This window comes from Paenibacillus sp. J31P316 (genome assembly GCF_056269105.1).
Genome location: NZ_JBWDNI010000009.1, coordinates 115,344 through 173,014, shown reverse-complemented (window position 1 = coordinate 173,014; position 57,671 = coordinate 115,344). Strand labels below are relative to the sequence as shown.

The 57,671-nt window shown below is 55.6% G+C and carries 54 protein-coding genes and 1 other RNA gene (2 of these 55 cut by a window edge); 18 read left to right on the top strand and 37 right to left on the bottom strand.

Annotated elements, in window-relative coordinates; genetic code table 11:
• Positions 1–872, top strand: the 3' portion of a protein-coding gene (locus AC0YNU_RS23020) for an AI-2E family transporter (RefSeq protein ID WP_475761016.1). It extends 253 nt beyond the left edge of the window; 872 of the gene's 1,125 nt are visible here — the last part of the coding sequence; its start codon lies beyond the left edge, outside the window; the stop codon is at positions 870–872.
• Between the two features lie 111 nt (positions 873–983).
• Here the strand turns inward: AC0YNU_RS23020 and AC0YNU_RS23015 are convergent, their stop codons facing one another.
• The 3 genes from AC0YNU_RS23015 to AC0YNU_RS23005 form a co-directional block, all read right to left on the bottom strand.
• Complete coding sequence (locus AC0YNU_RS23015) at positions 984–2,744, bottom strand: peptidoglycan D,D-transpeptidase FtsI family protein (RefSeq protein WP_475761013.1); 1,761 nt, start codon at positions 2,742–2,744, stop codon at positions 984–986.
• Between the two features lie 231 nt (positions 2,745–2,975).
• The gene (gltC, locus tag AC0YNU_RS23010; protein WP_475761011.1) at positions 2,976–3,887 is read right to left on the bottom strand and encodes a glutamate biosynthesis transcriptional regulator GltC; all 912 of its coding nucleotides are present in this window, start codon (positions 3,885–3,887) and stop codon (positions 2,976–2,978) included.
• A 59-nt stretch (positions 3,888–3,946) separates the two neighbouring features.
• Positions 3,947–4,561, bottom strand: coding sequence for a rhomboid family intramembrane serine protease (locus AC0YNU_RS23005; RefSeq protein WP_475761009.1), 615 nt, complete (start codon positions 4,559–4,561; stop codon positions 3,947–3,949).
• A 98-nt stretch (positions 4,562–4,659) separates the two neighbouring features.
• Here AC0YNU_RS23005 and tpx point away from each other — a divergent pair, with 98 nt between their 5' ends.
• Positions 4,660–5,178 (top strand): thiol peroxidase, encoded by a 519-nt coding sequence (gene tpx, locus AC0YNU_RS23000; RefSeq protein WP_475761007.1) that lies wholly within the window; start codon positions 4,660–4,662, stop codon positions 5,176–5,178.
• 71 nt (positions 5,179–5,249) lie between these two features.
• On the opposite strand, the gene AC0YNU_RS22995 is transcribed toward tpx, so the two are convergent.
• From AC0YNU_RS22995 to AC0YNU_RS22985, 3 genes are all read right to left on the bottom strand, one after another.
• Positions 5,250–5,642 (bottom strand): DUF1499 domain-containing protein, encoded by a 393-nt coding sequence (locus AC0YNU_RS22995; protein ID WP_161697638.1) that lies wholly within the window; start codon positions 5,640–5,642, stop codon positions 5,250–5,252.
• Positions 5,643–5,738: 96 nt separating this feature from the next.
• A non-coding RNA gene (ssrS, locus tag AC0YNU_RS22990) (6S RNA) lies at positions 5,739–5,921 on the bottom strand.
• Between the two features lie 48 nt (positions 5,922–5,969).
• The gene (locus AC0YNU_RS22985; protein WP_475761005.1) at positions 5,970–6,770 is read right to left on the bottom strand and encodes a YesL family protein; all 801 of its coding nucleotides are present in this window, start codon (positions 6,768–6,770) and stop codon (positions 5,970–5,972) included.
• A 179-nt stretch (positions 6,771–6,949) separates the two neighbouring features.
• Here AC0YNU_RS22985 and AC0YNU_RS22980 point away from each other — a divergent pair, with 179 nt between their 5' ends.
• Complete coding sequence (locus AC0YNU_RS22980; protein WP_475761003.1) at positions 6,950–7,045, top strand: YjcZ family sporulation protein; 96 nt, start codon at positions 6,950–6,952, stop codon at positions 7,043–7,045.
• Between the two features lie 86 nt (positions 7,046–7,131).
• Here AC0YNU_RS22980 and cshA read toward each other — a convergent pair whose 3' ends face one another.
• Positions 7,132–8,754, bottom strand: coding sequence for a degradosome RNA helicase CshA (gene cshA / locus AC0YNU_RS22975; protein WP_475761001.1), 1,623 nt, complete (start codon positions 8,752–8,754; stop codon positions 7,132–7,134).
• A gap of 142 nt (positions 8,755–8,896) precedes the next feature.
• Here cshA and AC0YNU_RS22970 point away from each other — a divergent pair, with 142 nt between their 5' ends.
• The 3 genes from AC0YNU_RS22970 to AC0YNU_RS22960 all read left to right on the top strand — a co-directional run bounded on the left by AC0YNU_RS22970 (position 8,897) and on the right by AC0YNU_RS22960 (position 11,499).
• The gene (locus tag AC0YNU_RS22970; protein ID WP_475760999.1) at positions 8,897–9,721 is read left to right on the top strand and encodes a YitT family protein; all 825 of its coding nucleotides are present in this window, start codon (positions 8,897–8,899) and stop codon (positions 9,719–9,721) included.
• A gap of 156 nt (positions 9,722–9,877) precedes the next feature.
• Entirely contained in the window at positions 9,878–10,072 is a 195-nt protein-coding gene (locus tag AC0YNU_RS22965; protein ID WP_161697648.1) for a hypothetical protein, read from the top strand.
• Positions 10,073–10,254: 182 nt separating this feature from the next.
• Positions 10,255–11,499 (top strand): putative glycoside hydrolase, encoded by a 1,245-nt coding sequence (locus AC0YNU_RS22960; RefSeq protein ID WP_475760996.1) that lies wholly within the window; start codon positions 10,255–10,257, stop codon positions 11,497–11,499.
• Between the two features lie 132 nt (positions 11,500–11,631).
• Here the strand turns inward: AC0YNU_RS22960 and AC0YNU_RS22955 are convergent, their stop codons facing one another.
• From AC0YNU_RS22955 to AC0YNU_RS22935, 5 genes are all read right to left on the bottom strand, one after another.
• On the bottom strand, positions 11,632–12,165 hold the full coding sequence (locus AC0YNU_RS22955) for an NADPH-dependent FMN reductase (protein ID WP_475760994.1): 534 nt from the start codon (positions 12,163–12,165) through the stop codon (positions 11,632–11,634).
• A gap of 98 nt (positions 12,166–12,263) precedes the next feature.
• Positions 12,264–12,470 carry a DUF3906 family protein gene (locus AC0YNU_RS22950; protein ID WP_475760992.1) on the bottom strand — a complete coding sequence of 69 codons (207 nt, stop codon included), beginning with the start codon at positions 12,468–12,470 and terminating at the stop codon, positions 12,264–12,266.
• Positions 12,471–12,599: 129 nt separating this feature from the next.
• Positions 12,600–13,568: a 6-phosphofructokinase gene (pfkA, locus tag AC0YNU_RS22945; RefSeq protein WP_475760990.1), complete on the bottom strand. Its 969-nt coding sequence runs from the start codon at positions 13,566–13,568 to the stop codon at positions 12,600–12,602.
• 47 nt (positions 13,569–13,615) lie between these two features.
• Complete coding sequence (locus tag AC0YNU_RS22940) at positions 13,616–14,707, bottom strand: tetraprenyl-beta-curcumene synthase family protein (RefSeq protein WP_475760988.1); 1,092 nt, start codon at positions 14,705–14,707, stop codon at positions 13,616–13,618.
• A 33-nt stretch (positions 14,708–14,740) separates the two neighbouring features.
• On the bottom strand, positions 14,741–15,055 hold the full coding sequence (locus AC0YNU_RS22935; protein WP_475760986.1) for a hypothetical protein: 315 nt from the start codon (positions 15,053–15,055) through the stop codon (positions 14,741–14,743).
• 121 nt (positions 15,056–15,176) lie between these two features.
• On the opposite strand from AC0YNU_RS22935, the gene AC0YNU_RS22930 reads away from it, so the two are divergent.
• Positions 15,177–16,388, top strand: a complete 1,212-nt coding sequence (locus AC0YNU_RS22930) for an MFS transporter (RefSeq protein ID WP_475760984.1) — start codon at positions 15,177–15,179, stop codon at positions 16,386–16,388.
• A 183-nt stretch (positions 16,389–16,571) separates the two neighbouring features.
• On the opposite strand, the gene AC0YNU_RS22925 is transcribed toward AC0YNU_RS22930, so the two are convergent.
• On the bottom strand, positions 16,572–16,769 hold the full coding sequence (locus AC0YNU_RS22925) for a cold shock domain-containing protein (RefSeq protein ID WP_161697663.1): 198 nt from the start codon (positions 16,767–16,769) through the stop codon (positions 16,572–16,574).
• Between the two features lie 76 nt (positions 16,770–16,845).
• Entirely contained in the window at positions 16,846–17,544 is a 699-nt protein-coding gene (locus tag AC0YNU_RS22920) for a methyltransferase domain-containing protein (protein WP_475760982.1), read from the bottom strand.
• A 219-nt stretch (positions 17,545–17,763) separates the two neighbouring features.
• On the opposite strand from AC0YNU_RS22920, the gene AC0YNU_RS22915 reads away from it, so the two are divergent.
• The 3 genes from AC0YNU_RS22915 to pepF all read left to right on the top strand — a co-directional run bounded on the left by AC0YNU_RS22915 (position 17,764) and on the right by pepF (position 20,252).
• The gene (locus AC0YNU_RS22915; RefSeq protein ID WP_475760980.1) at positions 17,764–17,997 is read left to right on the top strand and encodes a hypothetical protein; all 234 of its coding nucleotides are present in this window, start codon (positions 17,764–17,766) and stop codon (positions 17,995–17,997) included.
• A 98-nt stretch (positions 17,998–18,095) separates the two neighbouring features.
• Positions 18,096–18,275: a hypothetical protein gene (locus AC0YNU_RS22910; RefSeq protein WP_161697669.1), complete on the top strand. Its 180-nt coding sequence runs from the start codon at positions 18,096–18,098 to the stop codon at positions 18,273–18,275.
• Positions 18,276–18,461: 186 nt separating this feature from the next.
• Complete coding sequence (gene pepF, locus AC0YNU_RS22905) at positions 18,462–20,252, top strand: oligoendopeptidase F (protein ID WP_475761040.1); 1,791 nt, start codon at positions 18,462–18,464, stop codon at positions 20,250–20,252.
• A gap of 106 nt (positions 20,253–20,358) precedes the next feature.
• Here pepF and ssuE read toward each other — a convergent pair whose 3' ends face one another.
• The 6 genes from ssuE to AC0YNU_RS22875 form a co-directional block, all read right to left on the bottom strand.
• Positions 20,359–20,919 (bottom strand): NADPH-dependent FMN reductase, encoded by a 561-nt coding sequence (ssuE, locus tag AC0YNU_RS22900; protein ID WP_475760977.1) that lies wholly within the window; start codon positions 20,917–20,919, stop codon positions 20,359–20,361.
• Positions 20,920–21,088: 169 nt separating this feature from the next.
• Positions 21,089–21,970: an ATP-binding cassette domain-containing protein gene (locus tag AC0YNU_RS22895; protein WP_475760975.1), complete on the bottom strand. Its 882-nt coding sequence runs from the start codon at positions 21,968–21,970 to the stop codon at positions 21,089–21,091.
• A gap of 3 nt (positions 21,971–21,973) precedes the next feature.
• Positions 21,974–24,850: an ABC transporter permease gene (locus AC0YNU_RS22890; RefSeq protein ID WP_475760973.1), complete on the bottom strand. Its 2,877-nt coding sequence runs from the start codon at positions 24,848–24,850 to the stop codon at positions 21,974–21,976.
• 30 nt (positions 24,851–24,880) lie between these two features.
• Positions 24,881–25,927, bottom strand: coding sequence for an efflux RND transporter periplasmic adaptor subunit (locus AC0YNU_RS22885; protein WP_475760971.1), 1,047 nt, complete (start codon positions 25,925–25,927; stop codon positions 24,881–24,883).
• Positions 25,905–26,630, bottom strand: coding sequence for an ABC transporter ATP-binding protein (locus AC0YNU_RS22880; protein WP_475760969.1), 726 nt, complete (start codon positions 26,628–26,630; stop codon positions 25,905–25,907). The genes AC0YNU_RS22885 and AC0YNU_RS22880 overlap by 23 nt, the downstream gene beginning before the upstream one ends.
• A gap of 392 nt (positions 26,631–27,022) precedes the next feature.
• Positions 27,023–27,841 carry a DUF92 domain-containing protein gene (locus AC0YNU_RS22875; protein ID WP_475760967.1) on the bottom strand — a complete coding sequence of 273 codons (819 nt, stop codon included), beginning with the start codon at positions 27,839–27,841 and terminating at the stop codon, positions 27,023–27,025.
• A 202-nt stretch (positions 27,842–28,043) separates the two neighbouring features.
• On the opposite strand from AC0YNU_RS22875, the gene AC0YNU_RS22870 reads away from it, so the two are divergent.
• Entirely contained in the window at positions 28,044–29,204 is a 1,161-nt protein-coding gene (locus AC0YNU_RS22870) for an HD domain-containing phosphohydrolase (protein ID WP_475760965.1), read from the top strand.
• A gap of 201 nt (positions 29,205–29,405) precedes the next feature.
• Here AC0YNU_RS22870 and AC0YNU_RS22865 read toward each other — a convergent pair whose 3' ends face one another.
• From AC0YNU_RS22865 to AC0YNU_RS22855, 3 genes are read right to left on the bottom strand one after another with little or no spacing between them, the layout of a single operon-like run.
• Positions 29,406–30,140 (bottom strand): glycerophosphodiester phosphodiesterase, encoded by a 735-nt coding sequence (locus tag AC0YNU_RS22865; protein ID WP_475760963.1) that lies wholly within the window; start codon positions 30,138–30,140, stop codon positions 29,406–29,408.
• Between the two features lie 5 nt (positions 30,141–30,145).
• Positions 30,146–31,606 carry a CapA family protein gene (locus AC0YNU_RS22860; protein WP_475760961.1) on the bottom strand — a complete coding sequence of 487 codons (1,461 nt, stop codon included), beginning with the start codon at positions 31,604–31,606 and terminating at the stop codon, positions 30,146–30,148.
• A 44-nt stretch (positions 31,607–31,650) separates the two neighbouring features.
• On the bottom strand, positions 31,651–32,652 hold the full coding sequence (locus AC0YNU_RS22855; protein ID WP_475760959.1) for an MBL fold metallo-hydrolase: 1,002 nt from the start codon (positions 32,650–32,652) through the stop codon (positions 31,651–31,653).
• A gap of 265 nt (positions 32,653–32,917) precedes the next feature.
• Here AC0YNU_RS22855 and AC0YNU_RS22850 point away from each other — a divergent pair, with 265 nt between their 5' ends.
• Genes AC0YNU_RS22850 through AC0YNU_RS22840 form a run of 3 tightly spaced genes read left to right on the top strand, consistent with a single transcriptional unit; the run spans position 32,918 to position 36,452 of the window.
• Positions 32,918–34,246, top strand: a complete 1,329-nt coding sequence (locus AC0YNU_RS22850) for a spore germination protein (protein WP_475760957.1) — start codon at positions 32,918–32,920, stop codon at positions 34,244–34,246.
• Entirely contained in the window at positions 34,243–35,358 is a 1,116-nt protein-coding gene (locus AC0YNU_RS22845) for a GerAB/ArcD/ProY family transporter (RefSeq protein WP_475760955.1), read from the top strand. The genes AC0YNU_RS22850 and AC0YNU_RS22845 overlap by 4 nt, the downstream gene beginning before the upstream one ends.
• Positions 35,355–36,452, top strand: coding sequence for a Ger(x)C family spore germination protein (locus AC0YNU_RS22840; protein WP_475760953.1), 1,098 nt, complete (start codon positions 35,355–35,357; stop codon positions 36,450–36,452). The genes AC0YNU_RS22845 and AC0YNU_RS22840 overlap by 4 nt, the downstream gene beginning before the upstream one ends.
• A 165-nt stretch (positions 36,453–36,617) precedes the next feature.
• On the opposite strand, the gene fni is transcribed toward AC0YNU_RS22840, so the two are convergent.
• Positions 36,618–37,682 (bottom strand): type 2 isopentenyl-diphosphate Delta-isomerase, encoded by a 1,065-nt coding sequence (fni, locus tag AC0YNU_RS22835; protein WP_475760951.1) that lies wholly within the window; start codon positions 37,680–37,682, stop codon positions 36,618–36,620.
• 197 nt (positions 37,683–37,879) lie between these two features.
• Between fni and nagB the strand changes: the two genes are divergently transcribed.
• Complete coding sequence (nagB, locus tag AC0YNU_RS22830; RefSeq protein ID WP_475760949.1) at positions 37,880–38,602, top strand: glucosamine-6-phosphate deaminase; 723 nt, start codon at positions 37,880–37,882, stop codon at positions 38,600–38,602.
• A gap of 3 nt (positions 38,603–38,605) precedes the next feature.
• A complete protein-coding gene (gene nagA / locus AC0YNU_RS22825) occupies positions 38,606–39,802 on the top strand; it encodes an N-acetylglucosamine-6-phosphate deacetylase (RefSeq protein WP_475760947.1) in 1,197 nt (398 codons plus the stop codon).
• A 111-nt stretch (positions 39,803–39,913) separates the two neighbouring features.
• Here nagA and AC0YNU_RS22820 read toward each other — a convergent pair whose 3' ends face one another.
• From AC0YNU_RS22820 to citZ, 8 genes are all read right to left on the bottom strand, one after another.
• Positions 39,914–40,846, bottom strand: coding sequence for an NHL repeat-containing protein (locus AC0YNU_RS22820; protein WP_475760945.1), 933 nt, complete (start codon positions 40,844–40,846; stop codon positions 39,914–39,916).
• A 171-nt stretch (positions 40,847–41,017) separates the two neighbouring features.
• On the bottom strand, positions 41,018–41,821 hold the full coding sequence (locus AC0YNU_RS22815) for a DeoR/GlpR family DNA-binding transcription regulator (protein WP_475760943.1): 804 nt from the start codon (positions 41,819–41,821) through the stop codon (positions 41,018–41,020).
• On the bottom strand, positions 41,822–42,778 hold the full coding sequence (locus tag AC0YNU_RS22810; protein WP_475761039.1) for a sugar kinase: 957 nt from the start codon (positions 42,776–42,778) through the stop codon (positions 41,822–41,824).
• Positions 42,779–42,825: 47 nt separating this feature from the next.
• Positions 42,826–43,251: a hypothetical protein gene (locus tag AC0YNU_RS22805; protein ID WP_475760941.1), complete on the bottom strand. Its 426-nt coding sequence runs from the start codon at positions 43,249–43,251 to the stop codon at positions 42,826–42,828.
• Positions 43,252–43,323: 72 nt separating this feature from the next.
• Positions 43,324–45,615 carry a DNA helicase RecQ gene (recQ, locus tag AC0YNU_RS22800; RefSeq protein ID WP_475760939.1) on the bottom strand — a complete coding sequence of 764 codons (2,292 nt, stop codon included), beginning with the start codon at positions 45,613–45,615 and terminating at the stop codon, positions 43,324–43,326.
• Between the two features lie 106 nt (positions 45,616–45,721).
• Entirely contained in the window at positions 45,722–46,663 is a 942-nt protein-coding gene (gene mdh / locus AC0YNU_RS22795) for a malate dehydrogenase (protein ID WP_475760937.1), read from the bottom strand.
• A gap of 289 nt (positions 46,664–46,952) precedes the next feature.
• Positions 46,953–48,245: an NADP-dependent isocitrate dehydrogenase gene (icd, locus tag AC0YNU_RS22790; protein ID WP_475760935.1), complete on the bottom strand. Its 1,293-nt coding sequence runs from the start codon at positions 48,243–48,245 to the stop codon at positions 46,953–46,955.
• 150 nt (positions 48,246–48,395) lie between these two features.
• Complete coding sequence (gene citZ / locus AC0YNU_RS22785) at positions 48,396–49,508, bottom strand: citrate synthase (RefSeq protein WP_475760933.1); 1,113 nt, start codon at positions 49,506–49,508, stop codon at positions 48,396–48,398.
• A gap of 313 nt (positions 49,509–49,821) precedes the next feature.
• On the opposite strand from citZ, the gene AC0YNU_RS22780 reads away from it, so the two are divergent.
• The gene (locus tag AC0YNU_RS22780; RefSeq protein ID WP_475760931.1) at positions 49,822–51,336 is read left to right on the top strand and encodes a Ppx/GppA phosphatase family protein; all 1,515 of its coding nucleotides are present in this window, start codon (positions 49,822–49,824) and stop codon (positions 51,334–51,336) included.
• Positions 51,337–51,357: 21 nt separating this feature from the next.
• On the opposite strand, the gene ppk1 is transcribed toward AC0YNU_RS22780, so the two are convergent.
• Entirely contained in the window at positions 51,358–53,418 is a 2,061-nt protein-coding gene (ppk1, locus tag AC0YNU_RS22775) for a polyphosphate kinase 1 (protein WP_475760929.1), read from the bottom strand.
• A 199-nt stretch (positions 53,419–53,617) separates the two neighbouring features.
• On the opposite strand from ppk1, the gene ytvI reads away from it, so the two are divergent.
• Complete coding sequence (gene ytvI / locus AC0YNU_RS22770) at positions 53,618–54,733, top strand: sporulation integral membrane protein YtvI (protein WP_475760927.1); 1,116 nt, start codon at positions 53,618–53,620, stop codon at positions 54,731–54,733.
• Positions 54,734–54,865: 132 nt separating this feature from the next.
• On the opposite strand, the gene murI is transcribed toward ytvI, so the two are convergent.
• The 4 genes from murI to pyk form a co-directional block, all read right to left on the bottom strand.
• Positions 54,866–55,657, bottom strand: a complete 792-nt coding sequence (gene murI / locus AC0YNU_RS22765; RefSeq protein ID WP_475760925.1) for a glutamate racemase — start codon at positions 55,655–55,657, stop codon at positions 54,866–54,868.
• A 53-nt stretch (positions 55,658–55,710) separates the two neighbouring features.
• Positions 55,711–56,103: an FxsA family protein gene (locus AC0YNU_RS22760; RefSeq protein WP_475760923.1), complete on the bottom strand. Its 393-nt coding sequence runs from the start codon at positions 56,101–56,103 to the stop codon at positions 55,711–55,713.
• Positions 56,104–56,616 carry an acyl-CoA thioesterase gene (locus AC0YNU_RS22755; protein WP_475760921.1) on the bottom strand — a complete coding sequence of 171 codons (513 nt, stop codon included), beginning with the start codon at positions 56,614–56,616 and terminating at the stop codon, positions 56,104–56,106.
• Between the two features lie 91 nt (positions 56,617–56,707).
• Positions 56,708–57,671, bottom strand: partial view of a pyruvate kinase gene (gene pyk / locus AC0YNU_RS22750; protein WP_475760919.1) — the 3' portion only. 791 nt of this gene lie beyond the right edge of the window; 964 of the gene's 1,755 nt are visible here — the last part of the coding sequence; its start codon lies beyond the right edge, outside the window — the gene reads right to left on this strand; it ends in the stop codon at positions 56,708–56,710.

Below are 57,671 nucleotides of genomic sequence, written 5' to 3'. Positions count from 1 at the left end.
CGGGCTACGTGGTGACGACGCAGATCACGGGGCTTGCGGACAAGCTGCCGACGTACCAGCGGCTGCTGGTGGATCAATTTCAGTCGAACACCAGCCAGCTGCAAGAGCGAATATCCGGTCTTCCCCCTGAATATGTGGACAAGGCCGAGGAAGTCATCGGTTATGTAACCGATTGGGGCAGCGATCTCGCCATCCGATTCCTGCGCTCGCTGGGCGGCTACTTAATGTCGTTTTCTACCTTTATCATTAACTTCTCCATCGGGATTATTCTCGCTTATTTTCTCAGCTTGGAAATTACGGAATGGAAGCGGCTGGCGAAGGAGAAGACGCCCAATACGTTCAAGCGGGCATTTACTTTTCTACGGGAGAATGTATTTGCCGGTATTGCGGGCTATTTAAAGGCGCAAGGCAAGCTGATCAGCATTACGTTCTTTGTCATCTTCGTCGCGCTGCTGCTGCTTAAAGTGCCGAATGCGTTCTCGATCTCGCTGCTGGCCGCATTCTTCGATGTACTGCCGCTGCTCGGGGTCAGCACCGTATTCATTCCGTGGATTATCTATCTGTTCATCGTCGGAAATGTATCGCTGGCCATTTGGCTGAGCGCGCTCTTGCTGCTCGTCGTGCTGACGAGGCAAATTTTGGAGCCCAAAATAACCGGCGATACGCTCGGCGTGTCGGCGTTTACGATGCTCGCCTTCATGATCATTTCGTTATCGATTTTCGGCATCTCCGGAGTCATCTTGTCTCCGATTCTGATGATCCTATTGAAGGCCTTGTACGATCAGCGGTATTTCCACCGCTGGATCCATGCCCCCAAGGGCGAGTACGACTCGGTCGCCGCGCCAGCAGAAGAGTCGGAATCCATCGTCTGATGGATTCCCGGCTCTTTTCTTTTGCTCATTCCAGTTTATCTTCTGCTTATTCTCTGTTTTTTCTCTGCTTATTCTCTGCTTATCCTCTCTTTATCTTCTGCTTATCCTCTCCTATTCCGCCTCCGCCAGAATATCCATAACCCCTCTGAACAGCTGCGTCGCCTGATTGGACGTGTGGAGACCTCTGTTTTCCGATAGTACCGCGACGACATACTTCGGTGATCGCAGCGGCCCATAACCCACGAACCACTGGTTCAGCCGCTCGTTTCCCTGCTTGTACACTTGCGCAGTTCCGGATTTGCCGGCGATCGACCATATCCCGTCACTGATATTTTGTCCCGTTCCATATTCGACGACGGCCTTCATGCCGCGCAAAATCGTTTGCGTCGTCCCCTTGCTGACTTGTCCGTAACGGGACGACAAGGCTTGACGAGGCAGCGTCGCGAGCAGTTGGCCACTTCCATAACGGATATCGCTGACGAGTCGCGGCTCCTGCACGACCCCGCCGTGAAGCAGCGTAACGACAAGGTTCGCTGCCTGGAGCGGAGATATCCGCACGTCGCGCTGCCCGATGCCAGTCTGCGCCAGCTGGCCGCCGTCACGCACTGCCGGTATCGCAGCGAACAGTCGTCCTGCCTCTTCGTCCGGGAGGAGCCTGAGCGGCTTCTTCAAAGGCGCAAACGCCTCTTCGCTCGTCCAGCCCACCTGCTCCCCGATGCCCAGCTTCTCCGCCGTGACGAATAACTCGCGCGCGCTCAAACGCTCTGCCAACGAAGCGAATACGACATTGCAGGAGCCGGCGAGCGCGTCCTCGAGCGTCAATTGTCCATGACCGCCGCGCTTCCAGCAGTGCAGCCCATAGCGGCCGTAATCTCCGTTGCATTGGAACGTTTCGTTCTCGCGAACGGCATGGAACTCCAACGCTGCCGCTTCCGTCACCAGCTTGAAGATCGAGCCCGGCGTTGCGGCGCGTATAGCGTGATTCACGCCTGTTTCCGGCTGGCTGCCGAGCTGGTCATGCGGAAGCTGCGGCCGCGATATCATCGCCACGATATCCGCATTTTCCGCATCCAAGACGACGACCGCTCCTTCCCGCAGCCCCTGCGCATCGACATAGCGCTCTAGTTTATTCTGCAGCTTAAGGTCCAGCGTCGTTCTGACGCGCACGGGATAGAAGGGATTCGATGGACTCTCGAGACGCCAATCCAAGCCCTGCATCGGTTTGTCCGTCCCATCCGTGAAATATGACACCGTGGTCGGCCCAGTGCCCTGCAGCAGGCTGTCAAGCGATCGCTCAAGCCCCGCGCCGCCGGTTTGATCCGACAGCTTCATCGTGCGTTCTTTCAACCGTCGGTCATACTCCAGACGCAGCAGCTCCGGATGTTGACTGACGTAACCGATTGCGTGCTTAACCGAGAAACCAGAAGGATATCGATTACGATACGGCAGCATACGAATGCCGTTCAACCGCAGCTCTCGGATGATGGCAATTTGCTTCTGCGATAGCTTCAGCGGCGCCTGCTCCCCTTCCCGCCGCCAAAATTGAGGTTCCTTCAAGGATGCCAGCCAGATCTGCAGCCGTTCCGTCTTGACGCCGAGCGCCATAGCCAGCTCTTCTAGATCTCCTTTATCGCCCGCTTCCCTCGACTTCGCCTGCAGGGGAAAAACCGCCAGCGCTTCGTACGTCTCCCCCGTCAGCGCAAGCCCCGTCCGGTCGAAGAAATCGCCTCGCCCGCTGTCCAATACAAGTTCTCGCTCACGCTGAGCTACGGATTCCGACTTCAAATGGGATACCCCTGCATGAACCGGCTCGACCGGCGAAATTTGCAGCCAAGCGAGCCGCAGTAGGAACCCTATCATTACCGCACTCATTGCGAGCAGCACCTGAAAGATGCGCCTCTGCCTGCTTCTTCGCCGTTCTTTGCTCATTGCTCGTCCCGCCCGTCTAGAATGTTTTTTCTTCCCATTATCCCCCTACGGACAACGGTTCAATCCTGCGGAAGCGAGGAGACGAACGCAAAAAAGCCGCACAACGGACCGGGGACGGAACCGTTGTGCGGCTTGAGTTATAAAGCATTACATTGCATTCGCTGACTTTCTCACTCAATCCAGCCGACCCTTGGCTTCAACACTTGCGAAGAAGTCGAGCAGGAAGCGTTGAAACACTTTGGCGACAAGCGGCAGCTTCTCGTTGGAACGATAGATAAGGCCGATCGTGCGCGTGACGCGCGGCCCGCGGACGCGGACCTTGGCCGGCTGCAGCTTGCCCGAGCCTTGCAACGCCATCTCCGGCAGCAGGCTAACGCCCATGCCTGCGGCGACGAGACCGCGTATCGTATCGGTCTCCTGCCCTTCGAATCCGATAATCGGCGTAAATCCGGCTTCCTTGCAGGCATCCCACACGAGCGGACGGAGCGAATACCCGTCGCTGAAGAGCACGAAATTCTCGTCTTTCAGCTGAATCAAGTCGATAAACGCTTCATTCGCCAACGGATGACCCGGCGGTAAGATGGCAAACAGCTCTTCCGTCAGCACCGTCTGGCCGGTCACATGAGCATGCATCTCCGGGCAAGGGGATACGAAGGCAAGATCGACCTCGCCCTTCATGACATCCTGGATGAGCGACGGATACATGCCTTGTTTAAAGCGGAAATTCACGTTCGGGTTCTGCTTCCGAAACGCGGATACGACTTCCGGAATAAGCGATATGCCGAGGCTGTGCGGAAACCCGAGTCTCACCTCGCCTTTCTCCGGATCCAGGAATTCCTGGATTTCCAAGACGGCCCGCTCCAGATCCGCCAGGATCACTTCCGCGCGCTTGAGGAACAACGTACCGACTGGCGTCAGTTGAAGATTGCGGCCCTTCTGCAGAAAGAGCTTCGCCCCGAGCTCTTCCTCCAGCTGGTGGATTTGCCGGCTGACTGCCGACTGAGCCACATGCAGCTCTTCCGCCGCTTTCGTGACATGCTCTCTTTTTGCTACTTTTACGAAATAATATAATTGTCGAAGCTCCATGACGTCCCCTTTTCTTCAAGATCGGCGCTTCGCAGCCAATCGCCCTTCTAGGTTTACCTTTAATAGCGTCCGTTCCGTTTGGCGATCAAGTACCAATCATACGCATACATGAGCACGAAGCCCGCAAGCAAGCCGCCAAAATGCGCCCAAATGCCGATGCCCGGAGCAATCAGCGTAAAGATAATGCCGAATATCAAAATCGCATAGACCGTCTTGCGCGATTCGTAATCCAGGGAACGCTTGAGCAGCGCCAGGAACAGAAAGGCACCGAACACCCCGTAAATCGCACCGGATGCTCCCGCGCCTGCCGTCGAATGATCCGCAATGACGCTAAGCAGGTTACCCGCGATTCCGCACAAGAGATAAAACACGGTGTACTTGACATGCCCAAGCAGCCTTTCGAGCGGAGGCGCGAATACGAGAATGCTGAACATATTGAAGAAGATATGCTGCAGATCCAGATGAAGGAAGACGGCCGTTATATAGCGCCATGGCTCATCCATCGAGAAATAATTCTCATGCGGGGAACTGTAGAAAAAACCGTGCTCCATCAGCTGTCCGTCCAGAAGCAGATGATCAGCGGCATAAACGAGGATATTAATGGCGATGATCGCAGCCGTTACGGGAAACATCCGAAGGTAGCTTCCGAAGCTCTCATAGCGTAAAAAAATCATAGCATTCTCCTTTACGCACTCCTCATTGGACAACGGTAATTCATTATGCTTATAATTATTTGGTAGAAACCAATTCCAATCAAGGAGGCTATTTAATAATGGCACAAGAACGTACAGGCGTTTCGACATTTAAAGGCAACCCGCTTACACTGATCGGACCGGAACTTCAGGTCGGCAGCCAAGCACCTGATTTTCAGCTGAACAAGTCGCTCGTTGAAGTGGTTTCCTTGAAAGACTATGCCGGCAAAGTAAAACTGGTCAGCGTAGTACCTTCCATCGACACCGGTGTTTGCGACGCGCAAACGCGCCGTTTCAATGAAGAAGCAAGCAATTTCGGCGACAACGTCGTCATCTTGACGGTCAGCGTTGACCTTCCGTTCGCGCAAGCTCGCTGGTGCGGCGCTGCAGGCGTGGACCGCGTCGTCCTGCTCTCTGACTACAAGAACAACAACTTCGGCGAAGCTTACGGCGTGCTGATCAAAGAATTCCAGCTCGACATGCGCGCAATCTTCGTTATCGACGCCAACGACACGATCCAATACGTCGAAGTGCTCAGCGAAATGACGGAACACCCGAACTACGAGAACGCGCTGAATGCAGTGAAGGCACTTCTATAATCGAAACCGCTTTGCTAATCATCATTATAAAAGCGAGGACAGGGACTCCCTTCCTCGCTTTTTTCTCGTTATTATACGCCGCTCGTTTTATATTGAGCCAGCTTCTTATCGAGGGTACGGTAAATATCAAGTATGAGGCGATAGTTCGAACCAAGATCCCCGAAGGATCCACGCGAGGCGGAATAAATATCAACCGCCGAGGTCACGGGATTCACGTTGATGACGGAAACGGTTACATCCATCGTGCGGCCTGTCACCGTGCGTTTCTCGAGCACGATTTCTCCAACGGATTGAACCTCGTGAAGAATCTTATAGCCTTGCATTTTTTTGAGTGTGGAGACGACTTCTTCCCACGCTTTTTCTCGGGATAGTTTGTAGTAATGGGATTTCAGTAACGGATCTTTCGCTTTATCGCCAGTCAACTCATGACTGCGCAGGAGCCCGATAAGGTTCCGCTTCAACAAAGGTAATCTCCCCCTCCAACGTCTTCTATGTACACTAAGAGTTATCATAGCATAGTTCCACGCATAAAAAAAAGGGGTTGCCCCCTTTTCATTCATTAGTTACCCGCCATGCCGTCCGACTTGCTTGTTTCTGAACCCGCTCTCGCAGGTGGGTGGCCGCAGAAACGTTTTTGAGATCCCTTTTCGAGGGCCTGTCAGCCGCGTTTCAATGTTAGTCTCCCTAAAAACAGCCATTGGTTCAAAACAAGTGATAAGCCGTAACGCACACCGCAGGATGTATTGCTATTATAGACCGAAGTGAAGCAAAAGTAAACGTGACGCGCGACCCTATTTAATGGTTGTATGACCGTCTTCCGTATTCGGCAGCATCAGAGCCGCATCTTCTTCGAGGCGCTTGCGCTCTTCCTCGGCTTCCGCCTCCGCTGCTTTCTCGGCCTGCATTTGCAGCTTGGTGTAGATGCCGTAGAAGTTCCAGAAGGCGATGGCCGCGACGAGACTGCCGGTAAAGAACGGCACCAGGAACATCAGCTTCGCCGAGCTGAAGCTAATATAGATGACGAATCCGCACATGACGGCGGTCGACAGCGAACGAAGCGGGCGGCCGATCGTAATCAGCAGCGCGTTCTTCAGCAGCTGCAGCGTCTTCATATGGTAGTGCACGAGCATCGAGAAGAAGTTAAGCAGCGAGACGCCAACGAGCACGATCAGCGCGACGAACAAATACGAGATGATGCCCCACGAGCCAAGCTTGGACAAGTACACGCGGAAGTCGACAATCAGGATCGCGAAGAGGATCGCATAGAGAATGCCGCCGATCATCGCTTGCTTGTAGCTTTCCTTGTAGTTCTTGAAGAAGGTTTTCAAGAGCGGCGCATCCACTTCGCCCATCACCCATTTGCGGGCAACGCCGAACAATGCGGCGGTCGCGGGAAACAACGTAAACGGAGCCAAAATCGCCGATAAAATCAGATTGCTTAATACCTGATCATTCGTTTCTGCGAACATTACCGGGAATAAAACCAAAATAAACGGAATGGAACAAATGATCCAAAGGATATTCGATACGGATAACCGCATAATCCATTCCGAGATTTTGTAAAACCCGCCCATCATGCCTCTCATTTCCATTATTGCCGAGTCCCCCTAGCAAGCGATTTCATTTTGTCCTATGTTAACTATAATATAGGCGGCCCGATAAGCCAACGCCCATTTTCGGGAACCTGGGCCAGAGTCTAAACGGCGAACACCTATATGAATACCCTAATGTATCAAGACCATCCCAATCGGTCATAAGGAGGCTGCCGCAAATGAGCAATGCAGGTCATGGTTTCGGATCTTCTGCTGCCATCATACTCGTTCTGTTCATTCTGCTCATCATCGTTACCAAAGGCGTGCTTTACTAACGTATGGATCGCAGACCGATTTTAAAAAAAGGCTTCCGTTTATCCGATTGCTCGGTTAAACGGAAGCCCCGGTCATGTGTTACGGTCTATTCGTCAGCAGAAGGACGGGGACGACGCGGAGCGTCGGAACGGCCTTCGCTGCGTCCTCTGTAACCGCCGCCGCCGCTGCTGGCGCCGTCACGGTCACGGTTGTATCCGCCGCCGCCGGTGCTGCTGGAGCTGGAGCTGCGATTGCCGCCGTAGCCGCCGCGGTTACCGCCGTAGCCGCCACCACTGCTGCTGCCTTCACCGCGTCCACGAGGGCCGCTGCCAGTACGGTTGCCGCCGCCGAAAGGACCGCCGGAGAAACGGCGTCCGCTCGTACGTACGTCCGGTCTGCGTTTCTTCGCACGAATCGGATCTTCTGGCGTCAGCTCGATATTCACGTCTTTCTTCTCGCCGGTAATCAGCTTAATCGCTGCAGCCAGCAGATTGACGGAATCGTATTGCTCGAGAAGCTGAATGGCAATTGCTTTGAACTCATGAACGGCTTCTCCGTCCAAAGCTTCAAGAATGCGCTCAGCCGTCACGCGCTGCTTGCCTTCGATCGCTTCAGCGATGCTAGGAAGCGGCTTCTTGGCGATTTTGTGGCGCGTAATTTTCTCGATGAAATGCATGTGATCCAGCTCGCGAGGCGTTACGAACGACCAAGCCGTGCCTTCTTTGCCCGCGCGGCCAGTACGGCCGATACGGTGTACATAGCTTTCCGGATCCTGCGGAAGGTCAAAGTTGATAACATGCGTCACGCCGGAAACGTCCAGTCCGCGCGCCGCAACGTCTGTTGCTACGAGCACGTCGATGCTGCCATCGCGGAATTTGCGCATAACGGCATCACGTTGATTTTGGGACAAGTCGCCATGCAAGCCGTCAGCGGAGTAACCGCGCTTCTGCAGCGCCTCGCTCAGCTCGTCGACGCGGCGTTTCGTGCGTCCGAAGATGATAGCAAGCTCAGGGGATTCCATGTCGAGCAAACGGCTCAGGGCATCGAATTTCTGACGTTCATGAACTTCGATGTACGCTTGATCAATTGTCGGAGCGCTGACTTGCGTTGGGATGACCGATACATGCTCCGGATTTCTCAAGAACTGATCTGCCAACTTCCGAATGTTCGTCGGCATCGTAGCCGAGAACAGCATCGTTTGGCGCTCGTCAGGTACGAGCGAAAGAATGGAAGTAATGTCTTCCATGAAGCCCATGTCGAGCATTTCGTCCGCTTCATCCAAGATAACCGTCTGAACGTCGTCCAAACGAATCGTCTTACGATTGATGTGATCCAGCAAACGTCCCGGCGTACCGATGATGATTTGCGGTCTCTTCTTCAAGGCGCGAATTTGTCTGCCGATCTCTTGACCGCCGTAAATTGGCAGGGAACGCAGTCCTTTGTAACGTGTAAGCTTTCCGATTTCTTCCGAGACTTGAATGGCAAGCTCCCGGGTCGGAGTCATGATAAGTGCCACGATGCGATCTTCCGTTACCGGAATCTTGTTAACGAGCGGGATTCCGAAGGCAGCCGTCTTACCCGTGCCTGTTTGTGCTTGACCGATCAGATCGGATCCGGTCAGTGCAAATGGAATAGCTTTGGATTGGATCGGGGTTGATTCCTCGAATCCAAGCTCCGTAATGGCTTGAAGCACTTTAGGCTCCAGGCCGAATTCAGCAAATGTTTTCAAACTGTTTCAATCTCCTTCTATCTGCATCCTACAGAAAATATACAGTTCATTATAGCACAACTGTAAATCAGAATACCAGTAAGGACTAAATAGGCATACTAATCCAAATTCCCGGCAAAGAGCTTTCGAGGTGAAATCCGACATGAGAACGTCCAGAATCGCGGCAACGACTTTAATCAGCGCCATGCTGATTGCCTTCGGCTTTAACCAGCTGCTTATTCCCCATCAGTTAATCAGCGGCGGCGTCTCCGGTATCACGATGATTGTCGGCTACGCGACAGGCCTTAACATCGGCTGGCTTTATTTTATTCTAAATGTCCCGGTTCTACTCTGGGGATGGCGCGAGCTTGGCTTGCGTTTCGTCAGTTGGAGCTTGGTGGCCGTCGTGGCTACGACGGTGTTCATGCAATTGATTCCGGTTAAAGCCCTGGTTGGAGATTTGATGCTCGGCTCCGTATTCGGAGGCGTCGTCGTCGGATTCGGCAGCGGCCTCGCGCTCCGTGCCGGTTCCTCCTCCGGCGGCTTCGATATCATCGCGGCCATCGTAACGCGCAAGCGGGATGTTTCCATCGGCATGCTCATCTTCGGATTGAACGGAACGGTCATTGCGGCGCTCGGTTTCCTGACGGACGACTGGGATGTTGCCCTTTATTCCTTGCTCTCCATCTTCACGACGGGGAAGATCATCGATCTGATCCACATCAATCACGTCAAAATGACGGCCTTCATCATCACCTCGCAAACCGAGCTGATGCGGGAGAAGCTTATTCCGCTTTACCGCGGCGTCACGGTTATTCGAACTAGAGGCGGTTATACGAATACGGAGTACGACATGCTCATGACAGTAACGACCCGTTATGAGCTGGGCGAGCTGCGCAAAATCATCCTGGCAACCGATCCCAAAGCGTTCGTGAATATCGTGGAAACCGTCGGCGTTATGGGCGATTTCCGCAAACCGTCCCTGTAAGAACGCTTACCCGAGAACGGGCAGAGGCAAACATGGAATTTTGTAAAGGACCACTAGGTTTTTCAACATGCGGCTGTTATAATAGCAGTATCCCGTACAACACACAGTTTCGTGCCATACGTTTTACCCTCCATTACGATGAAAGGGTGATGCTTCATGGATATGGAAACGGTCAGACTCGTACAGATTGTGGAGAAGTTAGCACCCGAATTAGTGCCTTTCCTCACGGAGCGGGAATTGAATTTGAATATCGTGCTGCGGGATGGACTGGCATGGCTGGAACCTGAAGACGCGATGGAAATCGTGCAGCAAAGTATCTGCGAGCACCAAAGAGAAGTGCTTTTGCAATAGATCGTCAGAACGAGAACAACCTTGTTGTTCTCGTTCTTTTTTTGTTTATATACATACATGAAGGCAGAGCGCTCGCGCTCATGCAGCTTCAGTTCTTCTTCAAAGTCATACGGAATACCCTGTGTCGTCTTCGTCGGCTGCTTTACAATCGAATTGAACATGCATACGAAGGAGCGAATGCGATGGATGCACTCTTCTCGGCCTTATTGTTATTGTTTCACGTCATGACAGGAACAGGTTCCCCGGCGACGGCAGGAACGGAGACTGCAGCGACGCACCAACTACTTGCCTCCATCTTGACAGCTCCCGCCGCGAAGCTGCAGCCTGGCGCATTCGCGTTGCCGGGTTCAGGACAGCAGAATTCAACTGCTCCGGGCACGTCGTCAGGAACTGCCGATAGCACCGGCGCGGCGTTCGTCAAACACGACCCGCAGCCCGATGCACCGGCGTCCAAAGGCATATACGTAACGGCTTACAGCGCTGGCGGCGCACGCATGGATTCACTGTTGAAGCTGCTCGACGACACGCCGCTCAACAGCATGGTCATCGACCTCAAGGACGACAACGGCTACATCACGTTTCCGACGTCGAATCCGGATCTCCTCAAGTACGGCAAGCCGCAGAAATTCATTCGCGACATGCCTGCGTTGATGGAGAAGCTGAAGAAGCACGACGTCTATCCGATCGGGCGCATCGTCGTCTTCAAGGATACGGTGCTCGCCAAGAAGCATCCGGAGCTGTCCTTCAGGCGCAAGGACGGATCGGTATGGGCGAACGGCAAAGGCGATAGTTTCGTAAACGCTTACCGCAAGGAAGTATGGGACTATAACATTGCGGCAGCCAAAGAAGCCGCCAAGCTGGGCTTCAAAGAAATTCAATTCGACTATGTCCGGTTTCCGGAAGGCTTCGAGAACAAGGCGGATTCGCTGGTATTCGATAAAACGAAGGAATCGCGCGTGGACACGATCGCGGCTTTCGTGAAATACGCCAAGGCTCAGCTGGAGCCGCTGGGCGTCCGCGTTTCCGTCGACATCTTCGGTTATGCGGCTTCCGTCCCGGCCGCCGAAGGCATCGGGCAGGATTTCGTGAAAATTTCGAAGTACGTGGACGTCATTTCGCCAATGATCTACCCGAGTCACTACGGTCCAGGCTGGTTCGGCGTGAAGGATCCCGACACCAACCCCTACGCGACGATCAAAGGCGCCATGAAGGATACGCTCAAGAAGTTGAATCCCATCGGTTCCTATAAGCCCGCCATCCGGCCATGGATTCAGGACTTCACGGCGAGCTGGCTCGGCAAAGGCCATTATATTCCCTACGGCAAGACACAAATCGAGGCGCAAATCAAAGCACTGCATGAAGCGGGCGTCGATGAATACCTGTTATGGAACGCCACCAACCGCTATACGGCGGATGCGAATTTCTAAGCGGGAACGAGAAATACGAGACGCGAATATCCGATGAATAATAAGTTTTAATTGAAAAAGCTCTGTGAAGCCGAGCGGAATAAATTCCGTCTTCGGCCCCGCAGAGCTTTTATTCGTGCCGCATAGCAAACGTTAGGCGCGAAGCTTCGCTGCCAGCTGCAAGAAATAGGATACCGTCCGGTGCACGCGGTTCTGAACATCGGCCGACTCCGGCGTTCCGTCCGGCCGGAACTGGCGCTGCGCGCCGCCGATCGAGATCCATTCCGGGGAATTGATGCCGTGCACATTGCGAACGATCGACTGCATGTGCTGCAGAGAGCTGACGCCAACTGCGCCGCCCGCCGAGCTTACCGACAGCACGGCTTTGTCACAGAATTGATCCTTGCCCAAATAATCCAGCGCGTTCTTCAGCACGCCGGAGAGGCTGCCGTGATACTCCGGCGTACTGAGTACGACAGCATCCGCGTGCAAGACCGCATCTTGCAGTTCGGACGTATTCGGATGAAGTTCCTCGTCATCGTCATTGTACAGCGGCAGCGGCTTCTCCCGCAGATCGAAAAAGGTCACTTCATGACCTTCATCCTGTACCAACTTCCCGATATAAGCGGAAATTCCCGCACTTGTAGATTCACGACGAGTCGCTCCCGCGATAATTGTAACGCGCATATAAAAAATCCCTCCACTAAGCCAACTTTACATACATGTTAGTATCTAAAGTCGATTTGGTCAAGGGAAATATTACCTGGGTATTGGGCACTGTCCTTCTATGGCTGATGGGGAACAAAATAACCTGCACCCGACAAGGTGCGCTTCTTCTCCACGATCGCCGCAGACTTGAGCACCGGCATCTTCAGGTAGTGACGCTCTAGTTGACTGTCTACCGTTTCAAATGCTTTCTCGTCCGTCTCGGCCAGCACGATCAATTGACCGGAGGCGTCCTCGAGCTCGATCTCGATTTTGTATAAAAACATAGCTGCAGCCTCCTTTCGATCCTAATACGGCGCGGTGATTTCCGCCGTTTGAACGGCATGAATAAAGCCTTAGAGGCCGCCGCGGACATTCGTCCCGATTGGCGCCGATCCAAGGCTTCCGCCATTAGCTTATTGTGATAGGCGAAGCGCCAAGTTGTAGAGCTCCATGTTGAACGGCTTCTTCGTGTTGACGACTTTATCGATGTCCGTCACCGTAAGTTCGCCGTTGATGATACCGCAGGCTTTGCCGGAATCGCCTTCCATCAGCTTGCGGACCGCGAAGTCGCCGAGCTCGCTCGCCAGAATCCGGTCTTTGTGCGTCGGAGAGCCGCCGCGCTGGATATGTCCAAGCACCGTGACGCGCGGTTCCATGCCGCAGCGTGCCATGATGCCGTGTCCGATCTCTTCGCCCGAGCCCGCGCCTTCTGCAACGACAATAATACTATGGCGTTTGCCCGAAGCGAAGTTTTCTTTCATCCGATTCGCAACCGCGTCAAGATCGTACGGCACTTCCGGTACGATAATCGTCTCTGCGCCGCTGGCTAGTCCCGCATACAGCGCAATGTCTCCGCAGTGACGGCCCATGACCTCGACGATCGAGGAACGCTCATGCGAGGTCATCGTGTCGCGCAGCTTGTTGATCGCATCGACGACGATGCTCACTGCCGTATCGAAGCCGATCGTATAATCGGTGAAAGGAATATCGTTATCGATCGTTCCGGGAAGCCCCATCGTTTTGATGCCGAGCTTGGAAAGCTTGTTCGCCCCTTGGTAAGAGCCGTCCCCGCCGATGACGACGAGTCCGTCGATGCCCCGCTCGCGCAGCACCTCCGCGCCTCGCTGCTGCCCTTCAGGCGTCAGAAACTCCTTGCAGCGCGCGGTTTGCAGAATCGTTCCTCCACGCTGGATAATGTCGCCGACGCTGCGAAGATCCATTTGGCGCAAGTCGTTGTTGAGCAATCCTTGGTAACCGCGCTGAACGCCATATACTTCAAGGCCATGATACAAGGCGCTGCGCACGACGGCGCGCACCGCGGCATTCATGCCCTGCGAGTCTCCCCCACTAGTTAGAACGGCAATCGATTTTACTGCTGACATTCCTCTTCACTCCTCTATATGATCTGTACATAAGCTAATACATCAGTTTAATGAGCGCTCGTAGATTGGCGCTTCCGGATAAGGACGCTATTCCCCCAGAAGAACAATCGCGTCAGCGGGCTTCTGCGCATCAGCCGTTTGGAGACGAGCTCCACGTCCTTCTGTCCGCTCACTTTGGGGTCGGACAGGTAGAGCGCGATCAGACCTTCGATCACCATGCGGTGAAACCGCGCTGCCGGAAGTCTGTCGACGTCCTTGCGGGCTCGTTCGACGATCGTTCCGATCCGGTCGATCAACTCGCTTTGACTGCCGTAATAATTACAGAAGTTCAAATCGCCGCCAATTCGGTCTTCTTCCTGGTCGATCAAATAATCGAGCATGATATGAAGTCCGCATACATACGGAAAATACGCACTTCGAATGCGCAGCGCATCCTCCGCCGTGCAGTCGCCGTACGAAGCGGTAAGGAACAGCATAAACATACCCAGGGTAGAACCCGTCGCCGCCGCAAACTCGTTCCATTGCAGGCCGGGCACGGAATGACGATGCTTCTCCCACCATTCCAGCAAGGCGGGCTCCCGCAGCTCCTTCGCGATATGCTTGTACACCTGCAAATCGCCGTAGAGACCGACCAGCTCCGTCACGTATGGCCGAACGGAAGCATAGGAAGGCAGCCGTTTCACGCTCGCTTGACAGGTGCGCACGAGCTCGTGCAAATAGCCGCCGTCGTCGTTCTCCTTACGCAGCGCGTAATAATCGCGCAGCGGCGCGTCCGGGTCTACCGCATCCAGCATGGATTGATGAAGCAGGCGGAAATCGCCGGCATCGAGCGAGGTGCTGCGATCGCACAGGTTGTCCAAATAGTCGCTGATCGTCTGCAGGCAGACGATCAGCGGAACGAGGATATGCCTGCTGTTCAAATGGGCGGCGGCGTATATGCCGCCGCCTTCGCAGTGGAACTGCTTGCTCGTCATGCTGGCAAGCGCTTGGATGCGCAATTCATCATCCGGAATGCGCTCGGCGATGACTCGTAATCGAGCCAACTCCGCGCGCACCTCCGGCAACACGTATTTGTATACCCTATACATGAGGGTAACGGGTGTTTTGGGCATTTGGCGGGCCGGCGCTGACAGGTTCATAATTGGGCGCCCTCCTTTAATCCACTCCGCTGCTTAGGAATGGCGCTTGTTTTCGATGTCTTGATTCATCCGATACCAAATATGCAAATCATTAATTCGGCTGGCTAAATCCGCGATGTCTGAATTAATGCCGCAGGAACGCTCGAAGTCTTCTTCCTCGAAGAGCTCCGCCTGCCTCTCATTAATGACACGCTCGAAAGCGATAACCCGTTCGGGAATCGTCCCACGGATGCCTTCCCACTGCGTCACGATGTAGGTTCGTTCCGCTTCGCTGAATCGCTCCCACTCCTGGCGAAGCGTCGGGAGCGAGATTCCAAGCCGGTCATCCCATGTAAAGTAATGGTCCACGTCTCAAAACCTCCATCCACTAATGTACCATTTCATAGAGTGTAAATCCAGCGCGAAAACATGTTCCCCATATGCTATACTGGGGTACATATTTCAAGGGAAGATTTGGAGTGACATCATCGTGAATTCGTTGCAATCCCCGGCCCGGCCCGGTTCCGGGCAGCCGGCATCCGCAGCCGTGCATAATTCCACTGGCCGCGAGGTCCTTATGCTTCGCATCTTTATGTATATGGTGTATACGACGCAGGCGCTTGTCGTATCCTACTTCCCGCTCTATTTCTTGGACAAGGGCTACAGTCCCTCGCAAATCGGCGTCATCTATTCCATCGGACCGTTCATTTCGATCTTCGCCAACATCTTGTTCGGCACCGCGAGCGACAAGCTCCGGACGATCAAGAAGATCATGACCGTGCTGATGTTCGGCCAATTGGTCATGGTGTCGCTGCTGTTCTCCACGGATGCGTTCATTATCGTCTGCGTCATTATGCTGGCCTACTATTTCTTCTACACGCCCGTCAATCCGCTCAGCGACAGTCTGATCTTGTTATCGAGCCAGTACACATCGAAGCCGTATGCGCACATTCGGATCTTCGGATCACTCGGATTCGCGCTATCGGCATTCCTGATCGGCCAGCTGCTGCGGGTGACCGGAACCGACTTTACCATTACGCTTACGGTCATTTCGATCGGGATTACGCTGCTGCTGACCTTTACGCTCAGAGATTATCAAGGGGCCGCGAGCAAAATCAAGTTTTCTGGCTTCTACCAGTTGATCCGCAAGCGCAGCATCATCGTTTACTTCGCCATCATTCTCGTCGTCTCGATCTCGCACCGGATGTACGAAGGCTTCCTTGCCGTCACGATGCGCGATATGGGCGCAAGCGACTCCCTCGTCGGGGCCGCATGGCTCACGTCCGCGATCAGCGAAATTCCGGTGCTGTTCCTGCTAGGCAAATACGGACATAAATTCAAGGAGCTGCCTCTCCTCGCGATCGCAAGCCTGCTGTACGCGATTCGCTTCTGGCTGGTCAGCGAAATCACTTCGCCGGGCTGGATTATTCCCATTCAAGCGATGCACAGCGTGACCTTCGGCATCTATTTCGTGACCGCGCTGCGCTATCTGACATCCATCATTCCGGATGAATACCGTTCATCCGGCCAAGCCGTATACGCCGTCATCTGGAGCGGCTTCGCCGGCGTCATCAGCGGAACGGCAGGCGGCGCCGTCTACCAGGCATTCGGCAAACCGGCATTCTTCCGGGTCGCGATGGCGCTCGCCTTGATCGCTTCGGCATCCTTCCTGATTAAGCATTACGCCAGCCGCGACGACTAGCCAGAATTGCATCTGGCCGCAGCACGCAGTTCGCGGCACAAAGAGTTGGCCTCCCCTGAAGTTCGGCGCAAACAACCTCCTCGAAACATAAAAAACCCGGCCTGCTCGGCCGGGTCATCGTATGGGCGGCAATTCTCTATGCCATTACTCCATTATAAGAAGCTTCCTGCGGAAGCGACAATCTTACAATTTAATAACGTTGGCGGCTTGGGGTCCGCGGTTGCCTTGCGTGATGTCGAATTCAACATTTTGACCTTCGTCAAGAGACTTGAAGCCTTCGCCTTGGATCGCGGAATAGTGAACGAAAACATCTTCGCCGTTCTCCACTTGAATGAATCCGTAGCCTTTCTCTGCGTTAAACCATTTTACTGTTCCTTTCAATGTAACAACCTCCCAAAAATGAGCACCGTTAACCGGCGGCTTCCTCCATCATATGCCCATAGGGAGCGTTTCGCAATTAAAGGCCGATAAATAAACCGAGCTCCGAGCCAGGTATAAATGGCAGCTTGGACCGGTAGAAGCCCGGCGATCCGCCTAACCCGCGAATGGTCTCCAGCAGCTCATCCATATGGGCGTACGGCGTCCATTTAAGCGACATTACCGGATAGATCCGAATCGCTCCGCCCGGCCTGCAGACGCGCATCATCTCGATAACGGCGTCGCGGTGGAATGCATGATCGAATTGCTCTTCATAAAGAAATAAAAAATGACTGCAAAGCACGATGTCAAACGAATCCGTATCGAATGGAAGCTTCGGCAGGGAACCCGCCGCATAACGGCTCTCACGCACCGAAGGATCGGCGATGTGCGCCGCGAACCGTTCCAATGAGGCTTCGCGCTGCGCGCGGTGGTTCGCCAGGCTGCCGTAGTAGCTGAAATCGAATTTGTCGGTCAACTTCTCCAGCTTGGCCGTCGATGCAGCGATCTCTTCCCGCGCTTCCTTAACCAGCGTATCGACGTCGAGCTCGTATCTCGGATCCACGGCATAGGCGTCAAGTTCCTTCATGACCGCGTCGGCAGTAAATGAAGAAGCCCCTCCCGCGATATCCAGGAGCCGTCCGGTCAATTCCCTCTCCTGCAAATCGAACATGCGCATGTACTCTTCGAAGCTGCGGCATGTCACGGCAACTCCAACTTGCTCATAACGTTGAGTCATTGCTCATCTCTCCTCGTCTCGTCTCATCTCAACTTATCTGCACTCAACTTGACGCTGCCCAGCTCTTCTCGATGCCGCTCAGGCCATCCCGATATGCGGACGATCCAGCGCCTCACAATCGGGATTCCATATTTTAGCACGAGTTCCATTTGATTTCTACCCTGATTTTTGGCTATCATGGTAGGATACACAAGCTATATTTTCGAAAGGGTGGTCCTTATGTTTAAGAAAGTACAAATCTATAAAACGGACAAATACAACATGCTAACCGTGGAGGTACAAGGCAAAACGCTGATCGTGCGCGAAATCTCCGATCAATGGGGCGAGGAATGCCACACGTTCGTCAGCCGTCCGGAAATGCTGCACTGGGCCGAAAACCGCTTCCGCCTTGCGGATTATGCAGGCAAGGAAGAAGAACGCGCCGCGATCCTCGCTAATTTCCGCGAGGTTTAGCGAAAGCCTTCCTCCGAACAGGAGGAAAATGGAACTCGTTTAGCGAACATAACCGTAGGTAAACATGCATAGGTTGTGCGGAGGGGAGCTCTAGTCAGGTGGATACGACATCTACGATTATTTTCATCATCGCCGCTTTTTCGCTGGGCGGCATCATTCTCATGCAGCGAAACAACATTCCCGCAAGCCTGCGCAGAGGCATGGCCATCGCGGCCATCGTCTTCATCGCCTTTGCATTTTTCTTAGTCGTTTACAGCTTGACGACCATGGGGTCATAACGAACGCGCAGCCGGGTCACACTAAGAGGCAACTTCTGTCAAAGGAGCGTGACCTCCGGCATGAAATGGCTGCCGATCGTTCTATCGTTCTCGCTGCTGCAAGGCAGCGCGGACCGCTTGCTTCCGCAAGCGACCCATGCCGCACTATCCGATTCACCATCCAAAACCGAGGCGAGGAGGGTTCCTATGAACCACGTACCGAAACGATCCGAAAGCGCACCCGAATACCGCTGGAAGCTCGAGGACTTATTTGCGGATCAATCCGCATGGGACAAGGAATACGCGCAGGCCAAAGAGCAAATGAAGGGCGTCGAGGCCTACCAGGGAAAGCTGGCCGATCCGGCTCAATTGAAAACCTGCTTCCAGCTCGAAGACGATCTGTCGCTCAAAATCGAACGCCTCTACGTATATGCCAACATGAAGCATCATGAGGATACGGCCGAGCCTAGCTTCCAAGCACTGTCCGAGAAGTCCAAAAAGCTGAGCGTAGAAACCGGCGAAGCACTCTCCTTCATAACCCCCGAGGTGCTTAGTCTGTCCGACGAAGCGCTGAACGCGTTGATCGAAAATCCGGACCTCGCGAAATACAAGCAAACGCTGGAAGAAATGCGCCGTCAAAAAGCGCATGTGCTCTCCAAATCGGAAGAAGCGCTGCTCGCGCAGGTCGGCAATATCAGCCAGGCGCCGAGTACGATTTTCAGCATGCTGAACAACGCCGACCTCAAGTTCCCGAAGGTGAAAGACGAGAACGGCGAAGAAGTCGAGCTGACCCAAGGCCGCTACATACAGTTTCTCGAAAGCAAAAACCGCGAAGTGCGCGAAGCCGCGTTCAAAGCGATGTACGACACGTACGGCAAGCTGAAGAACACGATCGCCACGACGCTGAGCGCCAACGTGACGAAGAACATTTTCTATTCCCGTGCCCGCAAATACCCGTCCGCCCTCGAAATGTCCCTCTACGGGGATAACATTCCGAAGGAAGTCTATACGAACCTGATCGGCGCCATTCATAAGCATCTGCCTCTGATGCACCGTTACATGGAGCTGCGCAAGAAGCTGCTGAAGGTCGACGAGCTTCATATGTACGACCTGTTCGCTCCGCTGGTGGATGAGTTCAAGATGGATATCACTTACGAGCAGGCCAAAGAAACGGTCAAAGCGAGCTTGAAGCCGCTTGGCGAAGATTACCTGAACGTACTGCAGGACGGCTTCGACCACAGCTGGATCGACGTCTACGAGAACGAAGGCAAACGCAACGGCGCTTACAGCTGGGGCGCTTACGGCACGCATCCATACGTGCTGCTGAACCATAAGGACAACCTGAACAGCATGTTCACGTTGACGCACGAGATGGGCCATGCGCTGCACTCGTACTACTCCGACGGCAACCAGGATTACCGTGACGCGCAATACACGATCTTCCTGGCCGAGGTTGCTTCGACGCTGAACGAAGCGCTTCTCATGGATTACATGCTGAAGAAATCGACCGATCCGAAGGAAAAAATGTACCTGCTTACGTACTACGCCGACCAATTCCGCACGACGGTGTTCCGTCAAACGATGTTCGCGGAGTTCGAGAAGCTCATCCACGAGCGCGCGGAGGAAGGCGATTCCTTGACGCCGCAGGATCTTAGCAAAATCTACTATGATCTCAACAAGCTCTACTATGGCGATGGCATGGTCATCGACAAAGACATCGAAATGGAATGGGCGCGCATTCCGCATTTCTATACGAGCTTCTACGTCTTCAAATACGCGACGGGCTTCTCCGCGGCGACCAGCTTCTCCAAGCAAATTTTGGAGGAAGGCGCTCCGGCGGTCGAGCGTTATCTCGGCTTCCTGAAGAGCGGCGGAAGCGATTATTCCATCAACATCCTCAAAAAAGCCGGCGTCGACATGTCCTCGCCGGAGCCGATCGAAGAAGCGATGAGCGTCTTCGAAAGCTTGATCGAACAAATGGAGCAGCTGACGAAATAGCCGGCTTGCATCCAAACGAAAAAAGCAGCGGAATGCCGGAGAAGTCCGGAACCGCTGCTTTTTCTTATGTTGGCGGCGCATCGCCGTTCGCGCTGCCGAAGGAAGTTTACGCGTTCGGGACGATGGACGGCTGCTTGAGCAGCAGCGTCGTTTCCGCGAAAGAAGCGATCGCCGCGTTCAAGCGCTGGGCCAACTCTTCTTCGATGATGAAGGAACCGTCATCGGTCTTGAGAATTTGCGAGTCTACCGCATAGACGCCCGTCTCCACATGCTTCACGTAAAGCGCGGACAGCAGCGGCTTCAGCGAGAAATCGATGGCGAGCAGATGCGCGATCGTTCCGCCGATAAAGAGCGGCAGCACGATTTTGCCGGCCAGTCCTTTTTGCGGCAGCAAATCAAGGAACGTCTTGAGCACGCCTGTGTACGAGGCTTTATAGACGGGGCTCGCGACGATGACCGCGTCGGCTTCCGCAACCAGACGGCTCGCTTCGGCGATGGCCGGGCTGTCGTATCGGGCCTTGATCAAGTCTTCCGCAGGCAGGGACGCCACATGCAAGTGGACGATGTCCCAACCGAGCGAGCTGAGCTTCTCTTCCGCGTAAAACAGAATACCGTTCAAACGGGATACCGGATTCGGGCTTCCGTTAATAATAATGACTTTCGGCATCTAGCAATTCCCCCTTATCAATTCCATGAATAACTTCATTATATAACCATTATTCCCATACGTAAACTATGAATTAACAGATACATGCATGAACGGCGAAAAGAAAGACCGCTTTCTTCGCGAAAGCGGTCTGAGGTTACCGATCGGATGATGCTTCGGCGTGCTGCGGTCAAGATTCCGGCGGATAAATGATGATCCTGCCGTCTTCTTTCTCGACGCGCACTTTGTTCTTCTCCTTGAATTCTTCGGCCTGCAGGTACGTGGACGGAATTTGCAGCCGGCCCGACTTATCGATGACGGCATATTCCACATGGCTCTCTTCGGCCGCTGCAGCATCGCCGTTCTCAAGCGCTGCAAGCTCCTCCGCATACGACTGGCGCCGAATAATCTCCGAGGACGTCTTGCCGTCGCGGATCGCCACGACGCGGTCCACCTTCCTCGCCAGCAGCGGATCATGCGTTACGATGACGATCGTAATGCCGATACTGCGGTTCAGCTCGCGGAACAAATCCAAGATTTGATTCGACATCTTCGTATCCAGCGAGCCTGTCGGCTCGTCGGCAAGCAGCAGCTTCGGTTCGTTCGACAGCGCGATGGCGATGGCTACGCGCTGCTGCTCCCCGCCGGAGAGCTCGCTCAGCCGGTTCTTGATCCGGTGGCTCAGACCGACGGCGTCGAGCAGCTCGAGCGCCCGCATCCTTTTGCTGCGGCCTCTCAGCAGGAGCGGCAGCTCCACGTTCTCAAGAGCCGTCAAGTACGGAATCAGGTTACGAGCGTTGTTCTGCCATACGAAGCCGACGGTTTCGCGTTTGTACTTGACCAAGTCGCGCTCCGTGAATTTCAGCAGATCCTTCTCATCTACGAGCAGCTTGCCCGCGGACGGTCGATCCAGTCCCCCGAGCATGTTCAGCAGCGTCGATTTGCCGCTGCCGCTGTTGCCGATGATCGCCATCAGCTCGCCTGCTTCCACGTGCAGGTCCAGCCCTTGCAGCGCGACGACCTCCAGGTCGTCGGTCTTATAAATTTTTACAAGCCCGTCGCAATGGATCATCGTTTATTCCTCCCCTAGCTTCAGCGCCTGCGTAATCTTCATGCGCGAAACCCGGATACCGAGTACGGCAAGGCCGATCGCCAGCATGAAGCCGACGACGCTGTACAGCTGCACGTAATCACTGAGCTGACGGACGATCGAGAACGGCGGTACTTGGTCCGATGCGTTGAACGACAGCTGGAACAGCGGCACGAACAGACTGCTTACGGTGTTGCCGATTACGACGCCGAAGAGAATGGCCGCCGCCGAGGTCAGCAGCTGCTCGCTTAGCAGCATGCCGATGATTTGCCTGAACGAGATGCCCATCGCCCTAAGAATGCCGAACTGCAGCGTTCTGCTGGACAGGGTAAGCACCCAGAATAATAGGAATCCGAAGAAACTGATCAACATGGAGATCACGAAGCCCAGCGTCATGACCCCGTTAATGGCCAACCGGAACGGATCGTTCTTCGAGCGGATCAACAGCTGATTGGCGTCGACGAGCTTCTCGATCGGAATTTCCTTCTTGATCAGATCGTCGTAAATCACTTTGCTGCCTACTCCGTCCTTCAGCTTGATCCATACCTCGTACGGTTCAAGCGCCAGATGGTTCTGAATGTACGGGAGTTGACCGACGATGAGATTCGGCAGACGAACGTTCGGATCGTCCTCGTTGCCCGTCATCGGGAGCGGGCTCCAGCCCGGCCAATAATCGACGATGCCGTATACGATGAAGTCGGCGCTGTCCAGTCCCTCCCACTTCGCAGAGATCGTATCGCCGGTCTTGACATTGAATTGTTTGGCCATGGAACGCGATACGAGTACCGCTTTCGGGTTCGAGGCGAGCAAATTCAAATAGCTGTTGAGCGGATATTGCAGCAGGCCGCCGCGCATCCATGCCACTTTGCCGAAGTCATACGTGTCGATCCCGTACAGGGTGGCCGCGCCGTTTTGCCCGCCGGCAGCGAAGCTGGCATCATCCTTCCGGAACACGCGCGCGGCGGAATCCACGCCTTCAAGCCCGGTCATCGTGATGAAGGAAGGCTCCGTGTAGGTGACGACCTTCGGTGCCGCCACTGCCGCATCTCCTTCCGGAGCCGAGCTTTGAGGCGCACCCGGAGGCGGCGGAGGCGGCTTGTCATTGTCCCAGTGCACGGACAGCTGAATATCGGAGCCGGTCGTATACTGGATCCGGTCTTCCATGTTCCCGTTAATGGTCCTCGCGGCATTCGCGCTGAACAAGCCGGTCGCGATCGTCATGATTAGAAACACTTTAATGGTCAAGTACTGCGACGAAGAACGGCTGATTTGGAGCAGCGTGGAGTATAGCGCCGGCGTCCACCATTTGCGGCCGATCCAAAATATCAATTTGATGAACCATGGATATATCCGAAGGATGAACAGTCCCGCCCCCAGCGAGAAAATCGCCGGCATGAAGAACATAAGCGGATCCACTTGAATCGAAGTCGGATCAAGCGCAAGCTTCTTCAAGTCGGTGAGCTGGTTGTTGAAGCGGTACAGCATATAAATCGAGATGCCCATCAAGATGAAATCGGCGCCGATCTTATGCCAGAATGACAGCTTGGTCATCCGTGCCATCCGCTGCTTATGCCCGACGATCGTTACCTTCGTCGCCAGGAACGCCGGGATCAGAATCAGCACGATGGAGCCCGCGACCGCAGCGGCTGCGATCCGGTAGGCCAAGCTGTTCAAAGCGACATCCAGCGAGGCCCGCTGAACGAATTCCAAGAATCCGCTGGAGGCGCCGAGCAGCTTCGTAAAGTACACCCCGATGAAGGGACCTGCCGCCAGTGCCAGCGCGCCGAGCATCACGCTCTCGATCAGGAAGACGGACATGATTTGCATGCGGCTGGCGCCGCGGCTGCGAAGCACCGAAATTTCCGTCTTCTGCCGATCGATAATGAGATTGGCCGCCATGTACAGATAGAAGGCAAGCATGAACATGACCGGCGAATACAGCGACCACAGCATGAGATTCAGCTTGTCTTTCTTCTCCGTGTACGTCGCAATCGGATTCTTGGCCGGCATCTCGACGTTGCCGATTCCGATGCGCGTGTTGAAATAAGTCGTCATCGCCTTGAATTGCGCCAAGTACGTATCGATATCGTCGATATTCATTTGTTCGTAATCAAGGGAATATTGCCACGCCAGAACCGAGAGCTTCAACGGTCCTTGTTTGTCGACAAAATCGCGATTAAACTGGTCGAACGGAATAAAGAAAGACGAATTGCTCGCGTCCACGTTGTATTGATCGTAGGCGCTCGTCTGCTTGCTTTCCACGATGCCGACCGGAATGATTCGGATCTTATCGCCCGTATCCTTGTTGGTGTACAGAAGCTCTTTGCCGAGATCGCGCTTCAAATCAATGATGAACTTCTGCGTGACAAGCGCTTCATACACGCCGTCGCTGCGCTTCGGATCAGGCAGGCGTCCGTCGATGACCTTGACGCGCTTATCAAGTTCGGAAACGGTACGAAAGCTTCCGGACACGGTCATTTCCCGCTTCTCTTGATCCGATGCGTCCGCAGGCAGCACTCTGAACGACTGGGTACTGCGCGAGATGATGAAAGACTGCGAATCCAAGCCCAGCCTATGCGGAGCCTCCTGCATATAGCGTTCTGCCTTCTGGATCAGCGCATGCGTCGTCTCGAACGATCGACCGCCGGAGACGGATGTCGTAGCCCTCAACAGGCCGGGATAAACATTTTGATCCTTCTGCAGCTGCTGCAGCTCTTTGAACAAGGTCCGCTGCAAAATCGCATGCGAGTAAAGCGGCATGGAGCTGAAGAGCGCCACGCATATCGTAAGCCCCAGCCAGAGATTGAGCTGAAGCCAGCGGTTTTTCGCCATTTTCCGAAAAATCATCGTTATGATTGCCATTGTTCCACCTCTTCCCACCTGTCGCCGGGATTAGTTATTCAGAATTACTTTCATGCCTTCTTCTAATCCCTTCACGATCTCGACGTCCGTCTGCGTCATGACGCCCGGCTCGACATCGACTTCCTTGCGGCGGTCTCCGTCGGCCACCTGCACGTAGGTGCGTCCCAAGTACGTGCGCAGTCCGCTGCGCGGAATGACGACGACTCCGGCCTTCTTCTCCAGTCCGATGCGGATATCGACGGATTTGCCGATTTCAAGCTTAACGGACGGGTCCGTGACCCCGACATACAGCATCTTCGTATTGCGATCGTCGATATCCTTGTTGCCGGTAAGCGGAGCATCCATCGGTCCCTGCAGCACTTTGCCGGCTATTTTCTTATCATCGAGCGTAATTTCGACCGGCATTTCCCGCTCGATCCCAGAAATTTTCTTCGCATCGTCTGCGGAATAAATAAGGTAGGTCTGCTTCGGATCGGCAATGGCCACAAGCGGCGTGTACCCGTTAATGCCGTCGCCGGACATTTTGGTATCCGCGTACGAGATCACGCCGTCGATCGGCGCGGTCAGCTTCGCGGAGTCCAGCTGCTGCTGCATGGAATCCAGCGTAATCTGCTCGCGCTCGACATCGATTTGCTTCATGCGCAGATCGGTTCCCGTCGCCCCGTCGCGCCGCGCGCTGTTCAAGGCAAGCTGTGCGCGCTCCAAATTCAGCTTCTCCAGCTTCACTCTCAGATCCAGATCTCCCCGGTCGAGCTCGGCGATCAGCTGTCCTGCTTTGACCTCATCCCCTTGCGTGACGTAAAGCTCCTTCAGCCTGCCGCTTTCTTTATAAAATAACGGTACCGTATGGCTGGAAGCGACAGCGGCCGTGCCGGAAAAATAACGCTCGATCGTGCCTTTCTTCACTTCGACGGCATCGACTTTCTCCTCCGCCGGCTTGATAAGCGGCGGCTGCAGCGTCTTCTCCGTGGTCGGCAGGAGCGAACAACCGGAAAGCATAGTTGCGGCAAGTATCACGGCAGCGGCTTCCTTGGCGCGGCGCTTCAGGCGGCGTTTAGACGTTTGGCTCAGCGACAATCTCTCCATCCTCCAATGCAATAACATGGTCTACGATTTCCATAATGCCGGGGTCATGCGTCGTCATGACGATCGTCATGCCTAAATTTTCAACGAGATCGCGAAACACTTTAATCACCTGCAGCCCCATTCGGCTGTCCAGCTCTGCCGTAGGCTCGTCCGCGAGCAGCAATGCGGGACGGTGCGCAATCGCCCTCGCGATCGCGACGCGCTGCTGCTCGCCGCCGGACAGCTCCGGCGGGCGATGCTTCATCCGCGACTTCATCCCTACCCATTCCAGCGCCTGCTCCGCCCGCTCCTTATGCAGTGCAGGATTGCTGCCAGCAATGCGCAGCCCGAACTCCACGTTCTCGTAAGCCGACATGAGCGGAATTAAGCCGAACGCCTGGAAAACGAGTCCCAGATGGGTCCTCCTCCACGTGCTCCGCTGTTTCTCCGGCAGCTCCGAGATGACCCGTCCGTCATAATAAACTTGGCCTTCCGTCGGCTGGTCCAGCGCCGCAAGCAAGTTAAGCAGCGTCGTCTTTCCGGAACCCGAACGCCCTTTGAGCGCGATCATGGAGCCTCGACGAATGCTGAGATCGATATTTTTGACAGCGGTTACAGCATTGTCACCACGACCGAACACCTTCTTGACGTTCACCGCTTGCAGCAAGACTTCCGCAATCGGCGTTTCCGCCGCTACGATTGACACGTTGGTCATTCCCCTTCCGCAGCCATGAATTCGCTTACATGAATCCATTTGATATGTAAATTTTTTACTATAAAAGTAAGGATACCCGTGGTACATCCCCCTGTCAACCTGCATCCCTATTCATTTACAGGGGTAAAAGCATGTTTTTGAAATGGCGCAGCCGATGCACGCGGCTGCTATTGTTTAGGAATGTATTTTTTTATGCGCCTTTGGCACGGCCTTGGGGCCGGGGTTGTCGGCATAGGCGCCGTTATGCGGCCTTGGCGGCTGGGGTTGCCGACAGAGGCCATGGCGGCCCGGGATGGCGTTGGGACGCCTTTGAGGGCCTTGACGGTCGGATAGGCGCCTGTGCGCCGCTGGCGCGGCCCTTCGTGGCCAGGGCCGGGCATGCAGCCCGCGCCTTAGGAGAAGGCGCAGCCGAGTCCCCACGCCAGCAAGCCGGCGACGGCCGACGACGCGAGATTGACCGCGTCGTTCGTCATGCCGGCGCAGCCGCGGATCCGTACGGCTGCGGCGCCGCAATGCGCGGCGCGCTCCGTCTCGCTGCCGCATTGGCGGCAGCGGTACATTGCCTGCACGGTCGCGCCGAGCAAGGAATCGGCGAAAGCGCCGGCCGTGCCGGCTATGGCCGCGGCGGCGAGCAGCATGCCCGGCCCGGCGCCGGCTTCAGCCGGCGAGAGCGCGGCGGCACACGCGCCGATGAAGGCGGCGCCTGCAAGGGCAGCGGCGCTGCCGAGCAGCGTAACGCCGCCGCTCGCGCCGGCCGCGACGCGCCGGCCGGTCAGCAGCGAGCGAGGCGTCCGGCGGCTCAGCGCGCCGATTTCCGTCGCCCATGTATCCGCGTTGACGGCTGCCATAACGCCAACGAAGGCATACATCCAGTCGTCAGCCGGCCAGATCGCATGGCCAGCGCATAGAACCAGCCCCAATCCGCCGTTGGCCCACACCTGCATGGCGTCGCGTCTGCCGGTCTTAGCATAGTTCGCTTCGGCTGCGGCCTTCTTCGCATGCCTTCGTTTCCATTTGGACCAGAGCGTGGAAGACAGGAAGAACGCGAGCAGCGTAACGAGCCAAAACGGGCCGCCAAGCATGGCATAACCGGCGCCCATGACCGCGGCTGACCAAGCGCCGGACCCAGACAACGAGCGAAGCCGGTATGCGGCAGCCGCGATCAGCATGCCTCCCAGCAAACTGGCCGACAGCTTAATCCACTCATCCATCTGCATTTGCCTCTTTCTCTTCTAAGAAGATTATTCCATTTTCGCATTGTCGTTCACTCGACAATATTTGTCGAATTTTGTCTATTAACAAAGCAACAAGCAGGATTTTCGCCGTTTATGTTGAAGTATAGCTCGAATCGTATTCAGCTGCACGGCGGAATGTTCATTGGCCGCCTTCGCATTAAGGAGTGTCGCCTTCCCAATGTTCGAACCAAGCCGTCTCCGCGCTGCCGCTCCCGACGCTCAGCTTGAGCGAACGCCGGAAGAGCTGCTTCGCATCATATTTGATTATACCGCGAAAATAAGCGGTGAGCGCAGTTTAAAAAAAGTACTGCTCCTCATGGCGGACATGGGCCGCGAAATGATTCGCGCCGACCGCTGCACGGTCTGGCTGATCGATCGGGCCAAACAAGAGCTCTTCACGACGATCGCCCACGGCGTGAGCGAGATTCGCATCCCGCTCGGCTCCGGCTTCGCCGGCCATTCCATCGCGACGGGTGAAAGCCTCCTGATCGACGATGCTTACGCGGATCCCCGCCATAACGCGGAGAGCGATCAGCGGACTGGCTATCGGACGCAAGCCGTCATCACCGTGCCTTTCCTGGGCAACGACGGGACAATGATCGGTGCCTACCAAGCGATCAACAAGCTGACGCCGCAAGCCGTCTTCACGCAGCGGGACCTGGAGCAGCTCAAGCTGGCCGCGGCGTACGCCGGCAAATCGCTGGAGTCCGTCATCCTGCACGAAGAAATCGAATCCACGCAGCGCGAAATCATTTATACGATGGGACAGATCGGAGAGAGCCGCTCCAAGGAAACCGGCAACCACGTCAAGCGGGTCGCGGAATATTCGGCCATCCTCGCGCGCGGCCTTGGCCTGCCTGCCGAAGAAGCGGAGCTGCTCCGCGTGGTGTCTCCCATGCACGACATCGGCAAGGTGGCGGTCCCGGATGCCGTTCTGCTAAAGCCGGGCAAGCTCACTCCGGAAGAGTTCGACCAGATGAAGCTGCATACCGAAGTTGGCTACAACCTGCTCAAATCCTCCGGCCGCGAGCTGCTCCAAACAGCGGCAATCGTTGCGCACCAGCATCACGAGAAGTGGAACGGAACCGGCTATCCGCAAGGGCTGAAGGGAGAAGAAATCCATCTCTACGGCCGCATTACCGCGGTTGCCGACGTATTCGACGCGCTCGGCAGCGACCGGATCTACAAGAAAGCCTGGGACCTGGAACGGATTTTGGCGCTAATTCAGGAGGAACGCGGCCGTCATTTCGATCCCCGCATCGTCGATGCTTTCATGGAGCAGCTTCCCGCGCTGCTCGACATCCGCGAACGCTTCCGGGACGAGCTACCCGCAACGTAATACCAGCATTTGGTCCAGCAAATAGAAAACGCAGTACCAGCAAATATAACAAGAAGACGCATAACGACGGGCTTACCCGCGCTATGCGTCTTCTTGTTATGCGGACGCCGCAAAGGCGTACTAACTTGGACTGGTTCTGCACTAATTCTGCACTAATTCTGCACTAGTTCTGCACTAGCTCTGCACTAGCTCAGCCACCAACTACGACCCCGGCTGCATCGCATCTTGAAACCGATTCGGGTAATTCGTGCAGATCATAAGCGCGCTGCCAAGCCGCGCCAGCCGCTTGATCATCGCCGCATCGTTCACCGTCCATGCCATGACGTCCACGTTGGCCTTGTGCATATCCGCAAGCAGCGTATCGGAAACGCGCGTGTAGCCGATCGAGAGGAACGAAGCATCCAATTGCTTCAGCTCCTCCCCGAGCGTCCAAGGCAAGGCGTCAATGATGAGTCCCGTCCGTACATCGGGCGTCAGCTCTCGGACCTGACGAAGCGCCTCCCGGTCGAAGGACGTAATGACCGAATCATGCTGCAGTCCTTTGCGATAAAGAAGCTCGACGACCTTGCGTTCCATCCCTGGATAACGGCCCCCATATGTTTTCAGCTCGATATTGAGCCTGCAGCGGCCGATCGTTGCATCCAGCACCTGCTCGAGCGTCGGAATCCCCTCGCCGGCGAATGACTTGTCGAACCAGCCTCCCGCATCCATCCGGCCTAATTCTTCCGCCGTATAGTCGCTGACTTTCCCAGCCGTCCTTGCGGTGCGTTTCAGCATATCGTCATGAATGACGACGGGAATGCCGTCCTTGGACAGCTGAACGTCAAGCTCGATCCATTGCACGAACGGATAGGCAAGCGCCGCCTGGAAGGCGGCCATCGTGTTCTCCGGCGCCAAGCCGGAGGCGCCGCGGTGGGCAACACATGGATTGATCATTCTCCTCACTCCTTCGACAGAACATGGCCTTGCGCATCGATTGCGGCGTTAATGGAAATGCCCGATATTCGTTTCAGCAGCGCGGCCGCCTCTTCGCCTTCGAGCAGCGCGGGCTGCGACTGCACGGCGCGCATCGGATGCAGCTTGAGCGAGCATTTGCCTGCGGCATTGCAAGCGGCATCCAGGACGCCGGTATCGGCCGTCCGTTTGTCCGGCATGCCGCTGAAGACGAAATTACCCAGGCTGTACGCGATCCATTTGCCTTTGTACGACTCGAAGCCTTCCAGAAGATGCGGATGACTGCCGATGACCAGATCCGCTCCGGCATCGACGTATGCATGTCCAAGCCGCGTCTGGTCCGCATTCGGCATATCCTTCAGCTCCGTACCCCAGTGAACCATGACGACGACGATATCCGCGTCGGCCTTCGCTTTCTTAATGGCGGCTACGGCCCGTGTCGGGTCATACGTTTCCGCGAGCCCTGGGTGGTTCTTATCGGCCTTCCAGGAACCTACGGGAACGACGCGGGTCAAGCCGAGATAAGCGATCCGAATCCCGTTCACTTCCTTAATCACCGGCTTGAAGGCTTCCGTATCATTAATGCCCGCTCCCATGTTCGGCAGCTTCGCTTTGTTCAAATAATCGATCGTATCGAACAGACCTTCTTCGCCTTGGTCCAACGTGTGATTGTTAGCCAGGCTGACCACGTCTACGCCGGCAGCGATCAGGGCAGGCAGCGCATCGGGCGAGGATTTGTACACGTACTGCTTATCCGGCGCCGGCGTCCCCCGAAGCGTGACGGGCGTCTCCAGATTCGCCGCCGTCACGTCCGACAGCTGCAAGTACGGCAGCACCTTCGCGTACGGATAATCGTATCCGTTCTTCAGCATGAGCTTCTCTACCGAAGCAGCCAGCAGAATATCTCCGGTGAAAGTCAAGTTGACCTCATCCCCGTCTCCAGTAACTGCAGCCGCGTCCCCGGACGACCCTTGCGACGAGCCGGTATTCCCGCCCTGACCACCGTCCGTGCCCGCATTCGTATTCGTGGCCCCGTTCCCGGAGGAATCCGGCGTTTGTCCATTCGAGCCTTCACTGCCGCTAATACCGTCAACAGCGTTTCCTTCGTCTCCGTCCGCAGCGCCGCTTCCAGCTTGATCCTGCTGACCGCCTTCATTCGCATTGCCGCTGCCGGCGCCAGCTTCATTGCCGCCATTGCCAGCATTGCCATTGCCGGTCTGCGGGGAGCCGCTTGTTCCTTCGTCTTCCGCACCGCCTTGTGCCGGTGTTTGATTGCCATTCGCAGACGCATCCAGCTTGCTTCCGTTATCCTGTCGCTGCACGACATAAACCACGGCAACAATACCGATCAGCACCAATAGAGTGAGATTCACGATAAGCAGCTTCTTCATCCGCTTGGAACGCTGCTGCTTCTGGCGTTGATGGGCTTCAGAGCGTGACATGACCATTTTCTGCGGGCTCCTTTTTCTCGGGCTAGCGGTTGTCGCTTCCCCTATGCAATGTACGTGATCTCCTTCTCCTGTACGCGTCTCGTAATCAGTTTCCGCTGCTCCAGATAAAAGACATGCGCAAGCGTCTCCGACATGGCGAACCGCATATGATGCGCATCGCCTGCAATTCGTTCGCCGAAGAGCCGCATACATAGCGAGTAAGCCGAGCCGGAGGCTTCGCGGAGCATCTGGACGATGTCCTCCAGTCTGCGCTCATGATGGGCTGCCAGCTCCTCCGCCCGCTCCGCGAAGCGTTCGAACGGCTCCCTGTGGCCGGGAAACGCAAGCTCGACTTCATAGGCGGCCAGCTCCCGGAGACTGATCAGAAACCGTTCCAGCTGCCTGTCGTCCTCGCCTGGCACGACGCTAATATTCGGCGTAATCGTCGGCAGCACCTGGTCGCCGCAAATCATCCAGCGCTTCTCCGGTGCGTAGAAGCAGAGCTGGCCGCCTGCATGGCCCGGCGCGTCGATGGCCTGCCAGTCCAAACCGGCCAAACGGACGGTTTGTCCCGCTTCAATGAAATGCACCTCCGGCTGCGGCTCCACTTTCGCGACGAAGCTGTCCAAGTGAGGCCCTAACTGTGCAACGACTTCCGGCGGCATGCCGTGCAAGGCATAGAGTACCGATAGATCCGCGGCAAAAGCGCTGCCTCTATCGCTTCCCCATAGGCGCTGCGTATAGGCATACGACTCCTCCGATAGGTAGACAGGAGCACCACTGCGCTGCTGGAACCACCCGGCAAGCCCGTAATGATCCGGATGCTGATGCGTCAACAGAATCGTATGAATGTCCCCGATAGCAATGGCGTGCTCCGCCAACACCGCTTCCCAGGCCGCGACGGCTTCCACCGTATGCAAGCCCGGATCGATCAGCGCGTATCCCCGCTCATCCCGCAGCAAGTAGCTGTTCACCCATTTCAATGAGAAGGGCAGCGGCACTCTGACCTGCAATATGCCGCCTGGCCGCTCCGTCGCGGCCGGTCTTCCTGCAATTCCGCTCAATTTGTTATCCTCCCGATCCCGATCAGCGTGATGGCGCGGTCGTCCAGAACGATAAGGTCAAGCTGGCGACACTTACCCGCTCCCCATCCGCAATGCCTATCACGCAAAAGCCTAAACTCCTCTAATTGTACCGTACGGCCGCTATTCTGGCAAAATGCTGCTAGACGGATATTTTCCAAATTGGACATCCATACTATACCAATCCGCCAAACGGCTTCCAATCGAGCAGCCGGCCGGACATTCATCAAGAGAGGACGGTACCGTCATGCTGAACCGGATCGAAACGCTGTTTGCCGAGGCGCGGGACCTGACTCTGAACCGTCTGCAGAACGATACATTGGTGATCGAGGTTGCCTATATCTCCACGCTTTGCGACGAAAGTAAGGTCAGCGATTTTATACTCGTGCCGTTCACGAAACAGGAAATCCCGTTCGAAGACGTCGTAAAACGCAATCCCTCCTTCAAACGGCTCGACGACCCTGCCAAATGGGCGGAAACGATGCTGCACGGCTTCGTGCTGCTGCAATTGAACGGTGTCGTTTACAAGCTGGACGTCGCTCGCATCATTCGCAACGAGAATCCCCAAACGATGGTGGAAACCGTCATCATGGGACCGCAAATCGCGCTTAGCGAAGATTTGATTGATTCCGTCAATATTATTAGAAGCCGTTATCCGAGCGAAGAGCTGTCCGTCGAAGAGAGGACGATCGGCACCATCTCCAAAACGCGCTTGCTGCTCGTATTCGATAAGCACCGGGTAGACGCCACCGTGCTCAGCAACATCCGCGCGAAGCTGGAGCGGATCTCCGATCCCATCTTCACGGCAACCGGAGAGCTGGTTCGTTCGCTGGGCGACCGCTACCGGCTGTTTCCATCCATGATGGTGACGGAACGTCCGGACCGGGTCTGCACCGGAATCGAGGACGGCAAAGTGATCTTGCTGCTCCAGGGCTCGATGTTCGCCATCGTGCTGCCATCTACGTTCTTCGATTTCATGCACGCGGTAGACGACAGCTATGATTCCTTCTGGATGACGCGCGCCATGATCGTGCTGCGGTATTTCGCCGTCGTGCTGACGATTACGCTGCCTGCCCTCTATGTCGCCATCATGTCGTACAACCCCGAGCTGTTTCGGGTGCAATTAACCTTCTCTATATCCGGAAGCCGTTCGGCCGTACCGTATCCGTCGTTCGTGGAGGTATTCATTATGCTGTTCATGATCGAATCGCTGATCGAGGCGAGCGTCCGTCTGCCCAAATACATCGGCTCCACCGCAACGACCGTAGGCGGCTTGATTCTCGGTCAAGCGGCGCAGCAAGCCGGCCTCGTCAGCAGCATCATGATTATCGTCACGTCCGTCGTCGCGATATCCAACTTCGTCATTCCCGTCAACAATATGTCGACGGCGATCCGTTTCCTGAAATATCCGTTGATCATTCCCGCCATCTTCTTCGGCATCTCCGGGGTTGCGCTGGGCATCTTCTGCTATCTCATTTATTTGTCCGATCTGCGCAGCTTCGGCAAGCCGTATTTCCATCTGTTCGGACGGACGCTGGGACAGACGAGCGACGTGGGGCAGGTGAACCAGGAATGAACCGTTATTTCTACTATAACATCGCGCTGGTCAGCATGCTGAACCTGATGCTCTTCGTTCCCTATCTGCTTATCCAGCACCGGTATGACGGCTCGATCATGTCCATGGCATGCGCCGCCGTCGTCGGCAGCATTCTCGCCCTGCTCTTCACGCATGTCATGAAAACCTATCCCGGCAAAGGCCTGCCCGAAATTCTGGCGCTGTTCTTCCCGAAGTTTCTGGCGATTCCGTTCATGCTCGGGTGCGCGTTCATGTGGCTGACGGCGGCCTCGATCGTGCTGTATACCTATTCCGTGCTCATCAATCGATTCTTCAACCCCGATACGAGCTCGATCCTCGTGCTGACCTTCATGGCCTGCGTCTGCTTGTACGGGGCGACCAGATCCATGCTCACGGTCATCGTCGTGATGGAGGTGATCCTGGTGATCTGCACGCCGTTCATCTTGTTCGTCTTGTTCAAAGCGGTCCGCAGTCCGCTGCTGGATTGGGATGCCATTCGCACGGTCGCGCATTACTGGGATCGGCTGCCGAAGGTCAAGCCGTTCGCTTCTTCCTTGTTCGTGTTCACCGGTTACATGAACTTCTTCATGTTCAATCGGCTGAACTCGCCGAATTTCAGACTGCGTTTCCGCTGGGCGATTCCCGTATTCTGCAGCATGATCCTGGTTGCGTCCTTCTTCGTGCCGATCGGCTTTCACGGAACGGAGGGCGCTGCCGACTATTTATATATTTGGAGCGTCACCTCGGATTCGCTCGTCATGAGCTACGGTTTCATCGAGCGGGTCATATTCGTTTTCCTGCTGCTCTACTTGATGCTCTCGCTGATGTTCGCCACGATCGGCTGGCATTTGGCAATGGAGCTGGTGAAGAGCTGCCTGCCGAAGCCGAAGAAGGCTGTCGATCCTTCGAAGACGCCCCGTGCCAATTGGGTGATCGTCTGCTTGTTCGTCGCCATGACCATTACCTATGCCTACACGTTCAACGAGAAACAAAACCTCGAAATCACGAGTTATTGGATCGTCCTGCGTGCATGCATGGAAATCGCATCCGTCCTCTTCTTGTTCGCGCTCAGCTTGGCAGGGACCGGGAAAAGAAAGAAGCTGGAGTCATGAAAAGCATCCGTATTCCCCTGCTGGCTCTAGTGCTGCTGCTTCTGCCGCTTACGGGCGGCTGCGGCTTCAGGGACATCGATAAACGGTTCTTCGTCGTCGCCATGGGCATCGACCCGGCAAGCAACGGCGCAAAGGGGTTTAATATCACCCTGCGCCTCGCCATCCCATCGCCGAAGATCGAACCCGGCGCAGGCAAGAATCAAGTCGTCTCCATTCAGGCCACGTCGATTGCGGAAGCCGTGCGGTTGTTAAAGGCCCATGTCGACAAGGAATTGGATTTCGGCCATTGCAAGGTATACATGCTTGGCGAAGGACTGGCCAGAAACAATTACACCGACATGCTGCGCTGGCTGTCACGCCGAAGGGATGTGCAGAGCGTCGCTTACATGGCTGTCGGCGAGCCCGACGCGAAGACCATTCTGAACATCGCGCCTCCGGCCGAACGTTATCCCGGCAATACGCTCTTCCTTATGTTCGGGAAGGACGGCACGCAGTCTTCCTATCTCGTGCCGGTGTACGTGTTCGATTTCATTCGGAGAGTCGACGAGCTTGGCATCGATCCCGTGCTTCCGATCATCCGCGCGGAAGACAAGAGCTACGTGATTACCCGGCTCGCCTTGCTGAACAAGTCGAAGCTGGTCCAGACGATCTCTCCTGCCGAGACGGAAACCTACAGTCAGATCCGCAATCAGGATTCGAAATCGACCGTCGCCGCCGTGAAGGACGGCGACACGATGGTCATCAACGTGGACCGCATCAACTCGCACTATAAGATTGTGAAGACAAACGGCGAGTACGTGCTCCGTCTGCATCTTCGTGTCAGCGGCATCTTCGAGGAAGCACCGCTCGGCATTTATGAAACGGACTGGAATGATCTGGAGAAACTGTTCAACGAACAGATCGCCGCGGAGATCGAGAAGCTCTTCAAGAAAGTGCAGCATGCGGGCGTGGATCCCTTCGGCTTCGGCCTGCGCTACCGGGCTACGCATGCCGGCAATCCGCAAACATGGAAGGACTGGGAGCGCATCTATCCGAATTTGAAATTCGATATCCATGTCCGGGTGAAGATCGATGGAACGGGGATGGTCAAGTAAAGCGGTTCGCAAAGAAGCGCAGTAGCAAGGGAGTCCAGACGTAAGGAGCACAGAAGCAAGGGAGTTGGGACGTAAGAAGTGCAGTAGCAAGAGAATTCAGTCGCAAAGGAATACAGACGCAAACAAGGGCAGTACCCGCAGCTTGCACGGGACTGCCCTTGTTTATTATCGGAGCGGCAGCAGCCGATCCGTCGTACGAAGCTGACCGATCGTCTCGGCTCCGATGCCGAACATCGCGGCGCGAAGCTCGAATTCGATGCGCTCCATCTGGCGCATCAGGGAGACCGCGCTTCCGCCTTCCGGATCGGCCGCTCCGCCGAGCAGCACGCGTCCGTAACCGGCGAGATCGGCTCCGAGCGCGATCGCCTTCGCGGCATCTACTCCGTTCACGAGACCGCCGCTCGCGATGACCGACGCGTCCGGCAGCGCTGCGCGGATGTCGCGCACGCAAACTGCGGTCGGCGTTCCCCAGTCGGCGAACGCGTCTGCCGCTTCCGCAAGCAGCTCGTCGCGCGCGCGGTATTTCTCGACCTGGCTCCATGACGTTCCGCCCGAACCGGCGACGTCGATGAACGATACCCCCGCTTCGAGAAGGACCTTAGCCGTCTCGGCATCGATGCCCCAGCCGACTTCCTTAACGCCGACAGGCACATCCATCAAGCGGCACACCTCGGCGATTCGGTTGAGAAGGCCGCGGAAGTTCGTATCGCCTTCCGGCTGGAATACCTCCTGCAAGCTGTTCAGGTGCAGGACCAGCGCATCCGCTTCCGCGAGCTCCACCGCCCGCCGGCATTGGTCGATGCCGTACCCGTAGTTCAGCTGCACAGCGCCGAGATTGGCGATGACCGGTATACCGGGTGCCAGCTTCCGAATTTGGAACGTAGCGGCCAGCGCTTCATTCTCGATTGCGGCCCGCATGGAGCCAAGCCCCATCGCCCAGCCGCGCGCTTCGGCTGCTTCGGCAAGCCGTTCGTTGATCCGGGCCGTTTCTTCCGTGCCGCCGGTCATCGAGCTGATTAACAACGGTGCCGCGAGCCGCTTGCCTAGAAAAGATGTCGAAAGGTCGATCTCGCGGAAGGAAATTTCCGGAAGTGCTTGATGATGGAACCGGTAGCCGTCGAAGCCCGTTCCGATCCCGGTGCTTTGCACCTGCTCTTGCAGGCATATGCGTATATGCTCGCCTTTCCGTCTTGCGGTGACGGCGTGCTCTGCATCCAATCTGTCTGTCATGCTGAAATAGTGCTCCTTCCATCCCTGGCCATATCCATCCATCATGGCATAGACGCGACGCTGGAGCAAGTCCAAGGAATAGAATGGATATTTTGACTTTTACAATCTATTAAATGACTTTTTCAATCATTTTTATTGTTGTCATGAACATAATGATTTATAATAAAGTCATAATAACGCTTCAGGAGGCGCTTGCGATGCAATTGAAAACTTTTGATTCTCCGGCTGACTTGGACCAATACGCTGCGCAGCTGTTTGCTGCGGCTTTAAAGGAAAATCCGGAATCGACCCTCGGCTTGGCTACCGGCTCGACACCGATCGGAATTTATGAAAAAATGATCATGCTGTACGAAAAAGGAGAAATCTCCTTCAAATCCGCAACGACCTTCAATTTGGACGAATATGTCGGACTCTCGCCGGACCATGAGCAAAGCTACGCGCAGTTCATGAGCCGTCACTTGTTCTCTCATATTGACCTGCCTGCCGGCAATGCCCATCTTCCCAAAGGCACCGTGGCGGATTTAGAAGCGGAATGCGCGGAATACGATCGGATGCTCGAGGAACGCCCCGTCGATATTCAGCTGCTCGGTCTCGGCCATAACGGCCATATCGGCTTCAACGAGCCGGACGATGAACTCCAAGGCGGCACGCATATCGTGGAGCTCGAGCCCGAGACCCGCGAAGCCAACGCCAGATTCTTCGATTCCATCAACGAGGTGCCGACCCGCGCCATCACGATGGGGGTCGGTTCCATCCTGAAGGCCGAATCCATCCTGCTCGTCGTTAAAGGCGCGGACAAAGCCGAGATCGTCAAACAAGCGCTGCGGGGACCGATTACGACGGACTGCCCTGCATCGCTGCTGCAAACGCATAAGAACGTAACCGTATTGGTTGATCGAGAGGCTGGGAGGTTGTTGTAAATCATGAACACAGCAGAGGGAAAATGGCTCATTCGCGGCGTAAACGCCGTCATCGGCGATGACATTGTCCGAGACGCTGCCGTTGCTGTTACGGACGGTATCATTACGGAGATTATGACGGGAGAAACGCTGCCTGCTCCCACTACGGAGGATAGAACGATCGTCGATGGAAACGGCGGCTGGCTGCTGCCGGGATTTATCGATCTTCATGTGCATGGCGGCTTCGGCGCCGATTTCATGGATGCTTCGAGCGAATCCTACGATGCCATTGCGTCCTTCCACGCTTCTCACGGCACGACGCGCATGCTGGCGACAACCGTCACCGCATCGCCAGAAGCGATTAAAGACGTGCTTGAAGCCACCGCTTCTTATCGCAGCGGAGCAATGCCTTTTGCGAGCTTGGAAGGCGTGCACTTGGAAGGGCCTTTCATCAGCGAGCTATGGCCGGGCGCTCAAAACCCGAGCTATATTTCGCAGCCGCGTCTGGACTGGGTACAAGCTTGGAACACGGCCTATCCCGGCTTGATCAAGCAGCTGACGCTGGCACCCGAGAAAGAAGGTTCGGCTGCGGTCATCTCGTATTTGGCCGAGCACGGCATCGTTGCGGCTGCCGGTCATACGGATGCGCTCTATGCGCAAATCGAAGCAGCGGTCGAAGCCGGCCTGACGCAAGCCGTGCATACGTTTAACGCCATGCGGGCGCTGCATCACCGCGAGCCGGGTACTGTCGGCGCCGTTCTGAGCGACAATCGGATTTATGCCGAGCTCATTGCCGACGGCCATCATGTCCATCCGGCCGCGATTCGTCTGCTCGTACAGTCCAAGCCGCGCGATCGTGTCATTCTCATCACCGACGCGATATCCGCTGCCGGCTTGGGCGATGGCGGCTACGAGCTCGGCGGCCTTGAAGTCGATGTCCTTCAAGGCGTTGCCCGCCTTCGCCATGGCGGCGCCCTTGCGGGGAGCACGCTGACGATGATCAACGCCTTCCGTTTCGTGCTGGAGCATACCGACCTTAACGTAGCTGAGGTTAGCCGCATGGCGAGCAGCAACCCTGCAAGGCAGCTTGGCTTGCAGCATGTCACCGGCACGATCGAGGCAGGCAAGCATGCCGATCTCGTGCTTACGGACGCTGCCTTCACCGCTGTCAGCCATACCTGGGTACAGGGAAGACTCGTGCATAACGCAAGTAATGCCTAACTAATAACGCAATTCATAGCGAATAAGAAAGCCCATGGAATCCGGGAAACCGGCATCCATGGGCTATTTTTTATTTCTTGATGCGTTCTTGTTACGGAAGCGATCCGAAACTTACTTTTGTCTGATCAGCTTCGTGATGCGACCGTCGAAAATCCATTCTGCCACGAATACATTGCCCTGCGAATCCACGCATACGCCATGCGGCGAGCTGAATTTGTCCGGACGGTAGTAGGATTTAGGCAGGTTCGGCCAGCCTTCTTGCTTATACGCCTTTTGGTCCTCGCCCAAGTGCGTGATCAAGCGGTCTTCGCTGTCCAGAACCGTGATGCGGCTGTCCAGATCCGGAAGATAAACTTCATCGCCGAAGAAATAGAAGCTGCACGGTTTGTCGAGGTTATGATCCACGAACCGCTTGTGCTCGCCTTCCAGCGTGAACACATGAATACGTCCGTTGCCGCGGTCGGCCACATAGATTTCCGGCTCGCTGCCGCGAAGATTGATCGAAATGCCATGCGGCTCGATCACTTTGCCCGGCTCGGAGCCGCGGCCGCCGAACGTACGGATGTATGTGCCTTTCGCATCGTACTGATGAATGTGATATTGGCCGTAACCGTCGGATACGTAAATATCGCCGTTTGGCGCTACGCATACGTCTGTCGGGACGTAACGGCGCTCCGTATCGTAGAGATCAGGGCGATCCGGCGTGCCGATCTCGAGCAGTACGTCGCCGTTCAGCGTCGTTTTGACGACCAGCGCACGGTTCGTGTCGGCGAAATACAAGTATTCGATGCCGTCATTGTCGCGGTGCAGGTAGAAACCATGCGCCCCGCCTTCGAATTCCGCGCCCCACGAGGTTTTGAAATTGCCGTCTTTGTCGAATACGACGACGGAATCCTTGCTCGTGTTATGTACGTAAACGTTATCATTTTCGTCGACTACGATACCATGCGTATATCCGTAAGTAATACCCTCGGGAAGCTTGCCCCAGCCGCTGGCTACTTCATAAGAATGCGTTGCGCTGCCAATAATGAGTTTTTCAGACACGGATCATTTCTCCTTTTCAAATATAATCCTCCCTAGTATACCAAATAATGATTACGGGAGAAGGAAATTTTTTTCCGATAAACGGCTGCTGCTCGTCCTTAATAAAAAAGCGTCCGCAGTGCCTGAGCACGATGCGAACGCTTATGTTTTTGGAAGCAGCAGCAACGATGACTAAATGCTGATCTCCTGCTCTCCGCCGGCGATAACCGTCTGGATGCCGTTTGCGCGCGCAATGGACGCGAGCTGCTGCGGCAACTCCTGATCGGTTACGAAGCCCTGCAGTTCCGAGAGCGAAGCGATCGAGAACAGCGAGGTGCGGCCGATCTTCGTATGATCGAACATCGCATAGGTCGCCTGGGAGCGCCGAATCATCGCCTTGGCAATATGGGCTTCCTGCTCGGAATACGTCGTGATTCCTCCGGTAGAGGAGACGCCGTCGACGCCGAGAAACATTTTGCCGATATTCAGCTGCCCGATCATGCCTTCGCCAAGCGGACCGCACAGCTCGAAGCTGTTGTGCCGCATCATGCCTCCGGTCACGACGACATTGATCTCGCTTCCCGCCAGCTCCATGGCCACGTTGACCGTGTTGGTCACGACGGTAATGCCTCGGCGCGTCTTAAGCAGCTTCGCCAGATAATAATTCGTCGTGCCTCCGGACAGCCCGACGACATCGCCCTCTTCGATCAGCCCCGCAGCGGCGGCTGCGATTCGCTCCTTCTCGAGGAAGAATAAACCTTCCTTCTCGGCGAAAGGCAGCTCGCGAACCGCGTTCATGCCGTCGTACATAGCCCCACCAATCGTGCGAATGACGGGCTCCGCCTTCTCCATCAGTTCAAGATCCCGCCTTGCAGTGGCCTCGGAGACGCCGAAGCGCTCCACGACTTCCTGAATGGTGATCCGCCCCTGCCGTTTCAGCACGTTCATGATCCCTTCGCGCCGGCGCTGCCCCTTCGACGATTGCATGTCAGCCATTTAACGCTCCACCCAGCCTTTGTCCGATAATCTGCCGTACGCGGTCTTCCAGTCAGGCAGCGCTTCCCAGTCTCCGCGCATTTGCACGACGAGCGCGCCGTTGATGCTGCCGAGGCGGACGGCTTCCGCCGGGGTCATGCCTTTCAGCAGTCCTGCCAGGAAGCCCGAGCAGAATCCGTCGCCCGCGCCGACCGTATCGATGACTTGATCGGCGGGATAGAACGGAATTTCGACGGCCTTGCCGTTCTCCAGCACGACGGTCGTGTCGCCTACGCCTTTGATGACGCTGATCGCGTTCAACCGGGACAGCTTCTCCTTCACCGCCTCGAAATCATCGGTCTCATAGAGCATGCGCAGCTCGTCCCAGCCCGGCAGGAAGTAATCCGCCATTTCTGCCAGCGGCAGCACGACGCGCCTTGCCTCCTCGATCGACCAAAGCTTCAAGCGCAGATTAGGGTCGAAGCTGATGCGTACGCCCGCCTCTTTGGCCGCTACGGCGGCTGCCAGAAGCGTTTGGTGGCAGCTGTCGCTGAGCGCGGGCGTAATGCCGGTGATATGCAGGATTTTGCAGCCGCGGATGTAATCCAAATCCAAATCGTCCGGCGTCATCCGACTGGCCGCGGAATGTTTACGGAAATAATGCACGGCAAGCTTGCCGGCCGCCATTTCACGGAACATCATGCCCGTCGGCGCATCCGAGGAAAGCCGCGCCCGAGAAACGTCAACGCCTTCGCCGCGGAGCCGCTTCAGAATGATCCGACCGAATGGATCGTCGCCAAGCGAGCCGAACCACCCTACCGAGCAGCCGAGTCTCGCCACGCCGATCGCCACGTTGCTTTCAGCGCCTCCGAAGCTCTGCTCCAACGTCGAAACATGCTCGATACTACGGAATTCCTGCGGCATAAACAGTGCCATCGTTTCCCCGAACGTCAGCAAATCCGGTGACTGCGAATTCAACAACCGTAACCCCTCCACTATGCTTTGTTCTGTTTATGATCCAATGACTATTTCACAATCGGATGCTGCATGAAATAGATCGTCACCAGATAAATGAGCAGCAAAATCACGCTCAGCGTACGTACCTTCGCGATATGCGACGAAGCGCTCTCCCCGCCCTGGATCGAAGCCGCAATCCGCTTAAGCGGTTTCGAGATGATGCCGCCGATTGCGGCAATCGCCAGGAACAACACGGTGACGATAATCATCCATACGACTTTATAATCGGCTTGCGACATCAAATACCCGCCCGTAAGAAGTTGAAGAACCAGGAAATATTGTGCAATGCGGTTAGCGGACGCCAATCCTTCTGCCAGTCCGGCTTGCCCCCCGCCGTCAAGCTTGGTCGCACGGCCGGCCATAAACGGCAGGGCAATGTAGAACCCCAATCCAGCTGCGCCGATCAAATGCAAAAATAACATAAAACTAGACATCAAGCGTCCTCCTCGGAAAATATATTCATCTGTAAGTATACTAAAACTAGCCAGGCAATTCAAAAAAACGCTTTACTCTCCAGCAGACGACAGGCGATGCTTGACGATGGCGGCTTTAATCGCGAAATAATCCACGTCTTCCGGCAAAGCTTCCTTGATCGGCTTCAGCTTCTCCGCGCCTACTTGGGCAATCGTCTCCACGATCAGCGCCTCGTGCTGCGGCGGAATGAAATCGCTCCACGGCAGCTCTTCCCCTTCTTCCCCGCAGCGCAGCAGATGGTTCTCGATCGTGACGCGGCTCATCCCGCGGAGGGATGCGATCTCCGCCAGCGTTCTGCCTTCGGCGAACAGCGTCAACGTCTGCATATGGCTCGACAAACCTTCCAACCGGGTTAGCTCTTCCGCTCCCGATGGGCTTGATGCCCCCGTCTGTCTCGGTGTCTCCGTCTCAGTCGAGGAGCTGAAGATGCCTCCCGCCGCAGTCTGCGCGTAATCGTCAGACTGTTCGTCTGCCCCAGGGTTCTTCTGCGCCAGACTGGCATTCCCGCTTTCGTTCCTGCTGCCTTGCGCACCGTCCTTCTTAAACTGCCGGACGATGGCGATGACATCGTGACCGTACTTGCTTACTTTCGCGGCTCCGATGCCTTTAACGGCAAGCAGCTGCTCCGAATTCACGGGCTGTCTGTCCGCGATTTCCCTCAAGGCTGCATCGAAGAACAGCATGAACGGCGGAACCTTCTCCCGAGCGGCCGTCTCTCTGCGCCATTCTCGCAGCGCTTCGAACAACGGCGCATTCGCTGCCGGCAGAGCGGAACCGGCCGTCTCTCTGCGCTTCGCCGCCGCGCTCTGGCGACGTTGGACTTGAATGCTGCCTTCCAGCACGGGCAATGCTTCCGCCGTCAGCGACACTGTCGGATATTCGCCTTCGCTAATGCGCAAATATCCTTCCGCGACGAGGAAATACATCAAGTCCGAGATATCGCGCTCGGTCCATTGACGCATCAAGCCGTACGTGGACAAGCGGTCGAAGCCGAATTCGAGAATCCGCTTCTCCCGGGAGCCTTTCAATACTTTCGCAGCCATCGAGATGCCGAACCGGCCTTTGAGACGACCGACGCAGGACAGCGCCTTGCGGGCGTCCTCCGTCACGTCCACCATGGCGCTGACGTCCATGCAGTTGCTGCATTTGCCGCATTCCGGCACGTCCGCCTCCCCAAAATAGCGCACGATATACTGCAGCAGGCATTTCTCCGTCCGGCTGTAATGCATCATCGTATACAGCTTGTTCAGCTGGATCGTCTTGCGATCCGGATCTCCCGTTCCCCGATCAATGAGAAAACGCTGTACCTGTACGTCCTGCGGCTCGAACAGAAGCACGCATTCGCTCTCTTCCCCGTCGCGGCCCGCACGGCCCGCTTCCTGATAGTACGATTCCACGTCGCCTGGCATCTGCCAATGAATGACGTAGCGGACGTTCGGCTTGTCGATCCCCATTCCAAACGCGTTCGTCGCCACCATGACCCGATTCTCGTCGAACCGGAACCGCTCCTGCGCGTCCGCCCGATCGTCGTCGTGCAAGCCGCCATGATACTTGCCTACTGCGATGCCGAGGCGCGACAGGTCGTCGCAAACTTCCTCTGCCTCCTTGCGCGTCGCCGTATAGACGATGCCCGATTGATCGGGGCGCTGCTGCACGAAATCCCGCAAAAACTTCCGTTTATCCGTTCCCGTAACGACCGACAACGTCAAGTTCGTTCGCGCGAAACCCGTGACGAAAATATTCGGGTCGTGCAGGCCCAGCATGGCGGCAATATCCTCTGACACTTCCGGAGTCGCCGTTGCCGTGAACGCCGCAACCGGCGGACGGTTCTCCAAGCGGCCGATCCAGCCGGCAAGCTGACGGTAGCTTGGACGAAAATCATGGCCCCATTGGGACACGCAGTGCGCCTCGTCGATGGCGATGAGGGGAATGTGCATCTGCGCGGACAACGATTCGAACATCCCGCTGTCCAGCCGCTCCGGCGCGACGTATAGCAGCTTATAGGCGCCCTGCGAGGTTTGTCTGACAACCTCCCGATACGTGGCCGCATCCAGCGAGCTGTTCAAGAACGCCGCGGGAACGCCCAGCCGGTTTAACGCGTCTACCTGATCTTTCATTAGGGAAATTAGCGGCGATACGATGATCGACGTACCTGGCAGAAGCATAGCCGGTATCTGATAACATATAGACTTCCCGCCGCCCGTCGGCAGAATGGCCAGCGTATCTTTGCCGGTCAGCAAGCCGTCGATAATATCGCTTTGGCCTTTCCGGAAGCTGTCATAACCATATACTCGTTTTAACGTCTGCAGCGCTTCCTGTTGCATGCAATCCCTCCATAACGGATGATGATTTCGTTTGAAAATAGGAAGACCCTGACGGTACTCAGTCAGGGTCTCATAGGCTTTATGAGCGTGGATACGATGAATGTAATTAGCCAGTGACGACGGCAATGACGCTGCGTACGGAATTCGCGGATTTCTCAAGCGCCGCTTTCTCGTCTTCCGTCAGCTCAAGCTCGAACACTTTCTCGATGCCGTCGCCGCCCAGAATTGCAGGTACGCCCATGAACAGGTTGTCATACCCGTATTCGCCCTGAAGTAGCGCGATAACCGGCGTAATCCGTTTCTTGTCCTTCAAAATCGCTTCCGTCATCTGTACCAGCGATGCCGCAGGCGCGTAATACGCGCTGCCGTTGCCGAGCAGATTAACGATTTCACCGCCGCCAACGCGCGTGCGCTGGACGATGGCTTCAATGCGTTCAGCCGAAATCAGCTTCTCGATCGGGATCCCCCCGACGTTGGAGTAACGAACGAGCGGAACCATATCGTCGCCATGACCGCCAAGCACGAATCCGCGGACATCTTCCACGGATACATTCAACTCTTCAGCGATAAAGGTGCAATAGCGAGCCGTATCGAGAACGCCGGACTGGCCGATGACGCGGTTTTTCGGGAATCCGAGCGCATTGTAGGCCACGTAAGTCATCGCATCGACCGGGTTGGACAGAATGATGACATAGGCTTCCGGACTTGTCGCTTTAATATTTTCGCAGACGGATTTCACGATGCCTGCATTGGTGTTGACGAGATCGTCGCGGCTCATGCCGGGCTTGCGCGCGATTCCCGCCGTAATGATCACGACTTGCGAACCCTTCGTATCCTCGTAGTTCGAGGTCCCGATGATTTTGGAGTCGATGCCTTGAACGGGCGTCGATTCCATCATATCGAGCGCTTTGCCTTTCGTTGGGTTCTCGAGCTGCGGGATATCGACGAGCACTACGTCGCCAAGCTCTTTTTGCGCCAGCATCAACGCCGTAGTCGCACCTGTGAAGCCGGCGCCGACAACCGTAATTTTATTGCGTTTAATCGCCATTTCAGGAAAAGCCTCCTATCGTTTGCCGCTCACAGCGGCGATATGGATTTGTCGCGTTAAGCGGCCGCTTAAGACTACCATGCGCTGCAAGCGCCAACCTATTTAAACGGCGTAAGAGCGAACAAGAACCGCAGTGGCTAAGCCATGCGATTCTCGTGTATGCCCTGCACGCCGTATCCACCAAGCGCTTCTCCGGATCCTTTTAGGAGGAGCTGAAGAATGCACTCGATTTTATAGGATGCACATGAAATATAGGAGTTATACATGAGGGTCTATCGACCCTCATAGATTACAGATGTTTGATGATCTCGTCAGCAAACGCCGAGCATTTCACTTCCGTCGCGCCTTCCATCAGGCGGGCGAAGTCGTACGTAACGGTTTTGTTGTTGATCGCTGTTTCCAAACCTTTGTAGATGGAGTCAGCCGCTTCCTGCCAGCCCAGGTGCTCAAGCAGCATGACGCCGGACAGGATAACGGAACCCGGGTTAACGACGTCGAGGTCCGCATATTTCGGAGCCGTACCGTGCGTTGCTTCGAAGATAGCATGTCCAGTCAGGTAGTTGATGTTGGCTCCCGGCGCGATACCGATGCCGCCTACTTGCGCAGCCAATGCGTCGGAGAGGTAGTCGCCGTTCAGGTTCAGCGTTGCGATAACGTCGAAGTCCGTTGGGCGAGTCAGTACTTGCTGCAGCGCGATGTCGGCGATTGCGTCTTTCACGATCAGCTTGCCAGCTGCTTCGGCGTCTTTTTGCGCTTTGTTAGCCGCATCCGTGCCTTCTGCTTCTTTAATGCGGTCGTATTGACCCCATGTGAACGTTTTGTCCGCGAACTCTTGCTCGGCTACTTCATAGCCCCAGTTCTTGAACGCGCCTTCTGTGTATTTCATGATATTGCCTTTATGAACCAGCGTCAGCGTTTTGCGGCCATGCTTGAGCGCGTATTCGATCGCTGCGCGAACCAGACGTTTGGAGCCTTCTGCCGAAACCGGCTTGATGCCGATACCCGAAGTTTCAGGGAAACGGATTTTGTTTACGCCCATTTCGTTCTGCAGGAAGGAGATCACTTTCTTCACGTCTTCGGAGCCGGATTGGTACTCGATGCCGGCGTAGATGTCTTCTGTGTTCTCACGGAAAATGACCATGTTTACGAGTTCAGGGCGTTTGACCGGGGAAGGCACGCCGTCGAAGTAACGAACGGGACGCAGGCAAGTGTACAGGTCAAGCTCTTGACGAAGCGCAACGTTCAGGGAACGAATGCCGCCGCCGATCGGCGTCGTCAATGGTCCTTTGATAGCGACGATGTATTCGCGAATTGCAGTCAGCGTGTCGGCAGGAAGCCACTCGCCGTAGTTATTAAATGCTTTCTCGCCGGCGAAAACTTCGTACCATGCGATTTTCTTCTCGCCGCCGTATGCTTTATCGACTGCTGCGTCCAATACGCGCTTGGAAGCTTTCCAGATGTCGCGGCCCGTGCCGTCGCCTTCGATGAAAGGAATGATAGGGTTGTTCGGCACTTGAAGCACGCCGTTATCGATCGTGATTTTCTCGCCTTCAGTAGGCAGAGCGAATTTTTCGAGTTGCATAAAATAAATTCCTCCTAAAATGGTTTTGTACGGTGCGCATAATGATGACGGGAGCCGGCGGCGCAGCTTGAACGGCTGACTGCCAACACCCCGTCAGGGCAAGGGCGGCGAAGGATACCTTAGCCGCCCGACTGCATATTCGATCCTGCCTTAGCGCTGCGTGATCGGCGTTACGGTCTGATCAACCGGACCTGTGTATTCCGCGCGAGGACGGATCAGGCGGTTGTTCTCGTATTGCTCCAAGATATGAGCGGTCCATCCCGACGCACGGCTGATCGCGAAGATCGGCGTGAACAGGTCGCGCGGAATGCCGAGCGTCGTGTATACCGATGCCGAGTAGAAGTCTACGTTCGGCTTCAGTCCTTTTTGGCCGGTGACGAGCTCTTCGATTTTGACGGACATTTCATAAAGCTCCATGTTGCCCGTCAGTTTGCCCAGCTCGCGGGACATTTTTTGAAGATGCTTCGCGCGCGGGTCGCCGTTTTTGTAAACGCGGTGGCCGAAGCCCATGATTTTCTCTTTGTTCGCCAGTTTCTCGTTGATATACGATTCCACGTTGGCAAACGATCCGATTTCTTCGAGCATGACCATAACCGCTTCGTTCGCGCCGCCGTGCAGCGGTCCTTTGAGCGCGCCGATTGCAGACGTAATGCCGGAATAGATATCGGACAGCGTCGCTACCGTTACGCGCGCCGCGAACGTGGAAGCGTTCAGCTCATGATCGGCATGAAGAACAAGCGCTTGATCCAATGCTTTGACCGCTACTTGATCAGGCTCCGTGCCGTTCAGCATGTAAAGGAAGTTGTAAGCGATGGAGACGCCGTTTTTCGGCGCTACCGGCTCTTTGCCTTCGCGGATGCGAGCGAACGCGGCGATAAGCGTCGGAATTTGAGCTTGAATTTTGATGGCTTTCTTGATATTCGCTTCTTTGGACATATCGTTAGCCTGCTCATCGAACAGAGCAAGGCTGGATACAGCTGTGCGAAGGGCCGCCATGGAGTTGGTTCCGCTCGGGTAGATCTTCAAAGAATCCAGTACGCCGGCAGGAAGTGCCGCGTATTCTCCGAACTGCTGAAGCAAGTCGTTCAGCTCGGATTGGTTCGGCAGCTTGCCGTACCACAGCAGGTACGCCACTTCTTCGAAAGATGCGTTCTCTGCCAAATCGTCAATGTTGATGCCGCGATAAGTCAGAACGCCGTCGATGATCGAGCTGATCGAGGAAGTCGTAGCGACAATACCCTCCAGACCTTTGGTTGCTGTCATGTTTCTCTCTCCTTTAGCGCCTTTGTATTTAAAAAATTCGTAACAAGTTTAACAATAGATGGATTCGAGTTCCGTATCGTCGTACTCAATCATATCGGATTTCGGCCCGGAATGAAACAAAACTAGACATAAAAATGCTTTATCGCTACCATAAAAGCTTTTTTCCCGCACGAAAACCCGATTTCGTGATAAGAATCCTCCCATGATTTTACCCCAATCGCCAGCCTTTTACCCGTTTGAAGCAAACAAGCTTTGTTGAAGCTTGCGTCAAATGGTAAAATGGGCAATAGGCTATCCGAAGGAGGTTCTCCTATTGACGGAACAACGCATCGGCATTATCGATATCGGCTCCAACTCCATCCGCTTGGTCGTTTATGAGCGGACCTCCAGCGGCGCACACCGGGTTATCGACGGCAGCAAACGGGCTGCGCGGCTGAGCGAGCATTTGGACGAGGACGGCTCCCTGCCGGACCGGATCATTCAAGAGCTCATTGATATGATTAACCATTTCCGATTAATTTGCGCACAACATAAGACAGGCCTTATCCGTGCCGTCGCGACAGCCGCCGTTCGCAATTCCACGAATCGGAGCCACGTCTTGAGCCGTATCGAGTCCGAGACGGGGCTGCCAATCGAGCTGATCTCCGGCGAGGAAGAAGCCGGCTTCGGATTTCTCGGCATGATCAATACGATGTCCGTCACGGATGGATTTCTGATCGATATCGGCGGCGGCAGCACGGAGGTCTCGCTGTTCAAGAACCGCGAGCTAGTCCGGGCCGTCTCGTTTCCGTTCGGCTGCGTCAGCCTGACGAGCCGGTTCGCGAATGGCGGCATGCTGTCCGATGTCCAGCTAAGAGAGCTGGAGCAGCACGTGGGGCAGGCTGTCGAACGAGAGGCGTGGCTCAAGAACGAGCCCGGACTTCCGCTCGTCGGCGTCGGCGGCACCGTCCGCTCGCTCGGCAAAATGCACCAGGCTTTCGTGAAATACCCGTTCGAAAGCACGCATAATTATCCCATTGAAGGTCAAGCCACGGACGAACTTATTGAACTGCTCCGGAAGCTGCCGGTCAGCAAACGCAAAAATTTCCCTGGGTTGTCCAAAGACCGCGTCGATATTATCGTTCCCGGCCTGGCGATCCTCCGGTCGATTTTCCGCACCGTCGGCGCTTCGCATTATTTGATCTGCGGCGCAGGCCTTCGCGATGGATTGTTCTTCTCCACCCGTTTCCCGGAACGGCCGCGGATGGACGATGTCGTCATGTACAGTGTAAACAATTTGGCCGCCCTGCATCCTGAAGCGCCCATGCAGCATACGTCGCAGGTCAATCGCATCGTGCTTCAGCTGGCAGAAACGCTGCAAGTACACAGGCCGTCGCAAGACCGCTCCCTGCTATTCATCGATATCGCTTCAACGCTTCACCGGATCGGAGCCAGCATCGATTATTACGATTACAAGCGGCATACGTTCTATCTCATGGTCAATTCCCGGCTGAACGGCTTGTCCCACCGCGAATTGCTCCTCTGCTCGCTGATCGCCTCGTACAAAAGCAAAAACCGCACCAAACAGAACGCGGCGCTCTATAAACCTCTTTTGTCCGAAGAGGATATTGCCCTGATCTGCAAGCTGGGTACGCTGCTTCAGCTGGCGATCGCGCTGGACCGCAGCGAGACGCAGGCAATCGGCAAGCTGGTCGTCGAAACGTTGGACGGCAAGCTGCGCCTGCATGCCGTCAGGGCAAGCGGCTCCCTGGACGTGGAGCGAAAAGAAGTCGAAGCGCAGGCCAGTGATTTCAAGAAGCTATGGGGCCTCACGCCTGTCCTTCTGTAGCTTGCTCCGCGCCTTCCCAGGTTAGCTCTTCCACTTGCGGATGCTCGTGGCATAGAATTGGCTGCGCAGCGGCTTCAGGTCATTCTGAACTGCCTCATAGCCGCCGCTCGACTGCAGTTCCCGCGCCTTCGAGTTATCTTCCAAATTCATGCGAAGCACGTTGATAAGCACTTTGCGCAGTCTGCCGTCGAAAACGGGACACATGAGCTCGATCCGGCGGGTCAGGTTGCGCGTCATCCAATCGGCGCTGGAGAGGAACAGTTCCTCGTCGCCGCCATTTCGGAAATAGATGATGCGGGCATGCTCGAGAAACCGGTCCACGATGCTGATAACGCGAATGTTCTCGCTTAAGCCCGGCACGCCGGGACGAAGGCAGCATACGCCGCGGACGATCAGCTCGATGCGAACGCCCGCCTTGGAAGCCTCGTACAGCTTATCGATCATCTCTTGATGCGATAAGCTGTTCATTTTTGCGATGATATGGGCGGGTTTTCCTTCGGCGGCATGCGCCTTCTCCCTGTCGATCAGGCTGAACAGCTTCTGCTTCAGATCCGTCGGCGCAACGCCGAACGCCTTCCACTCGTACGGTGACGAATAGCCGGTGATTTCGTTGAACAGGGCGGAAGCATCCGCTCCGATGACGGGGTGGGAGGTAAACAGTCCGATATCCGTATAGAGCTTTGCCGTATTGTCGTTATAATTACCCGTTCCCACATGCACATACCTGCGCAGCATGCCCTGCTCCCGGCGCACGACCAGCGTGATTTTCGCGTGCGTTTTCAAGCCTACAAGCCCGTATACGACATGGCATCCGGCTTTCTCCAGCTGACGTGCCCAAGCGATATTGCGCTCCTCGTCGAACCTCGCCTTCAGCTCCACGACCACCGTTACCTGCTTGCCGGCTTCGGCAGCCAGCGCCAGCGCCTGTACAAGCGCGGATTGGCCGCTTACCCGGTACAGCGTCATCTTGATGGCCAGCACATTCGGATCCTGCGCCGCATCCATGACGAAATCCGTTACGGCATCGAAGGATTCATACGGATGATAGACAAGCACGTCTTCCTGCCGAAGGACGGCGAACATGTCGTCCGTTTCTTCGAATTCGAGCGGATAAACCGGTTCGATCCGGGGGTACTTCAAATTCTCGTAGCCATCGAGCGAGCCGGCGAAGCGCATCAGGAAACTGAGATCCAGAGGCCCGTCGATCTCGAACAAATTCTCTCCCTGCTCCAGCTCTTCCTTCAACATTTGCAGCGAGTACGTATGCATGCCCTTGCCGTATTCCAGCCGAACGGGAAGCCCCCAGCGCCTTCTCCGGATCTCCTTCTCGATCTCCTCGAGCAGATCCTCCGCGCCTTCTTCGTTCAGCGTCAAATCCGCATTGCGGGTCAAACGAAACGGATCGACGGCAATCGTCGTATATCCATTGAACAAGGTGTTGATATGCCGTTCAATCAGCTGCTCCAGCAGCACGAATTCATGTTTCTTGCTGTTGATCCGACCGGGAACCGGAACGAACCGTTGCAGGATGGAAGGTACCTGTACGATCGCGAAGAACGGCTCCTCGTCAAGCTCGGGCCCCTCGCCGCGGCCAAGCAGCACCGAGAGATACAGCTCCTTGGAATGAAGCAGCGGAAACGGCCGGCTCTGATCCACCGCCATCGGGGTCAGTACCGGGAAAACGATTTCGTGAAAATATTCATCGACCGCTTTAAGCTGAGGCGGATTCAATTCTTCGATGGTCCGGAAACAGATGCCTTCCTTCGACAGCCCGCGCAGCACCTCGCGGTACGTCCGGTATTGGTCGGCAACCATCTGTCCGGTTCTCTTCATTAGTCTCTTCCAAAGGCCGGCCGGCGTGTAACCGGTAAAGTCGGGCTTCGTATAGCCGGCTTTCATCTGATCTTGGATGCCCGCGACGCGAACGCTCATGAATTCATCCAGATTGCTTGACACGATTGCCAAAAATTTGGCGCGCTCCAAAAGCGGATTACCGGGATCCTGCGCTTCTTCCAGTACTCTGCGATTAAACTCGACCCAGCTGAGATCACGATTTACATAAGGCGAAATGGTTTTATTCATCGATCCGGGATCCTCCTGCTTGTCGAATATCCCTATTATGTAGGCTTACTGTTTGTTCCATATTAAAAGATTGTAAAGCCGGCGTAAAGAAAAGCAGGCGATACTTATTTTTTGGTAAAGGCCATACTCGCTATGCTACAATTATACAATATGTATAAAGAGTTTTCGGCCGCTTAGAACTTAGAGGAGTGATGGCTTTATGGACCGTGTTATTTGGAGAAGGATTTGGCGCACCGCGATGGTGCTGTCGTTACTCGTTCTCTTCGTGCTCGCCGTAATTTACGTAACGCCGCTCGTGTATCCGTTTCTTCTTGGCTGGCTGCTCGCTTATGCGATCAATCCCATCGTCAATCTGCTTCACCGCAAATTGAAAATCCCGCGCTGGCTCGGCGTCTCCATATCGCTCATCGTGTTCGCCGTCGCCATGCTGACGATCGTGTCCGCGCTCGTGACTCGGATCGTCGTCGAGATTATCACGTTATCCAAGTCGCTCAGCAGCAATATCGATTGGTGGAAGAATCAGTTCGAGTCCATTATGGATAAGCCCGAGGTACAGAACCTGATCGAGAAGCTGACGTCCTTCTACCAGGATAACCCCAACTATCAGGAGACGATCAACGGACGCATCTCCGATACGGCGAATTTGCTGGCGCAGACGAGCACGAATATCATTACCTCAATTCTGAACGGCATCGTCAATATTATCACATCGCTCCCGAACGTTGCCACGATCTCCATCGTCGTGCTGCTCGCCGCATTCTTCATCAGCAAAGATTGGACGCGGCTCGGCATGCGGACTTCGGGATGGTTACCGCAGCAAATCATGCAGTCCACCTCGGTTGTCTGGCGGGATTTGAAGAAGGCGCTCTTCGGCTATTTGCGCGCCCAATTCATCATGATTTCCATCACGGCCGTCGTCGTTACCGTGGGCCTGCTCCTCATAGGCGTACATTACGCGATTACGATCGGCATGCTGATCGGTCTCGTCGATTTGCTTCCTTATCTCGGCGTCGGAGCAGTCATGGTGCCGTGGATTATCTATACCTTCATCTATGGCGATGTGACGCTCGGCATCGAGCTCTCTATCCTATACGGCGTCATTCTTGTCGCACGGCAAACGATCGAGCCCAAAGTGCTCGCGAGCAGCGTCGGACTCGAAGCGCTGCCGACGCTCATCGCGATGTTCGTCGGCTTGAAGCTGTTCGGCGTACTCGGGCTTATCATCGGACCGGTCTCCCTCATTATCTTGACGGCCATACATAAAGCAAATGTTTTCCGGGACGTGTACTGGTTCATCGTCCGCGGGCCGAAGTGAGTCTTCACGCGGCTTCGCCTGCATTCTTCTTCATTATAGCTCATTAACGAAGCAGAAGCCTTCTATCCGCGGAATACGGACGGAAGGCTTCTTGTCGTTGCAAACGAATTCGACTCGATATCAATAATGAAATTAATAAGTGCCCTGCTTGATTTGGCTTTCTTGAATATACGCGAGCGCGGTCTTCATCTTATCCACGTACGCCGGATCGTCGCCCGAACAGAGGAATTGAATGTCCCCGCTTCCGCCTCCTTCGCCGATACCGAATCGGTTCAGCTGCGCGGCAAGCCGTTTGACGGTACCGGAATTGCCGTTCACGATCTGGATATGCGATGGGAGCAGCTCGCGCAAAATGTCCGTATAGTAAGGATAATGCGTGCAGCCAAGCACCAGAATGCCATAGCTGTCGAGATCATAGCCGGCCAGCTTCTCGAGGAAATACGCCTTCATGAACACCCTGTCGAATTCCAGCCGCTCGCAATAGCCGACCAGCTCCGGCAACGGCAGCGAATCGACTATCCCCTCTTCGTCCACGCGGGATAGAAGGGCATAATACTTTGGCTGCTGCAAGGTAAGAGGCGTTGCGAAGACGAGCACTCGCCTGCCCGTCGCACGATTCATCTCTACCGCCGGCTTCACCGCAGGCTCCATGCCGATGATCGGGAAGGAATACATGTCCCGGAGCTCTTGAATGGCGATGCTGGTCGCCGTATTGCACGCGACGACCAGCGCATCCATGCCCACCTCGTTCATTTTACCGACCGTCTCGAGAATGTAATCCCTAACATCCTCTTTCGGTTTCGTGCCGTACGGCACATGAAGCGTATCCGCCATATACAAATAATCCTTGGCCGGGAGCCTGCGAAGCGATTCCGCCAATACCGTCAGCCCGCCGATGCCGGAGTCGAAAAACCCGATTCTCATATTCATCTATTCCTAACGTTTAAGTAATAGTGTTTTCTAAGCGGTGTGACCGACTATCTTCTGCGTATGACAAACGAGCCGTTACGCAGTTTCTTCTCCAGCCATCGCAGCATGAGCAGCCGGTAGAACGGCCGCGTAATCGGCAATAGAAGCGTGATGCCCACGATATCGGAGAAAAATCCAGGCAGCAGCAGAAGCAGGCCTCCTGCCAGCACGCAGACCCCGTTCAGCATCGCGTGGCCCGGCGGCCGTCCGCTCTGCATCTGAGACTGGACTTCCATGAGCGCTTTACGTCCTTCGGATTTGGCCAGTCGCGCGCCGGCGATGGCCGACAGCAAGAGCAGGCCGAACGTCGGCCAGCCGCCTATCCAGTGGCCCATTCGAAGAATGCCCCACATCTCGATCGCCGGAAACACGATGATTGCCGCAATCAGCCATTTCAGCATTTAAGTCCTCTCCTTCTCCGTCGCAAACGTGCCATCCGCAGCGGATTGAAGCATCGTATATAACGCCGGCAGCGACTTGTCCAGGCGCGACGGCCGCCATTCCCGATTCACCCACGCATGGCGCGTGCCTCCTCTGACCAGCAGCTCGCCTGGCGGCTCTGGGCGATGCCAGAATGTCGGGAACGTGTCCCTTTCTCCGATGCGCCTAACTTCCGAGCGAAAGGTCATCCGGACCGGAGAAAAGGATGAAATGGACGTACAGACCAGAACGCGGTCGTCGTACCTTGCCGGCGCCAAGTACGAGCACTCCAAATCGACGACAGGCAGCAGCAAGCCCTGCTTCTCGATGGCTTCATAGGTCATGCCGAGCGAGCGCACGATTTCCGTGCGTCCGATTTCAAACCATGTCACGTAATTGCCATGAAAGACGACACCCATCTGATCGGTTTCCTGATATCTCACCCGAAGCGGATGCAGATGCCACACCGCGGCAGCTTCCGTTGATTCCGACAACGCTTTCCCTCCTTACGCTCCATTCCGAACGAAAAGCGACGACGCTTGCGCGCCATCGCTCCTTATACGTGTTATGCCGCTATGAGGTTTCTTACATGACCTTTGCTTGTCCGGAATAGATGACGCCAACTTCAGCGTACACCGTTACTTCCGTACCGTCATGAAGCAAGCCCAGCGCGTTCTGAACGCCCAGAATAACCGGAATGCCCAGGTTCAGTGCCACGATTGCCGCATGGCTTGTAATGCCGCCCTGTTCCGTAATAACGGCCGCTGCTTTCTGAATCGCAGGCATGTATTCGCGATCCGTGGAAGTCGTAACCAAAATGGAACCTTCCGTCGTCTTCGCGATCGCTTCCTCAGGGGTGCGTGCCGTAACGACTTTGCCCGTTGCGCTTTGGCTGCCGATGCCTTGGCCTTTGGCGATCATTTCGCCGAGCGTATGGATTTTGATCAGGTTCGTGGAGCCGGAACGGCCTACCGGAACGCCCGCCGTAATGATGACGGTATCGCCCAATTTCACGAGACCGGAATTGATGCCGCCTTGTACGGCGATATCGAACATCGCGTCCGTCGTTTCCGCCGGCGTGCCGAGCACGGGAATGACGCCCCAAATGAGCGCAAGGCGGCGCATCACTTCTTCATTCGGCGTAACGGCGATAATAGGCGACTTCGGACGGTATTTGGATACCATGCGCGCCGTATAGCCGCTCTCTGTCGACGTGATAATCGCTCTCGTGTTCAGATCAAGCGCCGAATTCGCAACGGCTTGGCTGATTGCTTCCGTTACTGTCGTTTGCTGCGCTTTCGCCTGCTTTGTGAAAATTTCGCGGTAATCCAGCGCCGATTCCGCGCGAACAGCGATGCGCGACATCGTTTGTACGGATTCAACCGGATATTTTCCTGCAGCCGTCTCGCCGGAAAGCATGATGGCATCGGTGCCGTCGAAGATGGCGTTCGCGACGTCGCTTGCTTCCGCGCGCGTCGGACGCGGGTTGCGCTGCATGGAATCCAGCATTTGCGTTGCCGTAATAACCGGCTTACCTGCGCGGTTACAC

Excerpts from the sequence above, each read along its gene's own strand:
- AC0YNU_RS23015 (WP_475761013.1), bottom strand. The coding sequence starts at position 2,744 with ATGAGTGCGGTAATGATAGGGTTCCTACTGCGGCTCGCTTGGCTGCAA.
- gltC (WP_475761011.1), bottom strand. The coding sequence starts at position 3,887 with ATGGAGCTTCGACAATTATATTATTTCGTAAAAGTAGCAAAAAGAGAG.
- AC0YNU_RS23005 (WP_475761009.1), bottom strand. The coding sequence starts at position 4,561 with ATGATTTTTTTACGCTATGAGAGCTTCGGAAGCTACCTTCGGATGTTT.
- tpx (WP_475761007.1), top strand. The coding sequence starts at position 4,660 with ATGGCACAAGAACGTACAGGCGTTTCGACATTTAAAGGCAACCCGCTT.
- AC0YNU_RS22985 (WP_475761005.1), bottom strand. The coding sequence starts at position 6,770 with ATGGAAATGAGAGGCATGATGGGCGGGTTTTACAAAATCTCGGAATGG.
- AC0YNU_RS22980 (WP_475761003.1), top strand. The coding sequence starts at position 6,950 with ATGAGCAATGCAGGTCATGGTTTCGGATCTTCTGCTGCCATCATACTC.
- AC0YNU_RS22970 (WP_475760999.1), top strand. The coding sequence starts at position 8,897 with ATGAGAACGTCCAGAATCGCGGCAACGACTTTAATCAGCGCCATGCTG.
- AC0YNU_RS22965 (WP_161697648.1), top strand. The coding sequence starts at position 9,878 with ATGGATATGGAAACGGTCAGACTCGTACAGATTGTGGAGAAGTTAGCA.
- AC0YNU_RS22960 (WP_475760996.1), top strand. The coding sequence starts at position 10,255 with ATGGATGCACTCTTCTCGGCCTTATTGTTATTGTTTCACGTCATGACA.
- AC0YNU_RS22955 (WP_475760994.1), bottom strand. The coding sequence starts at position 12,165 with ATGCGCGTTACAATTATCGCGGGAGCGACTCGTCGTGAATCTACAAGT.
- AC0YNU_RS22950 (WP_475760992.1), bottom strand. The coding sequence starts at position 12,470 with ATGTTTTTATACAAAATCGAGATCGAGCTCGAGGACGCCTCCGGTCAA.
- pfkA (WP_475760990.1), bottom strand. The coding sequence starts at position 13,568 with ATGTCAGCAGTAAAATCGATTGCCGTTCTAACTAGTGGGGGAGACTCG.
- AC0YNU_RS22940 (WP_475760988.1), bottom strand. The coding sequence starts at position 14,707 with ATGAACCTGTCAGCGCCGGCCCGCCAAATGCCCAAAACACCCGTTACC.
- AC0YNU_RS22920 (WP_475760982.1), bottom strand. The coding sequence starts at position 17,544 with ATGACTCAACGTTATGAGCAAGTTGGAGTTGCCGTGACATGCCGCAGC.
- AC0YNU_RS22915 (WP_475760980.1), top strand. The coding sequence starts at position 17,764 with ATGTTTAAGAAAGTACAAATCTATAAAACGGACAAATACAACATGCTA.
- pepF (WP_475761040.1), top strand. The coding sequence starts at position 18,462 with ATGAACCACGTACCGAAACGATCCGAAAGCGCACCCGAATACCGCTGG.
- ssuE (WP_475760977.1), bottom strand. The coding sequence starts at position 20,919 with ATGCCGAAAGTCATTATTATTAACGGAAGCCCGAATCCGGTATCCCGT.
- AC0YNU_RS22895 (WP_475760975.1), bottom strand. The coding sequence starts at position 21,970 with ATGATCCATTGCGACGGGCTTGTAAAAATTTATAAGACCGACGACCTG.
- AC0YNU_RS22890 (WP_475760973.1), bottom strand. The coding sequence starts at position 24,850 with ATGGCAATCATAACGATGATTTTTCGGAAAATGGCGAAAAACCGCTGG.
- AC0YNU_RS22880 (WP_475760969.1), bottom strand. The coding sequence starts at position 26,630 with ATGACCAACGTGTCAATCGTAGCGGCGGAAACGCCGATTGCGGAAGTC.
- AC0YNU_RS22875 (WP_475760967.1), bottom strand. The coding sequence starts at position 27,841 with ATGGATGAGTGGATTAAGCTGTCGGCCAGTTTGCTGGGAGGCATGCTG.
- AC0YNU_RS22870 (WP_475760965.1), top strand. The coding sequence starts at position 28,044 with ATGTTCGAACCAAGCCGTCTCCGCGCTGCCGCTCCCGACGCTCAGCTT.
- AC0YNU_RS22865 (WP_475760963.1), bottom strand. The coding sequence starts at position 30,140 with ATGATCAATCCATGTGTTGCCCACCGCGGCGCCTCCGGCTTGGCGCCG.
- AC0YNU_RS22860 (WP_475760961.1), bottom strand. The coding sequence starts at position 31,606 with ATGGTCATGTCACGCTCTGAAGCCCATCAACGCCAGAAGCAGCAGCGT.
- AC0YNU_RS22850 (WP_475760957.1), top strand. The coding sequence starts at position 32,918 with ATGCTGAACCGGATCGAAACGCTGTTTGCCGAGGCGCGGGACCTGACT.
- AC0YNU_RS22845 (WP_475760955.1), top strand. The coding sequence starts at position 34,243 with ATGAACCGTTATTTCTACTATAACATCGCGCTGGTCAGCATGCTGAAC.
- AC0YNU_RS22840 (WP_475760953.1), top strand. The coding sequence starts at position 35,355 with ATGAAAAGCATCCGTATTCCCCTGCTGGCTCTAGTGCTGCTGCTTCTG.
- fni (WP_475760951.1), bottom strand. The coding sequence starts at position 37,682 with ATGACAGACAGATTGGATGCAGAGCACGCCGTCACCGCAAGACGGAAA.
- nagB (WP_475760949.1), top strand. The coding sequence starts at position 37,880 with ATGCAATTGAAAACTTTTGATTCTCCGGCTGACTTGGACCAATACGCT.
- nagA (WP_475760947.1), top strand. The coding sequence starts at position 38,606 with ATGAACACAGCAGAGGGAAAATGGCTCATTCGCGGCGTAAACGCCGTC.
- AC0YNU_RS22815 (WP_475760943.1), bottom strand. The coding sequence starts at position 41,821 with ATGGCTGACATGCAATCGTCGAAGGGGCAGCGCCGGCGCGAAGGGATC.
- AC0YNU_RS22805 (WP_475760941.1), bottom strand. The coding sequence starts at position 43,251 with ATGTCTAGTTTTATGTTATTTTTGCATTTGATCGGCGCAGCTGGATTG.
- recQ (WP_475760939.1), bottom strand. The coding sequence starts at position 45,615 with ATGCAACAGGAAGCGCTGCAGACGTTAAAACGAGTATATGGTTATGAC.
- mdh (WP_475760937.1), bottom strand. The coding sequence starts at position 46,663 with ATGGCGATTAAACGCAATAAAATTACGGTTGTCGGCGCCGGCTTCACA.
- icd (WP_475760935.1), bottom strand. The coding sequence starts at position 48,245 with ATGCAACTCGAAAAATTCGCTCTGCCTACTGAAGGCGAGAAAATCACG.
- citZ (WP_475760933.1), bottom strand. The coding sequence starts at position 49,508 with ATGACAGCAACCAAAGGTCTGGAGGGTATTGTCGCTACGACTTCCTCG.
- ppk1 (WP_475760929.1), bottom strand. The coding sequence starts at position 53,418 with ATGAATAAAACCATTTCGCCTTATGTAAATCGTGATCTCAGCTGGGTC.
- ytvI (WP_475760927.1), top strand. The coding sequence starts at position 53,618 with ATGGACCGTGTTATTTGGAGAAGGATTTGGCGCACCGCGATGGTGCTG.
- murI (WP_475760925.1), bottom strand. The coding sequence starts at position 55,657 with ATGAGAATCGGGTTTTTCGACTCCGGCATCGGCGGGCTGACGGTATTG.
- AC0YNU_RS22760 (WP_475760923.1), bottom strand. The coding sequence starts at position 56,103 with ATGCTGAAATGGCTGATTGCGGCAATCATCGTGTTTCCGGCGATCGAG.